The organism is Kitasatospora sp. NPDC056138 (assembly GCF_042264695.1).
GTDB lineage: Bacteria > Actinomycetota > Actinomycetes > Streptomycetales > Streptomycetaceae > Kitasatospora.
In genome coordinates this window covers 57,362-102,578 of record NZ_JBHJVK010000026.1, presented here as the reverse complement: position 1 = coordinate 102,578, position 45,217 = coordinate 57,362, and the positions used below count along the sequence as shown (strand labels likewise).

Annotated in this window: 35 protein-coding genes (1 of these 35 only partly in view); 23 read left to right on the top strand and 12 right to left on the bottom strand. The window is 72.9% G+C overall.

Going from position 1 to position 45,217, the window contains the following annotated elements:
- Positions 1 to 173: 173 nt before the first annotated feature.
- The 3 genes from ACFC1R_RS18390 to ACFC1R_RS18380 form a co-directional block, all read right to left on the bottom strand.
- Positions 174 to 1,319, bottom strand: coding sequence for an agmatine/peptidylarginine deiminase (locus tag ACFC1R_RS18390; RefSeq protein ID WP_375939728.1), 1,146 nt, complete (start codon positions 1,317 to 1,319; stop codon positions 174 to 176).
- A 167-nt stretch (positions 1,320 to 1,486) separates the two neighbouring features.
- Positions 1,487 to 2,647: an agmatine/peptidylarginine deiminase gene (locus tag ACFC1R_RS18385; protein ID WP_375939726.1), complete on the bottom strand. Its 1,161-nt coding sequence runs from the start codon at positions 2,645 to 2,647 to the stop codon at positions 1,487 to 1,489.
- An 867-nt stretch (positions 2,648 to 3,514) separates the two neighbouring features.
- A complete protein-coding gene (locus ACFC1R_RS18380; protein WP_375939724.1) occupies positions 3,515 to 4,066 on the bottom strand; it encodes a TetR/AcrR family transcriptional regulator in 552 nt (183 codons plus the stop codon).
- A gap of 565 nt (positions 4,067 to 4,631) precedes the next feature.
- Between ACFC1R_RS18380 and ACFC1R_RS18375 the strand changes: the two genes are divergently transcribed.
- The gene (locus ACFC1R_RS18375) at positions 4,632 to 6,317 is read left to right on the top strand and encodes a serine/threonine-protein kinase (protein ID WP_375939722.1); all 1,686 of its coding nucleotides are present in this window, start codon (positions 4,632 to 4,634) and stop codon (positions 6,315 to 6,317) included.
- A gap of 141 nt (positions 6,318 to 6,458) precedes the next feature.
- On the opposite strand, the gene ACFC1R_RS18370 is transcribed toward ACFC1R_RS18375, so the two are convergent.
- Together ACFC1R_RS18370 and ACFC1R_RS18365 are read right to left on the bottom strand one after the other, a co-directional pair.
- Positions 6,459 to 7,796 carry an erythromycin esterase family protein gene (locus ACFC1R_RS18370; RefSeq protein WP_375939720.1) on the bottom strand — a complete coding sequence of 446 codons (1,338 nt, stop codon included), beginning with the start codon at positions 7,794 to 7,796 and terminating at the stop codon, positions 6,459 to 6,461.
- 659 nt (positions 7,797 to 8,455) lie between these two features.
- Complete coding sequence (locus ACFC1R_RS18365; RefSeq protein ID WP_375939718.1) at positions 8,456 to 8,986, bottom strand: bacterioferritin; 531 nt, start codon at positions 8,984 to 8,986, stop codon at positions 8,456 to 8,458.
- Between the two features lie 492 nt (positions 8,987 to 9,478).
- Here ACFC1R_RS18365 and lanKC point away from each other — a divergent pair, with 492 nt between their 5' ends.
- Positions 9,479 to 12,211, top strand: coding sequence for a class III lanthionine synthetase LanKC (lanKC, locus tag ACFC1R_RS18360; RefSeq protein WP_375939716.1), 2,733 nt, complete (start codon positions 9,479 to 9,481; stop codon positions 12,209 to 12,211).
- The gene (locus ACFC1R_RS18355) at positions 12,208 to 13,443 is read left to right on the top strand and encodes an MFS transporter (protein ID WP_375939714.1); all 1,236 of its coding nucleotides are present in this window, start codon (positions 12,208 to 12,210) and stop codon (positions 13,441 to 13,443) included. Before lanKC ends, ACFC1R_RS18355 begins: the two co-directional genes overlap by 4 nt.
- 175 nt (positions 13,444 to 13,618) lie before the next feature.
- Here ACFC1R_RS18355 and ACFC1R_RS18350 read toward each other — a convergent pair whose 3' ends face one another.
- The gene (locus ACFC1R_RS18350; protein WP_375939712.1) at positions 13,619 to 14,422 is read right to left on the bottom strand and encodes a BTAD domain-containing putative transcriptional regulator; all 804 of its coding nucleotides are present in this window, start codon (positions 14,420 to 14,422) and stop codon (positions 13,619 to 13,621) included.
- 148 nt (positions 14,423 to 14,570) lie between these two features.
- Here ACFC1R_RS18350 and ACFC1R_RS18345 point away from each other — a divergent pair, with 148 nt between their 5' ends.
- From ACFC1R_RS18345 to ACFC1R_RS18335, 3 genes are all read left to right on the top strand, one after another.
- Positions 14,571 to 17,798, top strand: coding sequence for a type 2 lanthipeptide synthetase LanM family protein (locus ACFC1R_RS18345; protein ID WP_375939710.1), 3,228 nt, complete (start codon positions 14,571 to 14,573; stop codon positions 17,796 to 17,798).
- Between the two features lie 63 nt (positions 17,799 to 17,861).
- Entirely contained in the window at positions 17,862 to 18,092 is a 231-nt protein-coding gene (locus ACFC1R_RS18340) for a hypothetical protein (protein WP_375939708.1), read from the top strand.
- Positions 18,093 to 18,439: 347 nt separating this feature from the next.
- Complete coding sequence (locus ACFC1R_RS18335) at positions 18,440 to 21,568, top strand: helix-turn-helix transcriptional regulator (protein ID WP_375939706.1); 3,129 nt, start codon at positions 18,440 to 18,442, stop codon at positions 21,566 to 21,568.
- 78 nt (positions 21,569 to 21,646) lie between these two features.
- Here ACFC1R_RS18335 and ACFC1R_RS18330 read toward each other — a convergent pair whose 3' ends face one another.
- On the bottom strand, positions 21,647 to 21,964 hold the full coding sequence (locus tag ACFC1R_RS18330) for an ArsR/SmtB family transcription factor (RefSeq protein ID WP_375939704.1): 318 nt from the start codon (positions 21,962 to 21,964) through the stop codon (positions 21,647 to 21,649).
- A gap of 98 nt (positions 21,965 to 22,062) precedes the next feature.
- Here ACFC1R_RS18330 and ACFC1R_RS18325 point away from each other — a divergent pair, with 98 nt between their 5' ends.
- Both ACFC1R_RS18325 and ACFC1R_RS18320 read left to right on the top strand, forming a co-directional pair.
- Entirely contained in the window at positions 22,063 to 22,383 is a 321-nt protein-coding gene (locus ACFC1R_RS18325) for a putative quinol monooxygenase (protein WP_375939702.1), read from the top strand.
- 95 nt (positions 22,384 to 22,478) lie between these two features.
- Positions 22,479 to 22,688 carry a hypothetical protein gene (locus ACFC1R_RS18320; RefSeq protein ID WP_375939700.1) on the top strand — a complete coding sequence of 70 codons (210 nt, stop codon included), beginning with the start codon at positions 22,479 to 22,481 and terminating at the stop codon, positions 22,686 to 22,688.
- 221 nt (positions 22,689 to 22,909) lie between these two features.
- Here ACFC1R_RS18320 and ACFC1R_RS18315 read toward each other — a convergent pair whose 3' ends face one another.
- Entirely contained in the window at positions 22,910 to 23,794 is an 885-nt protein-coding gene (locus ACFC1R_RS18315) for an alpha/beta fold hydrolase (RefSeq protein ID WP_375939698.1), read from the bottom strand.
- Between the two features lie 55 nt (positions 23,795 to 23,849).
- On the opposite strand from ACFC1R_RS18315, the gene ACFC1R_RS18310 reads away from it, so the two are divergent.
- The 3 genes from ACFC1R_RS18310 (at position 23,850) to ACFC1R_RS18300 (ending at position 25,369) form a co-directional block, all read left to right on the top strand.
- A complete protein-coding gene (locus ACFC1R_RS18310; protein ID WP_375939696.1) occupies positions 23,850 to 24,563 on the top strand; it encodes a TetR/AcrR family transcriptional regulator in 714 nt (237 codons plus the stop codon).
- Positions 24,564 to 24,569: 6 nt separating this feature from the next.
- Positions 24,570 to 24,830 carry a hypothetical protein gene (locus ACFC1R_RS18305; RefSeq protein WP_375939694.1) on the top strand — a complete coding sequence of 87 codons (261 nt, stop codon included), beginning with the start codon at positions 24,570 to 24,572 and terminating at the stop codon, positions 24,828 to 24,830.
- A 149-nt stretch (positions 24,831 to 24,979) separates the two neighbouring features.
- Complete coding sequence (locus ACFC1R_RS18300; RefSeq protein ID WP_375939692.1) at positions 24,980 to 25,369, top strand: hypothetical protein; 390 nt, start codon at positions 24,980 to 24,982, stop codon at positions 25,367 to 25,369.
- Positions 25,370 to 26,210: 841 nt separating this feature from the next.
- On the opposite strand, the gene ACFC1R_RS18295 is transcribed toward ACFC1R_RS18300, so the two are convergent.
- Complete coding sequence (locus ACFC1R_RS18295; protein WP_375939690.1) at positions 26,211 to 27,122, bottom strand: MerR family transcriptional regulator; 912 nt, start codon at positions 27,120 to 27,122, stop codon at positions 26,211 to 26,213.
- Between the two features lie 277 nt (positions 27,123 to 27,399).
- Positions 27,400 to 27,816 (bottom strand): hypothetical protein, encoded by a 417-nt coding sequence (locus ACFC1R_RS18290; protein WP_375939688.1) that lies wholly within the window; start codon positions 27,814 to 27,816, stop codon positions 27,400 to 27,402.
- A gap of 287 nt (positions 27,817 to 28,103) precedes the next feature.
- Here ACFC1R_RS18290 and ACFC1R_RS18285 point away from each other — a divergent pair, with 287 nt between their 5' ends.
- From ACFC1R_RS18285 to ACFC1R_RS18275, 3 genes are all read left to right on the top strand, one after another.
- Positions 28,104 to 28,610 (top strand): TIGR00725 family protein, encoded by a 507-nt coding sequence (locus tag ACFC1R_RS18285; RefSeq protein ID WP_375939686.1) that lies wholly within the window; start codon positions 28,104 to 28,106, stop codon positions 28,608 to 28,610.
- 262 nt (positions 28,611 to 28,872) lie between these two features.
- Positions 28,873 to 30,045, top strand: a complete 1,173-nt coding sequence (locus tag ACFC1R_RS18280; RefSeq protein WP_375939684.1) for a histidine kinase — start codon at positions 28,873 to 28,875, stop codon at positions 30,043 to 30,045.
- Positions 30,042 to 30,704: a response regulator gene (locus ACFC1R_RS18275; protein ID WP_375939682.1), complete on the top strand. Its 663-nt coding sequence runs from the start codon at positions 30,042 to 30,044 to the stop codon at positions 30,702 to 30,704. The genes ACFC1R_RS18280 and ACFC1R_RS18275 overlap by 4 nt, the downstream gene beginning before the upstream one ends.
- 51 nt (positions 30,705 to 30,755) lie before the next feature.
- Here ACFC1R_RS18275 and ACFC1R_RS18270 read toward each other — a convergent pair whose 3' ends face one another.
- Positions 30,756 to 32,213 carry a DUF2079 domain-containing protein gene (locus ACFC1R_RS18270; RefSeq protein ID WP_375939680.1) on the bottom strand — a complete coding sequence of 486 codons (1,458 nt, stop codon included), beginning with the start codon at positions 32,211 to 32,213 and terminating at the stop codon, positions 30,756 to 30,758.
- A 160-nt stretch (positions 32,214 to 32,373) separates the two neighbouring features.
- On the opposite strand from ACFC1R_RS18270, the gene ACFC1R_RS18265 reads away from it, so the two are divergent.
- Genes ACFC1R_RS18265 through ACFC1R_RS18255 form a run of 3 tightly spaced genes read left to right on the top strand, consistent with a single transcriptional unit; the run spans position 32,374 to position 34,945 of the window.
- A complete protein-coding gene (locus tag ACFC1R_RS18265) occupies positions 32,374 to 32,907 on the top strand; it encodes a GntR family transcriptional regulator (protein WP_375939678.1) in 534 nt (177 codons plus the stop codon).
- Positions 32,904 to 33,857: an ABC transporter ATP-binding protein gene (locus tag ACFC1R_RS18260; protein WP_375939676.1), complete on the top strand. Its 954-nt coding sequence runs from the start codon at positions 32,904 to 32,906 to the stop codon at positions 33,855 to 33,857. Before ACFC1R_RS18265 ends, ACFC1R_RS18260 begins: the two co-directional genes overlap by 4 nt.
- A complete protein-coding gene (locus ACFC1R_RS18255; RefSeq protein WP_375939674.1) occupies positions 33,854 to 34,945 on the top strand; it encodes an ABC transporter permease subunit in 1,092 nt (363 codons plus the stop codon). The genes ACFC1R_RS18260 and ACFC1R_RS18255 overlap by 4 nt, the downstream gene beginning before the upstream one ends.
- A 230-nt stretch (positions 34,946 to 35,175) precedes the next feature.
- Here ACFC1R_RS18255 and ACFC1R_RS18250 read toward each other — a convergent pair whose 3' ends face one another.
- On the bottom strand, positions 35,176 to 36,798 hold the full coding sequence (locus ACFC1R_RS18250) for a purple acid phosphatase family protein (protein ID WP_375939672.1): 1,623 nt from the start codon (positions 36,796 to 36,798) through the stop codon (positions 35,176 to 35,178).
- Between the two features lie 711 nt (positions 36,799 to 37,509).
- Between ACFC1R_RS18250 and ACFC1R_RS18245 the strand changes: the two genes are divergently transcribed.
- From ACFC1R_RS18245 to ACFC1R_RS18220, 6 genes are all read left to right on the top strand, one after another.
- Positions 37,510 to 39,531 carry a PEP/pyruvate-binding domain-containing protein gene (locus tag ACFC1R_RS18245; protein ID WP_375939670.1) on the top strand — a complete coding sequence of 674 codons (2,022 nt, stop codon included), beginning with the start codon at positions 37,510 to 37,512 and terminating at the stop codon, positions 39,529 to 39,531.
- 136 nt (positions 39,532 to 39,667) lie between these two features.
- A complete protein-coding gene (locus ACFC1R_RS18240; RefSeq protein WP_375939668.1) occupies positions 39,668 to 41,023 on the top strand; it encodes an acetyl-CoA carboxylase biotin carboxylase subunit family protein in 1,356 nt (451 codons plus the stop codon).
- 46 nt (positions 41,024 to 41,069) lie between these two features.
- Complete coding sequence (locus tag ACFC1R_RS18235; RefSeq protein WP_375939666.1) at positions 41,070 to 42,200, top strand: glycosyltransferase; 1,131 nt, start codon at positions 41,070 to 41,072, stop codon at positions 42,198 to 42,200.
- A 173-nt stretch (positions 42,201 to 42,373) separates the two neighbouring features.
- Positions 42,374 to 43,327 carry an adenosine kinase gene (locus ACFC1R_RS18230; RefSeq protein ID WP_375939664.1) on the top strand — a complete coding sequence of 318 codons (954 nt, stop codon included), beginning with the start codon at positions 42,374 to 42,376 and terminating at the stop codon, positions 43,325 to 43,327.
- A gap of 195 nt (positions 43,328 to 43,522) precedes the next feature.
- On the top strand, positions 43,523 to 44,518 hold the full coding sequence (locus ACFC1R_RS18225) for a GlxA family transcriptional regulator (protein WP_375939662.1): 996 nt from the start codon (positions 43,523 to 43,525) through the stop codon (positions 44,516 to 44,518).
- Between the two features lie 175 nt (positions 44,519 to 44,693).
- On the top strand, positions 44,694 to 45,217 hold the 5' portion of the coding sequence (locus ACFC1R_RS18220; RefSeq protein ID WP_375939660.1) for an isochorismatase family protein. Its footprint extends 79 nt past the window's final position; the window shows 524 of its 603 coding nt (coding positions 1-524); the start codon lies at positions 44,694 to 44,696; the stop codon falls past the right edge of the window.

The window sequence follows — 45,217 nt, the reverse complement described above, 5'->3', positions numbered from 1 at the left end:
TTCGCGGTGTCCCGTGCCTGTGGCGCTGCCCCGGTGTGGCGGCTTCGCCGACGGGGACGGGTGGCCCCGGGGCGGCAAAGCGCTCCCGGGCCGACCGGGGTACGGGTGGAACCACCACACGGCGGGCCCGGCACGTGAACCGTCCCCGGCCGCCCGGTGTGGTGACCGGACTCTCAGGCTGCCGGCTTGCCGGGCTGGTCGTGCGTCGAGCAGTGGATCCCGCCGCCGCCGGAGGCGATGTTGTCGATCTTCAGCGGCACGATGTCACGGCCGGGGAAGTGGTCGCGCAGGATCTGCCGCGCCCGGTCGTCGGCCGCGGCGTCACCGAACCGGGGCATGAACAGCGACTTGTTGGCGACGTAGAAGTTGATGTACGACGACACGAAGGCGTCACCCCGGCCGGTGATCCGGTCCGGGTCGGGCTGGGGCAGCTCGATCACCTGCAGGCGCTTGCCGTTCGCGTCCGTCGCGTCCTTGAGCACCTCCTTGGCCTGCGCGGCGGAACGCGACCAGACGTCGTCGGGGGCTCCGGGGAACGGCTGGTCCAGGATCACGACACCCGGGGCCGCGAACCGCACCAGGCAGTCGACGTGCGCGTCGGTGATGTCCTTGTCACGCACGCCCGCGAACCAGATCACCTTCGTGACGCCCAGCGCCTGCTTCAGCTCGGCCTCGATCCGGTCCCGGCTCCTGCCCGGGTTGCGGCGCTCGTTGACCACCGAGCTCTCGGTCACCAGCAGGGTCCCCTGGCCGTCGGTCTCGAAGGAGCCGCCCTCGGCGACCACCGGCGTCGTGATCCGCGGAATGCCGTACTTGCCCAGCACCGCAGCGGCGAGCTTGCTGTCGTTGCCGTGCTCCTTCTGCTTGTTCCCCCAGCCGCTGAAGTTGAAGTCGACGCCCTTGAGCGTGCCCGCGTCCTCCACGAACACCGAGATCGAGTCACGCGCCCACAGGTCGTCCACGGCCAGCGGGACGACCTCCACCTCGGACCCGCACGCCCGCTGCGCGGCATCCGCCTGCCCCGGCCGCGCGAACATCACCACCGGCTCGTAGCCGGCGACGGCCCGCGCCAGACCTGCGATGTCCGAGCGGACGTCCGGCAGTTGGCTGTCCCAGATGCCGGTCGAAGCCGGCCAGGCCATGAACGTCCGCTCGTGGCTCTCCCACTCCGCGCCGAACCGACGCCCCTGCGTGTCACCCGGGGCGGACGGCTGGGCGCCACCCGGGGCGGGCGCTCCGTCCACGTCGTCGTCGCCCGACGGGCCGCAGGCGGCGGCTCCGAAGGCCAGCAGGCCGACACCGGCCACGGACCGCAGCATCGTCCTACGGGAAAGGGAAGAATCTGACACAGGACACTCCGACAGAGAAAGGGTGAGCTTCTTCTGGGGCGTGGACACCCCACTTCGTCCGGCTGCGGGGCAGGGCAGCCAGGCGGGTCTTCGCGGTCTGGGGAGTCCGCTGCTTCTGGTCCGGGCCCGGATCCAGGCTACGGCAGCGGCTCGTGCATCGTGGAGCAGTGGATCCCGCCGCCGCCGGCCATCAGCCGGTCGACATCGAGCTGGACGACCTCGCGCCCGGGGAAGGCTTCGGCCAGGGTCCGCCTCGCCGCCGCGTCCTTCACCTCGTCGCCGAACTGCGCGGTGATCACGGCGCCGTTGACCACGTGGAAGTTGAGGTAGGAGTCGACGAACTTGGCGTCGCGGGACCGCACGGTGTCGGGACCGTCGACCCGGAGCACCTGCAGCCTCCGGCCCCTGGCGTCGGTGGCCCCGGCGAGGATGCCGAACTGCTCGCGGGCGTCCCTGGCCCACACGTCGGTGCGGTCCGCCGGGGGCAGTTGGACCATCACGACGCCCGGCCGGACGAACCGCGAGGTGACGTCGATGTGGTCGTCCGTGATGTCCTTGCCCTTGATACCGGGCACCCAGATCATCTTGTCCGCACCGTAGGCGTGCAGGACCGCGTCCTCGATCTCGTCCCGGCTCATCCCGCGGTTGCGGTTCTTGTTCACGAGGCTGCTCTCGGTGGCCATCACGGTGCCGTCGCCGTCCGTCTCGATCGCCCCTCCCTCGCCGACGAAGTCCGCCCTGCTGAATCGCAGGCCGTCGTGGTCGGCGACGTTCCGCGCGACCAGGGCGTCGTCGTCGTGGACCTGCTTGTCGCCCCAGCCGTTGAAGTTGAGGCCGACGGCGTCGAGGCCGCCACGGCCGTCCCGCCGGAAGACCGGCGCGATGTCGCGCATCCAGAGGTCGTCCGTGGGGATCGAGCTGATCACGCTGACGCCCGGACCGCACCAGGACCGGGCGACGGCGGCACTCTCCTCGTCCGGGGCCGCCATGACCACCGGCTCGTAGCGTGCGATCGTCCGGGCGATCAGGGCGATGTCCTGCTGCACGCCGCCCAGTTGCCGGCCCCAGACGGACTTGCGGGACGGCCAGGACATCCAGGTACGTGCGTGCGGCACGTCGTCCCGGTCCACCCACCAGGTCGGGGCCGCTGCGCTCGCGGGCCGCGCGGCACCCACCACCGAGCCCAGGGCCACCCCGGCCGCGCCGAGGCCGGCGGCACCCAGGACCCCCCTGCGGGAGGCCGTCGTCCCGAAGAACCGGCTGCCGAGCGAGCGGCTGACACTGTACGGATCACTCATGAGGGTCTCCAGATCAAGTATTGCGTGCCGGGTCGGCGGGGCACCGCTCCGGTCGATGCCCCGATGCCGGCCCTACGGCAGCCGCTGCCCACCCGCCCGCGTTCACCGGCGGGGCGCACGGCCTCGCTGATCCACCGCCGGGCAGGGTCACCGGGCGCCACTCGTACCGGGCGCTGCCGTACCCACACTGTGGCACTGACTGAAAATTCAGTCAAGAATGGAGGAAGTGTGCGTGGCACCTCGCCCACACCGGTGAACGCCTGCGGAACCGCGGCGAGCGGAGCCGCTCCCCGGGGCCGGGACCATCGGCATCGACACCGCACGGATTCGGACGGCGGGCCCAGCCCCGGGAACGGGCGCGCGGACCACCCCGATCCAGCCGAACGGCGGCCCGCCCGGGCAAGCCCATGGGCGGGCGCACGCGCGCCGCGGACCGCCGGGAACTGTCGGGAGCTGCCGGCACGTGTGTCTCGCGGGCGCGTCGGAGAGCTGCTCCGGTGCGGGTGGGCCCCGTGGATCCACAGCAGCCGGGCGGCGCGGGCGTCAGCGGCCGATCGGCGGGCCGGCGCGGAGACAGCGCCCGGGCACCTGCGGCGGGCGGCCCGCACGTCTCCGTCGAGGCCGGAGAAGCGCCGTTCACCGCCTCGGACACGGGCCGCCGTCGCAGCCCCGAGGAACCGGCCCCGGCGGGAGCACCGCCGCGTCCGCAGGCCCGGGCAGCCGCGCAGCGCACCGTCCGCACCGTCCGCACCGTCCGCGCCGTCCGCGCCGCCTGCGTCGCGGCGCCGCGTCACGCCGCCCACGGGCCGCCGTCGGTGCCCGGCTTTCGGCGCCCGGCTTTCGACGCCCGGTGTCAGCGACCGGCTGTCAGCGCAGTCGCTCCAGCTCGGTGTCGATCGCACACGCCATCAGTTCGCGCGCGTGCGCCAGCGGCAGGCTGCCGCTGAGCCAGCGCACGCTCAGGCCCTCCAGGAGCGCGGTCAGGCGCTCGGCCGAGCCGGCCAGCGCCGCAGCCCCGCCCATCGGCCGGACCCGGCCCAGCAGTTCGGCGATCTCCTGCACCCACACGAGCGTGGCCCGCGCCAGGTCCTCCCGCAGTTCGGGGTCGAACACCGCGCTCGCCCGCAGCTCTCCCCAGGCCGTGCTGTTCTCCCGCACCTCGGCGGTGTCCTGGAGCTCCAGCAGCAGCGTCTGCTCCAACTCGCCCCGCGCATCGAGTGGTTGGGCGCCGGAATCCCGCTCCGTCGTGTACCGCTCGGCGCGGTCGCTGATGAACTCCAGGGTCGCCCGCAGAATCCCGGTGCGGTCCTTGAAGTGGTAGTAGATCAGCGCGGTGGACACGCCCGCCTCGGCCGCGAGTTCCTCCACCCGCAGGCCGCGGACTCCGCGCCGGGCGATGACCCGCGCGGCCGCTTCCATGATTGCTGTTCTACGGTCAGCCACAGACCAACACCCTACCTGGGGTTCCGCCCCGTCCCGACCCGTCCCGAACCTCAATCCTGACTGAAATTACAGTCGGGTAGGATCCGGTGTCACTCGGAGCGACGCACCCCGGCCGGACCTCGCGGGCGTGCCCCGCCGGACGAGCGGGCCGGTGCCGTCGGGCCGCCGGAACCGCACAGCGACTTACAGGACCTACAGGAGGTGCAGGAAAGCAGCGTGGGCCACTGCCGCAGCCCGGCGCCGGCCAGTCCCGGTTCCCCCTCGTGAGCTCGCCGACCCCGCCCCGGGGCGAGCGGACCGGTGGCCGAACGTAGCGGACGGCCACGGACCTCGGAGCTCCCCCGCCCCGGACGACGGGACACCCCCGGGCGTCCACCGGCGTCCGCAGCGCAGGCCGTTCGGGCACAGCGCCGGCAGCACGCGTCCTTCACACGGCCCGCCACCACGAGTCACGACCACGTCGCGCGACGATCCGTGAAATCCGCCCGCAGCAGCGGGCCGGCCCCCACCGCGCATCCGCCTACCCCTCCGGAGAACCACCATGACCACCGAACACCCCGGCACCCCGCTGCCCGCAGCCTTCCAGACGCTGTCCGCGGACGACCCGCGCGAGGTGGGCGGTTACCACGTGTTCGCACGGCTGGGTGCCGGCGGCATGGGCCGGGTCTACCTGTCGTACACCCCTGGCGGGCGCCCGGTGGCACTCAAGGTCGTCCGGCCGGAGCTGGCCGGGGACCCCGAGTTCCGGCACCGGTTCGCCCAGGAGGTCGCCAGTGCCCGGCGTATCCACGGGCTCTACACCGCTCAGGTCGTTGACGCCGGCCCGGACGCCGCGACACCGTGGCTGGCCACCGCCTACGTGCCGGGCCCCTCGCTCCACCAGGTGGTCCACCAGTACGGGCCACTGCCCCAGCGGACCGTACTCCTGCTGATGGCCGGGATCGCCGAGGCGCTCCAGGCGATCCACTCCGTCGGCGTGGTGCACCGCGACCTGAAGCCCGCCAACGTCCTGATCGCCGCCGACGGCCCGCGCGTCATCGACTTCGGCATCGCCCGAGCCGCCGACGCCAGCGCTCTCACCGGAACCGGCCTGCGCATCGGCTCACCGGCCTTCATGGCACCCGAGCAGGCCCTGGGCAGGCCGGCCGGACCGGCCACCGACGTCTTCGCGCTCGGCGCGCTGGCCGTCTACGTCGCAGGCGGGACACCGCCGTTCGGCGACGGACCGGAGCACACCTCCCTCTACCGGGCGGTGCACGAGGAGGCGGACCTCACCCGGGTGCCCGCCGGACTGCACGGGCTGCTCCGGCACTGCCTGGCCAAGGACCCCGCCCACCGGCCGACCACCGCCCAGGTGATCGAGGCCGCGCGCGACCACCCCGCGATCGGCGGACAGCTCCGGTTCGCCGAGGACTGGCTGCCGCAGCAGGTCAACACCGAGATCCTCCGTCGCAGCGATCTGCCCGCGGCGCCCACCGCGCCGTTCACCGCCCTGGACGCGGTGCACGCCGTCGCCGACCTCCAGACGGTCCGCGCCGCCTACCCGGCGCCGACGCCGGCCCCGCCCGCGGACCCGACGTCGCACCTGCACTCGCCCCCGGCCCCGCACCCGGCTGCGGCTCCGGCTGCGGCTGCGGCTCCGGCTGCGCAGACACGGACCCGGCCGCGGGTCCGGACGGGCGCCCGGCGCCGCAGCGCCCGAACGGCGTTGGTGGCCGCCGCAGCCCTGCTCGTAGGGGCCGGCGCAGCGTACGTCCTGCTCGACACCGGCGCCGACGACGAGCAGACCGCCGACCTGTCCCCCACCGCCACGGAGACTGCCACGGCCGGGGGAGACACAGCCGCCGTCCCCGGGTACGCCACTGTCTACACCGGCACCGAGCTCACATCGCCGGACCACACCTACGAGTTCGACATCAAGTCCGGCCGAGTGTCCCCGCAGGACACCGCCACCTGGTACCTGGGGCGCAGCGCCACGGACTTCTACGTCCCCGAGGACAGCGACGCCTATGTCGCCCAGGACGGCCGGCTCACCCTCACCGACTGCGTCAAGGGCATCGAGAGCCGACCCGTCACGGCCCTCCCCTTCAGCACCCTGCAGGCCGGCCGGGCCTTCTGCGTACGCGGCCGGGGCGGCCGGGACATCGCGATCGTGCGGGTGATGGCGACACCGGAGGACGACGGGCCGGTCAAGGTCTCGATGGACTACTACCGCCGCGCCGACTGAACCGCCGGGGGCAGGGCAGCGAGTCCGGAGTGGTGGCCGGCCGGCGGCCGACTGCCTGGCCTCGGACACGGGGCGAGCCGTGGTGACCTGGTGGTGGCCGATGGCGTCGGCGGCGACGGGGACGGGGACGGCATCCGGGTACTACAGCATGCTCGCCTCCCGGACGGTGTGGAGGTGGACCAGGACGTCGTAGGCCCGGCCGATGGCGATCTCGGGCGTCCTGTCGTTCGGGAACTGCGTGCCGACTTCGTACGTCGGGCGCGAGGTGTCCAGCCACTTGCCGGCCGCGGCAGGAGCGTTGCGCAGGTCGGCGTAGTAGTCGCCGTACCGGACCTGGTCCAGCGTGTACTCGTTCGTGCCCGGACCGGCCGGGTCGACGGTGAACTTCTTCCACTCGCCGCCGAGCGCCTGGTCCTTGGAGAGAAAGGATCCCCGGTCGAAGGTGGTGCCGATGGCGAGGTAGTCCGTGCCCAGGGTGTCGCGGAGGAACGAGCCCTGGGTCTTCGGATACGTCGTGGGATCGGAACTCGCGTAGCCGACGTGGTCGTCGTGGGCCGACAGCAGGATCCGGTCGCCGGTACGCCGCTGCCACCACGTCGTGGTCTCGGCCATCACCTGGTCGCGGTAGCGCTCCATGGCGGTCAACGAGTCCGGGGCGTCGACGTCGAGGGTGAGGAAGGTGTAGGTCTGGGCGATGTTGCGGGCGTTCTGCAGGGCGAACTCGAAGTCGTCGTTGCCCGGCTCTCCCAGGCGTTCCGTCAGCTGGAGCAGCTGCTGCGCCCTGGTTGCGTTCTGCTGCCGTTCCGCGAGCGGCCGCTCCAGGTAGCCGATGGCGTCGTCGAGCGGGCGCAGGCCGGTGAGGAGATCGTTCAGGCGCGGCAGGGACTCCGGACGGGTCCGCCGGACGTAGTCGGTGACCGCGTCGAAGACGAGCTCGTCGAGTCCGGGCGCGCCGATGTCGTCACCCATGAAGTGGACCGGGTGGTCGGGGTGTTGGCGGTTGTGGTCGCGCATCCACTGGACGAGGGTCACGAACTCCGAGCGGTCCCAGGGGGATCCGGCCATCGTCTCGTGCACGACCTGCCGTGCGTCGCCGTCGCCGTGCTGGAGGTAGTCGTCGATCCGCAGACCGGCCGACCAGCTGACCTCCAGGGCGAAGGTGGTGAATCCCTTCTGCTCGACGAGGTAGCGGAAGACCCGGTCCTTCAGTGCGAAGAACTCGTGCGAGCCGTGTGTGGCCTCGCCCAGGCCGACCACCTTCGCACCACCGACCATCGCCCCGAGGGCGCGCAGGTCGGCCGTGCCGGCACCCGGCTCGGTCGACCGCAGCGGATGGGCGATCCGGTCCAGCGCGCGGACGGGGGCCGGCGCGGTGGCGGATGCGGACGCCGCCGGTGACGCGTACGCGGCCGTCGCGGGGGCGAGTGTCGCGGCCAGGGCGAGAGCCACCGCCGTGCGCCGCTTCCCGTTGCCGGTCATGTCTGATCACTCCTCAACCTGCGTGGTGTCAAATGCTGCTGAGAAGATCGTCACGCCTGCGGCGGCCCGGGCGCGCTGGGGCCAGCCCGACACTTTCACGGGGGACAACCCCATGACCGGGGTTTCGAGTCCGGCGCTCTGGGCCTGTGCGAACGAGTTGGGGGTGTGCCCTCCCGGGCGGTCCTTCCGGTGGTCTCCCACGGGCACCGTGGTGGAGGTGACCGGCCGACCCCCGGAGCACGGCTGACGAACGGCTGCCGGAGCGGTGCCGCGGTGCAGACCACCGACCGGTGCGGCACCGCTCCGGCGGTGGCACCACGCCGGTCCGCGGCTTCACGGCACGGCGGTGGCAACGCGCCCGGTCCGCGCTTCACGGCCCCCGGGCGAGCGCCTGGTCGCCCCGGGTTCGGGCCGCCCTGGCGGGCTCGGGCCACCGGCGGCGGTCCGCACGACCGCCGGGAGGCGTCCGGACCCACCGGGAAGCACCCGGCACGCCGACGCCCGGCACGTCCACGCGCGGCGGCTGGAGCGGCGTCGAGTCCCGGAGGGCTTCCCGGTCCCGCTCGACGACGCCGTCCCGGGTCTGCGAGGTCGTGCCCTGGAGGGCCGGCCTGAAGTCCCTCCCCGGGTCGACGTCCGTTGTGGTCGCGGCCGTCTGCTCAGATATCGGACTCCAGGAAGGTGAGCATGTCGTCGGCGTGCTCCTCCTCGCGGGCCAGGATCTCCTCCAGGATCCGCCTCGTGGTCGGGTCGCCGTCCCCGAGCCAGTCGATCATCTCGGTGTAGGAGGCGATGGCGATCCGCTCCGCCACCAGGTTCTCCCGGATCATCTGTTTGAGGTCCGTGGCGGGGACGTACTCGGAGTGGGCTCGTCCGACCACCCGCTCCGGGTCCAGGTCGGGTGTGCCGCCGAGCTGGGCGATCCGGCCCGCGAGCAGGTCGGCGTGCCCCTGTTCCTCGTTGGAGTGCGCCAGGAACTCCTGGGCGACCGGCTCCGAGTCGAGCCCCTTCGCCATGAAGTGGTGCTGGCGGTAGCGGAGCGTGCAGACGATCTCGGTGGCCAGGGCCGTGTTGAGCAGTTCGACCACCCGGGGCAGGTCCGCGTGGTACGCGTCGGTGACCGGGCCGTTCATGATCTCGGCGCGGGCCTTGGCCCGCAGCTCATGGACATCGGTCAGGAAGTCAGCCATGGAGTCCTCCGGGGAAGGGCGCGCCGGGACGGCGCGCGGGGGACGGCGTCCGGCCCGCGCCTGCCCCAGCAGATCATCCGCACACCGATCCCGCTCGGCGGCGACGCACTCGGCGCGGCTGGGCCGTTCGGGTGGAGTCCGGGCGGCCGTCGGGCGGGCGCGGGCGTACCGGGGGCGGGGCGCACCCGGTCGACGGGGCTCCCACCGGGTTCCCACCGGCTTCTGAGTGGGCGGTGGTTCGCTTCTCGCATCGCACCGACCGCCCGGTCGGCCGCGGAGGAGAACAACACGAGAGGAGGGACCTCCATGTCGATGGTCCTCAAGCTCCAGAAGATGGACACCGTCGAGGGTCACGGCCCGATCGACCAGGACGCGATCAGCCTGAGCTCCTGCGACTCGCAGAGCTGCTGACCGAACCCCACGGGGCCCCGGCGGTGTCGCACCGCCGGGGCCCGCTCCGCAGCGGCCCATCTCGTCCGGACGGAACAGCCCATGCTCTCCTGGCAATCGCTCCAGTACTACCTGCAGTTCGACCGGCGCTGGTACGAGACCGCCGACCGCCACCGCCCCGGCCCCGCCCACCTGGCCGTCTTCCGCTCGCTCGTCCCGGACGGCTGGCGGACCCGCCGGCGCGGGCTGTGGTTCATCGCCGACCCGCCCACCGGAACCACACCGGCCCAGGGCTGGAAGCTGCACGTCACGGCGGTGCCCGGGGAGAGCGCCGAGGTGCTGCGGCTGGCGCTGCCGGTGCTGGTCGAGAGCGGGACCGCGTTCAAGTTCCTGATCGACCCGTTCTCGGTGGAGCTGACCAGCGGCAAGAACTTCTCGCGGACCGCGAGCGGCAAGTTCATCACGGTCTACCCCGCGGACGAGGAGAGGTTCCGCGCGGTCGGTGCGGCGCTGGCCGCCGCGCTGGAGGGCCGCACCGGCCCGTACATCCTCTCCGACCGCCGCTGGCCCGGGTCGACCGCCGTCTACTACCGCTACGGCGGCTTCTCGGCGGTCCGGCGGCTGCGGCCCGACGGCGTGAGCGATCTGATGATCAGTGCGCCGGACGGCACGGCCGTCCCGGACGTCCGCACACCGTACTTCGAGGCACCGCCGTGGGCCCTCGACCCGTTCCCCGCCGAGGAGGAGCAGGAGGGGACGCTGAACGGCCGCTACACCCCGCACACCGCGCTGGCCTTCGGCAACCGCGGCGGCGTGTACCTCGCGACCGACTCGCACACCGGCCGGGACGTGGTGCTCAAGGAGGCCAGGCCCGGCGTGCTGGTCGGCCGGCCCGGCCACCTGGTCACCGAGGTGCTGGAGAAGGAGTACCGGCTGCTCGGCGAGCTGGCCGACACCGGGTACTTCGTCCGCCCGATCGACTTCTTCCACGAGTGGGACCACGCCTTCCTGGTCGAGGAACTGCTCGACGGCCCGCACTACAGCCGGCACTGCATCGGCACCAACCCGGTGATCACCGGCCGGCTGGACCCGGACTCGCTGCGCGCCTACTACCGTGCCCAGCAGGGACTCTGGCGCCGGATCGCGCAGGCCGTGGCGGCGGCGCACGGCCGTGGCATCCTGCTCGGCGACCTGTCGTACACCAACGTGCACGTCACCTCGGACGGCACTTCGGCGACCGTGCTCGATCTGGAGACCGCCGTCCGCGAGGGCGAGGACCCGCACCTCGGCGTCCACACCGTGGGCCTGGCCAGCCCCCGGCTGCGGGCCACCAACCGGTACGACCGGGCGGCCGACTGGCACGCGCTCGGCTCGCTGATCCTCAGCTCGGTCATGGTGGTCAACAACACCACCGGGTTCCACCGCCCCGCGCTGTCCCGCTTCCTGGACTCGCTCGCCGCCGACCTCGCGCTGCCGGCCGAACTGGTCGAGCTGATCGGCCGGTTGACCGATCCGGAGGCGGTGGACGCGGACTTCGACCCGGCCGGGGTGCTCAAGCTGATCGACGCGCTGCCGTTCGAGGACCCGGCCCTCTGGGCCGCCGACGTCCCGCTCGCGCTGCCCGCGACCGACCGGTACCGCGACCCCGAGCAGGTGCCGGGGCTCGGCGACGCCGAACTGGCGGCGCTCACCGCGCAGCTCGCCGACCACGCCCTGGCCGCGGCCGACCCGCAGCGCCAGGACCGGCTCTTCCCGGCCAACCCGCTGGTGTTCCAGACCAACCCGCTGTCGCTGGCGTACGGGGCGATGGGCGTGCTCTACGGCCTCCACCGGCTGAGCGGCGAGGTGCCCGCGGAACTGCTCGGCTGGGCGCTGTCCAAGGACGTCGACCCGGCCGCGTACCCGCCCGGCCTCTACCTCGGACAGTCCGGCCTCGCCTGGGCCTTCGACGAGCTCGGCCACGCCGGGGTGGCGGCGGCGCTGATGGACCGCGCCCGCAGCCACCCGCTGCGGTTCGCCGTCTCCGGCGTGCTGTACGGCGCGGCCGGCTACGGCCTGGCCTGCCTCCACCTGTGGCGGCGGCAGGGCGACGACCGGCTGCTGGAGGACGCGGTGGAGGCCGGACTGGCGCTCGCCGCCACCGCCGTCCGCGACGAGCGCGGTGCCCACTGGCCGGAGACTCCGCCCGGTGAGGAGCAGCCGCGGATCCGGGTCGGCTACGGGTACGGTGCGAGCGGTGTCGCGCTGTTCCTGCTGTACCTGCACCTGGCCACCGGCGAGGAGCGCTGGTACCGGCTCGGCCGGGAGGCGCTCGGCTTCGACCTCCGCCAGGGCACCCGGCTCCCGGGCGGTACCTGGGGCTTCCCGAGCTTCGCCCGGGACGCCGGGGCCGAGGGCCCGCAGGTGCTGCGCAACTACTGGGACGAGGGCACCGCGGGTGTCACCACCACCGTGCTGCGCTATCTCGCGGCCCGGCCCGACGAGGAACTCGCCGCGCTGGTCACGGACCTGCTGACCGACTCGGCCCGGAAGTACGCGGTGTTCCCGCAACTGTTCCACGGCCTCGCCGGGCTCGGCAACGTGCTGCTCGACGCCGGCGAACTGCTGGGCGAGGAGCGCTGGTTCGCCGAGGCGCGACGGGTCGCCGAGGGCGTGCTGCTGAGCCGGATCGAGCACCCCGACGGGGTGGCCTTCCCCGGTGAGCAGGCGCTCCGCGAGAGCTGCGACCTGGCCACCGGGTCGATCGGCGTCGCGCTCTTCCTGGACCGGCTGCGCCGGGCCCGGCCGGGCGGACGGAGCAACTTCAACTTCACCGTCGACGGGCTGCTGCCGTGAGCCCGCTCTCCGGGCGGTTCCGCCTGGTCGGTGCCAACCCGCTGTTCCGGCGGCTGTGGATCGGCCAGTTCACCTCCGAGCTCGGCAGCTCGATGACCGTACTGGCGATCCCGCTGCTGGCGGTCGCGGTCACCGGGTCGCCGGGCCGGGCGAGCGTGCTGGCCACCCTGGGGTTCGTCACCACCTGGCTGACCGCCGTCCCGGCCGGCCAGCTGGCCGACCGGGTGGGGCCGCGCCGGCTGATGCTCGCCTGCGACACCGTCCGGCTGGCCTCGGTCACTGCGGTCGCTGCCGGGGTGCTGCTGGGCGGCCCGCCGCTGTGGCTGCTCGGCACCGCCGCGGTCGTCTCCGGTGCCGCCATGACGGCCTTCAACCCGGCGGCCGGGAAGATGCTGCGGACCGTCGTGCCGGCCGAGCAGCTGCCGGAGGCGGTGTCGGCCAACCAGATCCGCGGCTACACCGCCGCGATCGCCGGTCCGTCCGTCGGCGGCGCCCTCTTCGGGCTCGCCCGCGCGGTGCCGTTCGCCGCCGACGCGCTCTCGTACCTGGTGTCGCTGCTGTGCGTGCGCGGCCTGCCCGAGGGCCGGGCCGCCGACACCGGCGGCGGCCGGCGAACCTGGCCGAATCTGTGCGAGGGCCTGGGCGTGCTGTGGCACACGCCGTTCCTGCGCGGCACCCTGGCGTACTCGGTGCCGGCCAACCTGGCGGTCTCGATGCTGATGTACATCCTGCTGCTGCGGCCCGAGGCGGCGGGCGGCGGCATCGGGGCCTCGCTGAGCGGGGCCGCGGTCTGCGGGCTGGTCGGCTCCACCTTCGCCGCCGCCGCCCACCGGAGGTTCGGCCTGCGGCGGGTCATGATCGGAACGGGCACGGTACGGCTGCTCGCCGCGCTGACCGCCGCCCTGGTGGGCGGCCCGGTCGGGCTCGGGTTCGCCCTGGGTGCCGTCCTGCTGCTCGCTCCGGTGGTCGGCGCCGCCATCAGCACCACTACCCTGCTGGTGGTCGACTACGAGGTCTACGGCCGGGTGAGCGGCACGACCTCGTTCATCGCCGGCGCGCTGCAGCCGCTCGCCCCGCTCGCGGCCGGCTTCCTGCTCCAGACCGCGGGCCCCACCCCGGCCCTCGGCGTGGTGGCGGGCCTCTTCGCGCTCTGCGTCCTCGCCGTGCTGGCCGGCCGGCGCGGCCTGAACGTCACCGTTCCCGCACCGGCCCCCGCACCGGCCGGCACCTGACCCGTGGCGGGATCCGCCTGACCCGTGACGGGCCCGCGGCGGCACTCGGTTCGCCCCGACCCGACGACGGGGCCCCGGACCGAGCGGGTCGGCCCGGACCGAACGGGTGGGCCCTGACCGGTGGGTCGGCCCCGGCCCGGCGGGCGGGGAAGCCGACCTGCCGGGTGACGGGCCGTCAGCCGAAGGCGGCCGGCCAGCTGAGCGTCGGGTCGTGCGCCAGCACCCGCTCGGTGATCCGCGCGAGTTCGGGTCCCGGGGAGACCCCGAGTTCCTCCCGCAGCACCCGCCGGGCCGAGCCCAGCACCGCGACCGCCTCGGCCTGCCGCCCGCAGCGGTAGAGGACCTGGGCCCGCAGCGCCCAGCCGGACTCGCGCAGCGGCGCCTCCGCCGTCAGTTCCTCGCTGTCGGCCAGCGTGAGGTGGTGGGCGCCCTGCGCGAGCAGCGCCGCGATCCGGATCTCCCGTGCCGTGGACCGCAGTTCCGCCAGGCGTCCGCTCTCCGCCTGGACGAACCGCAGGCCGTTCAGGTCCGCGTAGGCCGGGCCGTGCCACAGCCGCAGCGCCCGGTCGGCGTGTGCCAGCGCCTCGTCCGGGCGCCCCTCGACGCGGGCGTGGGCGGCGGCCCGTACCAGGTTGACGAACCGGGCGCTGTCCACGGCGTCCTGACTCACCGCCAGCCGGTAGCCGCCCGCGTGCCGCAGCAGCACCGAAGGCGTCTGCCGGGCGCCACGGCGGGGTTCGAGAGCTCGCCGCAGGTCGGCGACGTAGGTGTGCAGGGCCTGCCGGGGCTTGCCGGGCAGCCGTTCCTCCCACACCGCATCGATGATCTGCTCCTCCGTCACCAGGTCGCCCCGGGCCAGTACCAGCGCGGCCAGGACGGCCTTCGGCCGAGGGCCGCCCAACTGGACCCGGTCACCGTCCACCGCCGCCGTGATCGGTCCGAGCACCTCGATCGCCGGCTCCGTCGTGTTCTGCTCCATGGGGCGAGCCTGACGCGGCGGCAGTCCGCTTCCCATGGGGGTCGGCCCCCGTATTCCGGCACCGCCCCCGGTGGCCCGGCGGCCCGGACCGGGAATACGGGGGCCGGCCCCCATGTCCCGGCTCCGCGCAACTGGCATGCTCTGCGGCATGACGCATCCAGGGGTGGGCAGTGAGGACGAGCGGCCGGACGGGCCATGGTGGGTCGGGGGGCTCAGCCTGGCCGACCGACTGGCCGCCCCCTGCCCGCCCCTGGGTGCCGATTCGCCGGACGCCGTGCCCGACCACGCGCCCGACATCGCGTCCGGCGCAGCACCTGGCCCCGCGTCCGACGCAGCGCCCGTCAGCGCGCCCGGCGCGGGGCCGGACCGTCGGCTGCAGGAGTGGCGGCAGGACTACTCCGGTCCGCACACCGGCCTGTTCGCGGCCCGCCTCGCCGACGCCGGACTGGACGAGGCCGGCCTGCGCGCCCTGCTGGCAGAGCCCGCCGCCGCTCTCGCGGAGCGGGCCGGGGAGCCGGCGTGGGCGGGCTACGTCCGCGAGGCCCTGGCGGCGGCGCCGGAGGAGGGCCGTCCGCCGGGCCCCGGGCCCACCTGGGCAGCCGGGTTCGCCGCGGTGCTCGCACCGTTCACCGAGACGGCGGCCCGGCGGCTGACCGCAGCGCCGGAGTGGGCCGCCGTGGAGGCACTGGCGGACCTGGACGCGCTCCGCGCCTGCTTCACCGCCCAACTGGCCGCCGGACTGGTCCGGCTGGCCCGGCGCACCCTGGTGCTGGAACTGAACGTCATGCGGGTCACCGGCCGTCTGGCCGGGGCGAGCGGCGAAGCCCGGTTCGCGGACTTCGTCCGGCAGGCGTCGGGCCGGACCCGGCTGACCGCGCTGGTGACCGAGTACCCGGTGCTGGCCCGGCTGCTGGCCCAGACCTGCCGACACACCGTCGACGCCTGGGCCGAACTCCTCGGCCGGTTCGCGGGGGACCGGGCCGCACTGGTGACCGCGGTGCTGGGCAGCACCGACCCGGGGCGCCTGGTGCACCTCGCCATCGGTGCGGGCGACCGGCACCAGCGCGGCCGGGCGGTCGCGCTGCTGCGCTTCGAGCAGGGCCGACGGCTGGTGTACAAGCCCAGGCCGCTCACCGTGCACCGGCACTTCAACGACCTGGTGCACCGGCTGAACGCGCTGCTGCCGGACACCGGCCTGCGCACCCTCGCCGTACTGCCCCGCCCCGGCTACGGCTGGGCGGAGTTCGCCGAGCCGGCCCCGTGCACCGACCACGACGGACTCGACCTCTTCTACCGGCGGCTCGGAGTACTGCTGGCGCTGCTCCACCTGCTCAGCGGCACCGACATCCACTACGAGAACCTGGTCGCCTGCGGTGACCAGCCGGTGCTGGTGGACCTGGAGACGCTGTTCCACCCGGCGCTCGGCAGGCCCGAACCGCCCGGCGGCGACCCGGCGCTGCGGCTGCTCACCTCGTCGGTGCACCGGATCGCCCTGCTGCCGTTCCCGCTGATCGGCGCGCACGGCGTACTCGACCTGTCCGGGCTGGGCGGGGACCGGGACTCCGTCCTGCCGATGGACGTGGCCGGCTGGGACTCCCCCGGCACCGACGAGATGCGGCTGGTCCGCGGCCCGGCCAGGTTCCCCGGTGCCGTCAACCGCCCCCGGCTGAACGGTGTGGACGCCGACCCGGGCGACCACGCCGAGGCGCTGCTGTCCGGCTTCCGCGCGGGCTACCACGCACTGGCCGACGCCGCCGGTGAACTCGCCGGTCCGGACGGCCTGTTGGCACTCTTCGCGACCGACACCACCCGGGTGGTGGTCCGACCGACCCGCAGCTACGCCGCGTTGCTGGACGAGTCGACCCATCCGGACGTGCTGCGCGACGCCCTGGACCGCGACCGGCTGCTGGACCTGCTGTGGCGGGAGTCCGCCGACGACCCCGTCCGCCGTCCGCTGGTGACCGCCGAGCTGGCCGAGCTGTGGGCGGGCGACGTCCCGCTGTTCGCCGCCACCCCGTCCGCCCGCCAAACCTCGGTCGACGGACGTCCGGTGGGCCTGCCGTGGGCCGAGACCGGCCTGGAGCAGGCGCTGCGCCGGCTCGGGGAGCTGGGCCGGACCGATCTGTACGACCAGGAGTGGATCATCCGGGCCGCGCTGGCCACCCGGCGCGGCGGGGTCCGCTGCGGCACCAGGGCCGTGCCACCGGGCCCGCAGCCGCCGACCGTGCCGGACCCCGACCGGCTGCTGGCGGCCGCCTGCGGGATCGCCGACCGGATCCTGGCCCGGGCGCACGGCGACCACCACCGGGTGAACTGGCTCACCCTGGAGCCGATCGCGGAGCAGCGATGGGCGCTGATGCCGCAGGGTGCCGGGCTGGCCGGCGGGTACTGCGGGACCGCGCTGTTCCTCGCCCAGCTCGCCGCGCTCACCGGCACCGAGCGGTACGCGGAGGTGGCCCGCCGCGCCCTTGGGCCGCTCCCCGGACTGCTGGCGGTGCTGTCCGAGCAGCCCCGGCACCTCGCCGCGGTCGGCGCCGGCGGCTTCACCGGGCTCGCCGGAATCGCCTACGCGCTCGCCCGGCTGGCGCCACTGCTGGGCGACCCGGAACTCCTCGACTGGACCGCGACCGCCGTGCACCTGACCGCCGCCGCACCCGGCGGTGCCGAGCCGGACGCCCAGCAGCTGTCCGGCGACGCCGGCTGCCTGGCCGCGATGCTCGCCGTGCACCGGGCGACCGGACAGGAGGAGGCGCTGGCCATCGCGCTCGGCTGCGCCGAGCGGCTGGCCGCCGGGCCCGCGGACTCCGACGGCACCGACTCCGCCGCCGCGAGCTCCGCCGAGGACTCGGCCCACCGCGGCTGGGCACTGCGCCGGTTCGCCGCCGTCACCGGCCGGACGGAGTTCAGCCGGCCCGCACTGCGCCACCTGGAGGCCGGCCTCGCCCGTCATCTCGACGGCGGGCCGGCCGCCCCGGACCTCGGCTGGTGCGGCGGCCTGGCGGGCGCGGCGCTGGCCGTCGCGGACAGCGGCGTCCCGGCCGAGCGCCCGGCCTTCGCCCGCTTCCTGGCCGGGACGGTGGAACTCCTCGGCACCCACGGCCCGTTGGCCGACCACAGCCTGCTGCACGGCGAGGCGGGGGTCCTCGAACTCCTGCTGGCCACCTCGCCGAACGGCACGGTGGCCGGCCTGGCAGCCACCCGGGCCGGGATGCTGCTGTCCGCCCTCGACCGGTTCGGGCCGCGCTGCGGCACTCCGGAGGGCGTCCCAACCCCGGGCCTGCTCACCGGACTCGCCGGCATCGGGTACACCCTGCTGCGGCTCGGCCTCCCCTCGCGGACCCCCTCGGTCCTGCTGCTCGAACCGCCGCTCACCTGACCCTCCGTCGGCTCACCCCCTGAGCCGACGGGACCACTCCCCCCATCAGAACCTGGAGAACACATGAACGCCCAGACCCTGGTCGGCCTCTGGAAGAACCCCGCCACCCGCGCAGGTGCGGACGTACGCCACCCCGCCGGGGAGATCGAGCTGCTCGGCGGCGCGGAACTGCCGCTCGCCCGCCGGGCGATGCTGCTGAGCGGTTTCACCGTGCCGACCCTGGGCGGCCAAACCCTGGAGACGATAGACACCACGCCCAGCGAGCAGACCGTCACCTCCCTGTCCTTCCACTGACGACCCGTCGGCCGGTGGTCGGGAGAGCCTTCTCCCCCGGTCACCGGCTCCCCCGGCCGCCGGCTCGGCTCGGCTCCGCTCGGCTGACGCACGGGCGTTGTGGCGCACGGGCGTTGTGACGTACGGCGGTGCGTTGATACGGCGGTACAGCGGTACAGCGGTACAGCGGTGCGACGATACGGCGGTTCACCGCCCCGAGCCCGTACGACGGAGTCGCCGACACAGCGTCGGCACAGCGCGTCGGCACAGTGCTGCGGCAGCGGGCCGGCACCCCGTCGCCGAAGCCCTGACAGACAGACAGGCCCCCACTTGTGGTGAAGACGTGCGCAAAACGTTAGCCTCCGTGAATGCTCATCACATCGCCGTTCGTCGTGGGCCGCTCGCCGGAACTCGGCGTGCTCGGCACCGGTCTCCTCGCTGCCCAGCGTGGTGAGGGCCGCGCGGTCTTCCTGAGCGGCGAGGCCGGGATCGGGAAGTCCCGGCTGGCCGCCGAGTGCGCCTACCGGGCGATCGCCGGCGGCACGGTCGTACTGCGCGGACGCGGCAGCTCCACCGGGGCGCCGGTGCCGTTCCGGCCGATCGCCGAGGCCCTGCTGTCGCTGTTCCGGGTGGGCGGCCCGCCACAGGACGCCGGGCTGGCGCCCTACCGTCCCGCACTGGCGGCGCTGGTACCCGAATGGCGCGACGGCGCCGGGCCGGTGACCCCGCCGTCGCCGACCGAGATCGCCGAGGCGTTCCTGCGGGTACTGGCCGCAGTCGGCCGCGACCGGACCGACCGCCGTTCGACCGGCTGCCTGCTGATCGTGGAGGACCTGCACGAGGCGGACGCCGAAACGCTGGCGGTGGTCGACTACCTCGTGGACAACATCGCCGGCCTGTCGATCCAGCTGGTGGCCACCCTGCGGTCGCAGGCCGGGCCGGCCGCCGTTCTGGCGCACGCCGCCGTCGCACGCCGCTCCGCCGCCCTGGTCGAGTTGCGGCCCCTCGGACCGGACGAGGTGCGGGCCCTGGCCGAGGCCTGCCTGTCCGCCCCGCCGGGCGGTCTGCCCGAGGCGGTCACCGACCGGCTGATCAGTGACGCGGACGGCAATCCGTTCGTGGTCGAGGAACTGCTCAGCGGGATGATCTCGGCCGGGGCGCTCCGCCGCGACGAACGCGAGGGCTGGCAGGTCGGCGGCGACCTCGGCATCGAGGTGCCGATGACGGTGGTGCACAGCGTCGCCCAGCGGGCCGCCAGGCTCGACCCCGCCGGGCGTGAACTGCTCTACGCGGCAGCCGTACTCGGCCGCCGTTTCGCCCTGCCGGTGCTCAAGCTCGCGACCGGGCTCGACGACCGCAGTCTGCTGATCCACCTGCGGGCCGGGATCGACGCCCAGCTCATCTCACCCAGCGGACCGGTCGCCGACCGGTACGAGTTCCGGCACGCGCTCGTGACCGACGCGCTGCTGGCCGGGCTGCTGCCGGCCGAACGGGCCGCGATAGCCCGCCGAGCGGCGACGGCGGTGGAGGAGGCCTACCCCGGTCTGCCCGGCGAGTGGCGTCAACTGGTGGCGGTGCTGCGGCAGACCGCCGGCGAGACGGCCGCCGCCGGGCTGCTGTTCGCCGAGGCCGGCCGGGCGGCGTTGACCGGCGGAGCCGTCGACTCGGCGGTGTCACTCCTCGAACGGGCCAACGCACTGCTCTCCCGGGAACCGGCTGCCGCCTTCGGGACCGGTGCCCTTTCGAACGGCGCACTCTCGACCGGCGGTCTCGGATCCGGCGGTCTCGGGTCCGGCGGTCTCGGGACGGGCGGTCTCGGGTCCGGCGGCTGGGAGGGCGGCGCCGGCGCTGCGGCGAGCGCCGAGGAGGCGACGGCGGTGCTGGAGAGCCTCGTCTACGCGCTGCTGGACAGTGGTCGGCTGGACCAGGCGCTGTCGCTCGCCGACACCTTCCCACTCGGCGGACCCGGCGCGCTCGGCGACGCCCGTGCTGCGGCCCTGCACACCCGGATCGCCTGGGCCGCCGTCTCCGCAGGCCGGCCGGCGGACGCGGCGGACCAGGTGATCCTGGTGCGCCGCCTGCTCGGCCGGTTCGACAGCACCGCGCACACCCCCGCACTGGACGTGGTGGAGGCCCACCTCGTCCTCGCCGACACCGAGCGGCAACCCCCGGCGGTGGGTGGCGGGGACCGCGCCGCCGACGCCGAACGGCTGGCCCGGCGGGCCGCCGAACAGGCCGAGCAGGCGGACCTGCCGGTGGTCGCCTGCCAGGCCTGGCAGCTGCTGGCGATGCTGGAGCGCCGACGGGGCTTCGACCGGGCCGACCAGTGCCTGGAGCGGATCCTGGCGATCTCCGGCCGCCACGAGTTGCCGACCTGGCAGGTCGACGCGCTGCTGCGGCTCGGTGTCAACGAGTTCATGCGCGGCGGCACTTCGGCGCAGCTGGAGCGGGCCCACCGGGCTGCGCTCGACCTGGGCGCCCTGGACCTGGTGCACACCGCCGAGGTCACCATGGCGATGCAGGCCGTGCTGCGCGGCGAGTACCGCAGGGCCAGGGAACTGACGGACCGGTGTCTGGAAGCGACCGCCCGGCTGCGCAACGTCGACCACCACCAGTTCGTTCTGCTCACCCGGGCCGCGGTCGCCGCCCACCAGGGCCGGCGCCCCGAGATGGAGCAGGACCTCGCCGAGTTCCACCGCTGGGACGGCGCCCGCTCCCTCCAGCTCCCGCTGGCCTTCGGCAACTGCCGGGCGGTCTGCGCCCTGCTGGAGGAGGACCGCGACCTGGCGGTCGAGGAACTGGAGCTCGCGCAGAAGTGGGAGCAGCAGAACCCGACCGTCTTCTACCTGAACGGCCGTTACGGGCTGCGGCCGCTGCTCCGGGCGCTGTCCGGTGCGGACGGCCCGGCCGAACACGCCCGGGTGGCCGCCGACCACGCGTCCGGCCTGCGCTGGAACCGCCAGTTCGAGCGGCTGGCACATGCCGTCCACGAAGGCCGCGCCGGGCGGCACATCGAAGCGGTGCGCGCCGTCGAGCAGGCCGAGCAGGCGGCCCGGCCGTTCCCGATGGGGCGTCACCTCGGCCTGCGGCTGGTCGCGGAGGCGGCGCTCGCCGACGGCTGGGGGGATCCGGTGCACTGGCTGCGCACGGCCGAGGAGTACTTCCACCGCGCGTCGGTACCGGCGGTCGCCAACGCCTGCCGCCGGCTGCTGCGCGGGGCGGGCGCGACCGTGCCGCAGCGGCGCACCGGCATCGAGCAGGTACCGGCCGACCTCCGCCGGCAGGGTGTGACGGTCCGGGAGTACGAGGTGTTGCTGCTGGTCGCGCAGCGACTGGGCAACCAGGGGATCGCCGGTCGGCTGCACATCTCACCGCGCACGGTCGAGAAGCACGTGGCCAGCCTGCTGGGCAAGACGGGCCGGCCGCACCGCGCGGCGCTGTGCGACTTCGCAGCCCAGGCCACCGCTGCCGGCTGCCGGCTGCCGGCTGACGGCTGACGGCTGACGGCTGACGGCTGACGGCTGACGGCTGACGGCTGACGGGCAGGGGTTGAGGGGCGGGAGCCGACGCTCTGTTCATGCCTCCGGTTCGGCGGCGATGATGTCCAGCAGTCCGGGGAACCGCTGGTCGAGGTCGGCTCGGCGCAGGCTGGCCATCCGGCTGTTGCCACAGTCGACCTGTCGGATCAGCCCGGCTTCACGCAGCGTGCGGAAGTGGTGCGTGAGGGTCGCCTTGGACACCGGCAGTCCGAACGAGCTGCAGGTCCGTGCCGTGCCGTCGGGCTCGGCCGTCAGCGCTCGTACCACCCGGCGGCGCAGTGGATCCGCCAGGGCCGAGAGCACCGGGCCGAGCTCGATCTCCCCGACCGCCGGGTGGCCTTCGTCATCGGGCATCCGTGCGCCTCCCTTCAGGTATGGCTTGCATCATACCTCTGGGCTCGTTAGCGTCCCGAAGGTACGAAAGTGATCGTACCTATGGCGGAGGGAATCCCGTGGAGCAGCCGTTCACACTCGTCGGCATCGCCCGACCCAGACCCGAACGCGCCGAGGAGCTCAAGCAGCTCCTCCTGTCGTTCGTCGAACCGACCCGACAGGAGAGCGGCTGCCTGGAGTACCACTTCCACGAGGACCGCGATCAACCCGGCGTCTTCGTCTTCTACGAGGCATGGCGCTCGCAGGCCGATCTCGACGCCCACCTCGCCCTCCCGCACATGCGGGCCTTCTGGGAGCGCCGCATGGACTACCTGGAGTCCGACCTCGACATCCGTTTCCTCACCATGCACAGCCCCTACCGGCCTCCCGCCCTGACCTGACCCGATCCCGCCAGACCCGACCACCGCCCGACCGGACCACCGCCGCCTTGACGGCGGCAGCCCGTAGAGTGACCGTCGGTCAGGGAGGGGTTGCGGTGACTCGGTTGCAGAAGCAGCTGGTTGGGCTGTGGGTGGTACTGATGCTCGTCGGCGGGGGCCTGGCCCTCGCGATCCGGGACGACTCGCGCGGCGGCCGGCAGTACGGCTGGTTCTCGACCACCCCGACCAAGAGCCCGGATCCGTGCCGGCCCCGCATCCCGTCACCCGCGCCCACCGGCACCACTCTGGTGATCTGCACGGGCTGAGCCTGGGCGAGGGCTCGCGAACGGGCCGTCCTGCTCGGGCCCTCCCGCCCGGCCGGACCCCCCGGGCACCCCGTCGAGCAGCTGCCGATCACCCCGCCGGCGACGAGCACGCGCCACCCTTGGTCACGCCTCCGTCCGGCACCCGATCGATGCCGGACGACGGTGTTCCCGCCAACCGGCATGCGCCACCACGCAGTTGCCGGCCCCCAGGCCCGGCACTGTCACGGGCAGGAGGTGATGAACTGCAGCAGGTGTTCGTTGACCAGGTCAGGGCGTTCCAGGTTGAGTCCGTGGCCGGCTCGTTGGACGATCTCGGCTCGGACTCCCGGGATCAGCGAGGTGACCCTCTCCAAGACGTGGTGCGGTCGGAGCAGGGCGCTGCGGCTGCCCAGCAGGACGAGGGTGGGCAGGCGGATGGAGCCCAGCTCCTCGTCGGTGAACGGTCTGGCAGCGGGGCGGGTGTTCGGCTTGTAGGTGCGCATGCCCAGCATCAGGGGAGCGATCATCTCGGGCGGCGAGCTGAGCGCGGGGTTGGCGAGCAGCCGTCCCAGTGCGGGGCGGAAGCGCCGTGCGGCGAGCATCCCGAACAGACCGCCGATCATGTGGGCGTAGAACCGTGCGGGGACCTTCTCGATCCCGCCGGGGTCCAGCGGCGCGATCGAGGCCAGGCGTTCGGGTGCGTGGATGGCCTGGTTGAGGGTCAGCCAGCCGCCGTAGGAGAGGCCCACCAGGTGGATCCGTTCCAGCCCGAGACCGGCGAAGACCTCGCCGAGCCAGGCCGCGTTCTCCTCGGAACCGGCCGCGACGGCGCGCTGAACGCTGCGGCCGGGGTCGTCCAGCGTGTCGATCGCGTAGACCGGGTGGTGTCGGCCCAGGGCGGCGATCTGCGGGTACCAGTTGGACGCGTGTCCGGCATGGCCGTGCAGCAGCACGATCGGCTCGCCGGTCCGGGACCCGTAGTGGTGGACGTGGACGGTGCCGTAGGCGGTTTCGACATCGAGTTCCCGGCGGGGGCTCGGCCACAGGTCCATCGCACGGTCGTACGCCTCGAGGAACTTCGCTCGGGCTTCCTCACTGACGAAGTGTCCGACGCCTGTCCTGGTCATGTGCCCTCCCTGCTCACGCGACAGCACCGCTTGATGGTATGTTTGTACCATATAAATGTTCGAAGGGAACCCGATGCCGAAGCTGGTGGATCACGAGGAACGGCGAGCCCACATCATCGACGCGCTGCTCCGCGCGGCGGCGGACAGCGGTCTGCACGCCGTCACCATGCGGTCCGTCGCGATCGAGGCGGGCGTCTCGGTACGGCTCGTGCAGTACTACTTCGACACCAAGGAGCAGCTGCTGCTCGCCGCACTCACCCGGCTGGCGGTACGCATGGGCGAGCGGGTCCGCGACCGCGCGAGGAGGGCCGGATCCTCGACGGCTCCGCGCGACATCATCGAAGCGGTCCTGCTCGAAGCCGTACCGACCGACGAGGAGAGCCGCACCTTCCACCTGGTCTACACCGAGTACGCGGTGCTCTCCATCACCGACCCCGCGCTCGCCGGCCAGCTGTTCCTCTCGGCACCCGACGAGATGGAGGACTTCCTGGTCGGCCGACTGGCCGCCGCCCAGCACGCCGGGGACACCGATCCGCGCATCGACGCCCGCCAGGAGGCCGTCGTCCTACTGGCCGTCTCCGCCGGCCTCGGCCTGAGCGTCCTCCTCGGCCAGCGCACAGCGGACGACGCGACTGCAGTCCTGCACTACCACCTCGGCCGACTGTTCCCCGGTTCGCGGGCCTTTGACGGCGACAGCGGAAGCAGCCACACGAATCAGCGCCGGCCCGAGGCCGGATCCACGGGAGAGGCCCCGGACCGGTCCGGATGAGTGTCGGTGGACGACGCCATGGTCCCCGCCATGGGACAGGATCTCCTCAAGCACGTTGCGCCCCCGCCCGATCGGACCGGCCACGTGGGCGGCATCGAGTCGCTCATCGACCACTGTCTTCAGGCCGTTCGGGAGCACGGTGCACAGGCGCGACCCGACGAGCGGACAGTCGCGCGCTTCCACCTGGCCGCGGCGACACGGCATCTGCCGGGCAACTGGAACACGCTGTTCGCGCCGCTCGCGGAAGGCGTCATGAGTCACCGGTGAGCGACGCCGCATCAGGGCGGGAGCCCTGCCGACTGCATCTGTCCCCTGCTGCCGTGAGCGTCTCGGCGAGGGCGGTGCCGGGCGGCCGGCCCGTCGCCGTCCCCGCCTCCGCCCAGGAGGCGTGACCGGTCACGGGTCGACCGGACTCGGTGATCGATGGAAGCATCACCAGGCACGGCGGCCCGGCCGACGGAGCAGCCGCCGTCCGCCACGAAATCGGGAGCTGGTTCTCGTTGAAGAAGCCCTACTGGCAGCCGTACTGGTGGCGGCTGCTGTTCCGTGCGGACGGGGAGCCGGGATGGACGGTGACGGGTCCCGGGGAGTTCAGCCGGGTTCCGAACGATGCACTGAAGGAGGCGTCCCTCGAAGTGTGGGCCCATGCCTTGCTGGAGGAGGTGCCCGACGAGCTCGACGACCTGCGTGGGGACCTGCTCCTCGAGTGCTACGCAGAGCCCGCTCCCGCAGATGGCACTCCGCCGGTGTATTCACGCCAGGTACGGCTGCCGGGGTACGCCCTGCCTCCGCACCCCGGCCGATGAGGTGCTCGGTGTCATCGGCAGCACCTCACCGCTGCCGATGACACAGCCTGTCCGCGCGAGCTCTCAGTCCCCGCCGTCCCGGGTCCGGCGGTCCAGGAACTCGATCAGTCCCGGTTCCGAACGTCGAAGCCGCTCCCGTTGCTCACCGGGAAGGGAGGCCAGGGCGTCGGGCAGAACCCGCTTCCGCGGGACGTGCACCATGTTCCCGGAGTAGATCCTGCAACCGGAGCACCAGGCGAGTCCGATGCAGCGCTCGAACATGGAGGACTCGGGTGGATGAAACCGGTACCGGTAGGAGCGGACCGGCGTTCTGCAGGTGGCGCAGATCCGCTGCCCGCCTCCGGGTACGGACCATCCGGTCCCGACCTTGCGCCAGTGCTGCTGCCCGGCCGGTGCTCTTCAAGTCGTCATGCAGCGCATTCTCCCGCACCGTGGGCCTCCCGGCACAGCCGTCCGGGCAGGACCCGGGCCGACCGGACGGGGCGTCGCCTCCCTGGAGCAGGGCGACGGGCCCGGTAGAGCTGAATACCGGAATGAGCCGTCACCGACCTTGCGGGAGACGGGACCGGGGTCCGTCCCAGAAGTGGATCACCATCGCCAGGGTCGTCCCGTGGTGAAGCCGGCGCTGCGGGCGAGGACCTGGAGCGGAGACTGTTCGAACACTCCGACCGCACCCTGTCTCGACGAATGGGCCTGCACATGCCCCTGCCGCACCGCGCTGGAACGCCGGGGCGCCTTCCCCGCCTGGCTCCATCCACACCCACGATCACCACCACGGACACACCGCACCCGCAGGCGAGCCACCCGCCGGCCGCATCCCCGGCCGCACGGGACAGAACACCTAGCGGGCGAGCTGGGCGTCCAGGGCGGCGCAGAGCCAGTCGTGGGCTGCGCCGGCGGTCGGGGCGGGCGGGCCGGACGGCGGGGCGGTGAGCTCGGCGGTGAGCTGCCAGTAGCGGTCGATGCGCGGATCGGCGGCCAGTTGGCTGCCGAGCCGACGGCGCAGGTCGGGGGTGTCCCGCAGGCCGCGTGAACCGGCGTAGGCGGAGACGAAGCAGTCGAGCGCCTCGCCGTCGTACGGTGACCGCTGCGCCCGCAGGTCCGCCGAGGCCAGTGCGTACGACTCGAGGAGACCGTCGTAGAGCACGTCCGGGCGGAAGTCCCGGTCGGGCCGGTGCGATGCCGGCTGTGTGTGTTCGGGTCCGAGGTGTGGGTCGCAGGCACCGGAGACGAGGGCGTGCAGCCGGGCGAAGGTGAGGACCTGGGCCGGGGTCGGGTCGGCCGGGGGCTGCGGAACCGCCTGTTCGAGGATCACCGAGACCAGCCGGGCCGGGAGCCGCGCGGGCAGCCACTGCCGCCAGAAGCGTGCCAGAGCGGTCGTGTCGGGCGGTGTCGGTACGGCGCCGATCAGACGCAGGCGGTCGGCACGCTCCTCGGCGGTGCAGTCCGTGAGCAGCCGGAGCGCGGCCTCCCGCCAGCGCAGGGCGTTCAACTGGGTTCCGAGTGAACGAAGTTGCCCCGCGATGACGCCCTCCAGCACGTCCTCCCGGTCGAGGACCCGGCCCACCTCCGGCACCGGCAGGTCGAGGGCGCGCAGCGACCGGATCAGGCGCAGCCGGTCGAGTGCCTCGGCGCCGTACCGGCGATGACCCCCGGCGCTGCGGCCGGTCTCGGGTAGCAGGCCGCGATCCGAGTAGAAGCGGACGGTCTTGACGGTGACGCCCGCCTGCTCGGCGAGCTCGCCGATGCTCAACGTTCCATCGGGCAACAAGGCTTGAACCTCCCTCAGCGGGCACTCCCACTGTACCTGCGAACGGGTCGGGCCCCACGGGACCGCCCGAGGAGACGGTGATCACGACGACGGCGTTCGTCCTGATGATCACGGGCCGGGAGGGGCAGGAGGTCACCGAGCGGGTTCACCGCGAGGCCCCGTCCGGCCGGCGAGCAGGGTCGGCCGGCCGCGACGTCCGGAACGCCGCGTGGACGTCGTGTCGGCACGCAGGCGGTCCCGGACCGGAACCCCGGACCGGTCAGGTCTGCGACGCGTCGACGATGTCACGCCGGGCGGCGTCGGCCTCTCCCCGCCTGAGGCGCTGTTCGGCGGTCCAGTCCCGCATCTCCTGGACCTTGGCCTCGTCGGTGGCCGCGTCCGCGTCCAGCACCGTGGCTGCGCCGTCACCGAGGTGGACGACCTGCTGGACCATCCTGCCGGTGGCCAGGATCGACATGACCACGAGGAACTCGTCCGTCACCTCCGGGGTGAGATGGACCCGGTCCTCGGCGCGGATGTCGATGCCGATCTCGTCGCTCCGGGAGGTGAGCAGCCCGACGGACCCCGTGACCAGGCGGCCCAGCACCCTGAACTGGTCGGGGTCCATCCGGGCCTGGACCGTGGCGAGGTACAGGCGGACCTGGTCGGCCCGGCTGAGCGGTGCTTCGTCGTTCATGGGGATCATCCTGCCCCGGATCCCGGACAACCGACAGGGCCTGTCCCGACTGCCGGGTGCCGGGTGCCGATTCGCACAGCAGTCCAGGCGGCAGCCCCTCCTTCCCGATGGAGGCGGGTCCCCCGGGTCCCCCGGGTCTCGCGGGCGGCGAAGCGTTCGAGCTGCTGGTCGCAGGGGCGGGCGGCAGCTCCCGGGCTTGAGGGCGCGCTGCGCTCTCCCCGTGGCCGGAACATCGGTGCTATAAGCCTCTGTGGGGGCTCGCCGTCCGACCGGAGGAGACGAACGCCATGTCCGCAGCTGCCCCGGTGCCCCCGTTCCGCCCGTACGTCGCCGTCGTGGGTCCGGCTGACGCAACGCGGGAGGAGAGCGCGACAGCCCGTCGCGTCGGCGCCCTCCTGGCCGCACACGGTGCCGTGGTGGTCTGCGGTGGCCTGGGAGGCGTGATGGAGGCCGCCTGCGAAGGCGCACGTCACGCGGGCGGTACCACGGTGGGCCTGCTGCCCGGTGCGGACCGCGACGCCGGGAACGCCTTCCTGTCGGTGGCCGTCGCCACCGCACTGGGCGAGCTCCGCAACGGCCTGATCGTCAGCACCAGCGACGCCGTGATCGCGGTGGGAGGCAGCTGGGGCACGCTGAGTGAAGTGGCGCTGGCCCTGCGCGCGGGCAAGCCGACGGTCGTGGTCCACGGCTGGGAGGTGCTCGGGCCCCGGGCCGGGGACGGACCGCTCCGGACGCCGTCCCCCGACCTGGCGGTGGACGTCGTCCTCGGGGCCGTACGGAGCAGGCCACAGTAGCGGCGGGCCGACCCACGGCGGGGCCCACCGGACACCCGCCTGCCGGGTCCGGTCGGGCCCCCTGGAGCACTCCCCGCCCGCGGCGGCCGGCAGCGCTGCCGGTTCGGCAATCGCGTGGCCGGGTCGGCCGGCGGGCGTACATCCCCGGGCCGATGCCGCAGGGGCGGCGGCTGGCTAGTCTCCCGGCATGGACACCGCACCGACTGCACCGCCGCCTGCGCGATTCGCATCGCGACCTCCCGCCCGGGAGGGTGCGGCACCGATGACGAGCACGAAGGTCATGGCCTGGGTGGGGGGTGTCCTGTACCTCTTCGCGGTGGTTCTGATCGTGGGAGGCATGCCGCGGGCTTCGGGCGTGCTCCACGCCGTCGGGTCGCTGCTGGCTGTGAGCCTGCTCGTCGGTGTGCTGCGACGGACGCCACTGTCGGCTCTGGCCATGACGCTCCTCGGAGCCACCACCGTGGTGGTGGGCACCCCGAGCTCCCACCTGACGAGCCTGTCGGTGGCGTACCAGGGCCAGTTCCTGTCGTACCTGGCGGTGGACCTCGTCCTGGGCTTCATCGTCGCCACCTGCACGCGGCGAGCCTCGATCATCGCCATGGCCGCCTCCTTCACCGTGCAACTCCTGGTGATCGGCGGGTTCGCGCACGGGGACAACCTGACCGTCAACGTGGTGATCGCCCTCTTGGCGATGGCCGCGTCCTGCACGGTCGGCCTGCTGAGCCGCGAGCGCCGCGAGCACGCGGTGGCGCTGCGCTCGCAGGAGGTGGCCGAGGCCGTGACCGCCGAACGGCTGCGGATCGCCAGGGAGTTGCACGACATGGTCGCGCACAGCATCGGCATCATCGCGATCCAGGCCGGGGTGGGGAGCCGGGTCATCGAGACGCAGCCGGCAGAGGCGCGCGAGGCGCTTCGGGCCATCGAGGCGACCAGCAGGCAGACCCTGTCGGGTCTCCGGCGCACGCTGGTGGCGCTCCGTCAGGCCGACCCGGACGCGGCCTCGGGTCAGGCACCGCTCGCGCCGTCGCCGGGCCTGGCGGACCTCGAACGGCTGGCGGCGGCGACCGCGGACGCGGGGGTCCGGGTCGAGGTGCGCCGCAGCGGGGAGCAGCGGGCTCTGCCCGCCGACATCGATCTGTCCGCCTACCGTATCGTGCAGGAGGCACTGACCAACGTGGTCCGCCACGCGGGCACCGGGCACTGCCGGGTGAGCATCGACTACGGGGACGAGGAGTTGACTGTGGAGGTGGTCGACGACGGGCGCGGCGTCACCGGCGACGGCTCGGCCCACGGTTTCGGCATCGTGGGCATGCGGGAGCGGGTCGGCCTGCTGCACGGCCGGCTCAGCGCCGGGCCGCGTCCCGAGGGCGGCTTCCGGGTGGCGGCCCGGCTCCCGCTGCCCGAAGCCGTCGGTGTTCCGGGGGAGGCCCGGTGACCGTCCGGGTGGTGCTCGCCGACGACCAGCCGCTGGTGCGGTCCGGTCTGCGTGTGATCATGGCTGACCATCCCGACCTGGAGGTCGTCGGTGAGGCCGCGACCGGTGCCCAGGCGGTCCAACTGGTCAGTGACGTCAGCCCCGACGTCGTGGTGATGGACATCCGGATGCCCGGCATGGACGGGATCGAGGCCACCCGTCTGATCACGGTCGGCCGGACGGCGACCCGCGTCCTCGTCCTGACCACCTTCGACGAGGACGACCACGTCTACGGTGCGCTCCGGGCCGGCGCGAGCGGCTTCGTGGTCAAGGACATGGCGCTCGACGACATCCTGGCGGCGGTCCGCGTGGTCGCCGCCGGCGACGCCCTGATCGCACCGGGCGTGACGCGCCGTCTGATCGCCGACTTCGTGGGGCGCCCCGGAGCCGCCCCGGAGCGCTCCCCGCAGCCGGTCGAGGGCATCACCGAACGGGAACGGGAGGTGCTGACCCTGGTCGGACGCGGCAGGTCGAACACCGAGATCGCGGAGGACCTCTTCATCACGGTCGCCACGGCCAAGACGCACGTGTCACGGCTGTTCGGCAAACTGGGCGCTCGGGACCGGGTCCAACTCGTCATCACCGCCTACGAGATGGGGCTGGTCACGCCGCCCCGCTGAGCCGGTCCCGCAGGTGCGCGCCGGGGAGGACCGCAGCCGGGGGCGGGGTCGCTACGGTCGGCGGAGCACGGTGATGCCGTCCTCCTCGGCGACCGTCAGGTATCCGGCGACCCGGTAGATGTCGAGCATCCGGGCCGTCTTCGCGGCGGCGCACGGTGTCTTGACGGTGGGGTCGGTGCGGTCCGCGACCACCCAGTCGGGCGGTGTGGGGGCGTAGGGGCCGGGCTCCTGGCAGACCAGGCCGACGGTGGTGCGGGACACCAGGAGCGGGGCGAGCCGGTTGCTCGACGCCACCGAGGCGCCGTCCGGTATTCGGTCCAGCAGCCGGTGTGCGGTGCGGACATGGGCCGAGGTCTGCCAGGTCGAGGGCAGGAACAGGTCGTGCAGCGGGTAGACGGCGGTGGTGAGCGCGGCGAAGGCGGCGCAGCCCAGCAGGATCCGCCTGAGCACGGCCGGGCGACGGAACTCGGCCCGGCGCCCGAGCACCTCGATCAGGCCGGCGAAGAGAATCGGCATCAGCACCGCGCTGTAGTGGTAACTCGGCTGCCAGTAGTGGACGTTGTCGGCCAGCAGGCGCCAGGCGAGGGTGGGTGCGCAGAGCAGGACGAGTGGTGAGCGGAGACCGACTGCGGCGATCGGCGCGGCGAGCATGGCGAACAGCAGCCACTTCACCGGGGGCCAGACCAGCCGGAGCGGCAGCAGCAGCACACTGCCACCGGAGGAGGGTGCCGAGCCGGCCGAGCCGGGCAGTTGGTGCCAGTAGTCGAAGGAACCGTGCGGGTTGGCCATCGGCAGCAGGACCGCCATCTCCAGCACGGTCGCGGCCACCCCGAACAGGACCACCGCCAGGCCCAGCCACCGGGACCGCCTCCCCCGCCCGTACCAGGCGGTGTACGCCCCGACGGCCGCGACGGTCAGCCCGAGGTCCTCCTTGACCAGTACCAGCGGCAGCACCCAGAGGACGGCGGCCCGCCACCGCCGCCCGGCCAGCGCCTCCACGCCGAAGGCCAGCAGCGGTACGGCGAAGGCGATCTCGTGGAAGTCGTACGAGACCGCCGAGACGATCCCCCAGGAGGCGCCCGCCGAGCAGCCGATCACCAGTCCGGCCACCGGCCCGGCCGTCCGGTGGGCCCACCGGGTCAGTGGCAGGCAGGCGAGGGCCATCAGCGCCGCCTGGATCACCAGCAGGGTCAGCGGTGTGGGGAACAGCCGGTACGCGGGGGCCAGCAGGGCGAGCACCGGGTGGAAGTGATCGCCGAGCAGGTTGTAGCCCGGGCCCTTCAGCGCCACGATCGGCGCCTCGCCGTGGGCGTAGGCGCGGACGGCCTGTTCGAAGATTCCCAGGTCGTACGCGGCGCTCAGCATCCGTTCGTGCCGCCGGACCGAGACCACCACGTACAGGACGAAGAACAGACCGGTGACGGCGAGGGCCATCCGCTGCGGTCCCGGCCAGGTCCGCCGGGGCGCCGTTCGCGGGGGAACACGTCGATGGGTCAGGTTGTCGATCATCTGCGCACCAGTTCACTAGTTAACTAGTGGAATGGTGTGCAGCCCACCCCCAGCTGTCAAGGCCGGGCCCGACGGAGGCCCTCCGAGCTGGGCTCCTGCCAGGGCCCGGCTTGACGGAGAGCCGCTGGGCTGGGCAGGATTTAGCTAGATAACTAGTGGAATGGCGGTCAGCATGGTCGAGTACCTCATCGACCGGCACAGCGGACTCTCCCCGTACCTGCAGATCGTGGAGCAGACCAAGCGCGCCCTGCGGCTGGGTGTACTCCGCCCCGGCGACCAACTCCCCACCGCACGCGAGGTCGTGCAGGCCACCGCGATCAACCCCAACACCGTGCTCAAGGCGTACCGCGAGCTGGAACGCGAAGGGCTGGTCGACAGTCGCCGGGGGGTGGGCACCTTCGTACGGCGTTCCCTCGCCAAACCGCAGACCGTCACGGACTCCCCGCTGCACGCGGAACTGGCCGCCTGGGTCCGGCGCGCCCGCGCGGCGGGACTGGACCGCGAGGACGCCGCCGCGCTGGTCACCAGCGCCCTGGACAGCGGCTTCGCCGGCCCCGCACCGGCCACCGGCGAGACGGCCGGACCGACGGGGACAACCGGAACGGCCGGGACGGCCGGGACCACCAGCACGGCCGGAACAACCCACAGCATCGGCACGACCGACACCGACAAGGCCGACGAGGAGCCCGGGTGAGCCACCCCATACCTGACCCCGCTGATCAGACGGCGGACGACCCCCCGGCCCTGGAGGCGATCGGCCTCGGCCTGAAGTACCGCAAGCAGTGGGCGCTGCGCGACTGCGACTTCCGACTGCCGGCCGGGCGGATCTGCGGGCTGGTCGGCCCGAACGGGGCGGGCAAGAGCACCCTGCTGTCGCTCGCCGCCCACCTGATCACTCCCGACGCCGGGACGATCAAGGTGTTCGGCGGACCTCCCGGCACGCCTGCGGCCCGCCGCCGGACCGCCTTCCTGGGCCAGGACAAGCCGCTCTACCCCCGCCTGACCGTCGCCGAGACGCTGCGCACCGGCCACGAGCTCAACCCCGGCTGGGACCAGGACGCCGCCGAGCGGATCGTCCGGCACGGCAACCTCTCGATGTCCGCCCGGGTCGGCCGCCTGTCGGGCGGTCAGCGCACCAGGGTCGCCCTCGCACTGGCGCTCGGCAAACGGCCCGACCTGCTGCTGCTCGACGAGCCGCTCTCGGATGTCGACCCGGTCTCCCGCCAGGAGCTCACCGGCCTCGTGATGGCCGAGGCCGTCGAGAACGGCACCACCGTCCTGATCTCCTCCCACGTGCTGGCCGAGCTGGACGGTGTCTGCGACTACGTCCTGGTACTGGGCGACGGCCGGGTCCGGCTGGCCGGCGACGTGGACGAACTCCTGGCCTCCCACCGGCGGATCGTCGGCGCCCACGAAGGGGACGGCCCGGCACCCGAACTCGACGGCCACCACGTGGTCGAGGTCCGGCGGACGGGCCGTCAGGTGACCGCCATGATCCGACCGACGGCGGACCTCGACACCGACTGGGACGTGGCGGAACCGACCCTGGAGGAACTCCTGCTCTCCTACCTGCGCGCGCCGGACGCCCCGGCGCTGCTCACACCCGATGCCCGTCCCGCCGCCGGGGTGGGGGCCGCCCGATGACCGCCAACACCCTCACTTCGGCCCGGCCCCGCCGGGTGCTGCACGGCGTCGGCTGGGTCGGCTACCGCCAGGAACGGACCGCCCTCGCCGTCGCCGTCGCCGTGCTGGTCGCCGTCTGCGGCTGGCTGCTCTTCCTGGGCGGCACCATCAGCGACTACGTCGAGGCGCACCACCTCCAGGGCTGCAACGTCGTCTACTTCCCGCCCGAGTGCGAGGGGTTGCGCTCCGGCCTCGCGGAGACATTCGACGAGAAGTGGCAGATGATGGTGCTGGCCACCGGCTGGCTGCTGTTCGCACTGCCACCCGCCCTCGGCCTGTTCCTCGGGGCGCCGCTGCTGGCGCGGGAGTTGGAGACCGGCACCTACCGGCTGGCCTGGACCCAGTCGGTCTCCCGGCGGCGCTGGCTGGCCGCCCGGCTGGGCATACCGCTGGCAGTGACGCTGGCCGGCTCGACCGTGCTCGCCACCGTCTCCACCTGGTGGGTCCACGTGGTCGAGGGCCGCTTCGCGGTGCCCGGCTACTACCACTGGTTCACCTGGATGTCCCGGACGACCAGCGGCCCGGCCGTGGTCGGGTTCTGCGTCGTCTCGGTCGCGATCGGTGCGGCCGCCGGGCTGCTGCTCCGCCGGGTGGTGCCCGCGATGGCCGTCACCGCCGTCGTCACCGCGGCCCTTCGGCTGCTGGTGGACCACCTCCGGTTCGTCCTCCTGCCCGCGAAGCAGGCCGTGGTCGCCGCCCATGTGACCGTCCTCCAACCGAGCGGCAGGACGCCCCTGGTGGGCGTCGGCCATCTCGACACGGGTGCCCCGCTGGAGTCGTACACCCTGGGCAACGGCTACCTCACCGCCGACGGTCTGCGGATTCCGCTGGAGGGCGACTGGGTCGACAGGCTGCCCGACGGGACCGCCGTCTGCCCGTCCGAACCCGCCCAGTGCATCGCACACCACAGCGAGATCGTGCAGGCCTACGCCGACTACCAGCCGCCGAGCGCCGAGTGGCCGATGCTGTGGACCGAGGCCGGGATCTGCCTGGCCGTCGCCGCCGCCCTGACCGCCTTCTGCTTCCTGTGGATCCGCCGCCTGCGCTGACCCCGGCCCCGGCCGAAGCACCTCTACTACACCGGCCGACGCACTGCTGCGGACCGGGCGGAGCCCAGGGGCTCCGCCCGGTCCGCGATCACGATGCGCACGGGACTCGCTCCTCTTCCTCGCTCCGGGGTCACGGCGGTGGCGACCGCCACGCCGCTCCGGCACCATCGCTCCCACCCGATCCCTCGGCGACGACCCGGACCACCGGAGGCGAGGCGGTGTCGTCGCCGTCAGCCGTCGGCGTCGGAGCGCTGCCGCTCCAGGGTGAAGGTGTCCACCGGTGTCAGGTCGCCGTGCGGCCCGTCGAAGGTGTAGTAGGTGACCCTCATCCGGGTCCGGCCGCTCCTGCGGTCGCCGGGGTCCACGTCGAACGCGGCGAAACCATGGGTGTGTTGGCGGTCCTGGACCGAGGCCCAGGGGGCGTCCTCGGTGACCCAGACCGGATCCCGGTGGTGCGGCAGGACGTTTCCCACCTGGTTGCTGAGGGAGACGATGACCCGGCCGTACGGCTTGTCGAAGAGGTCGCCCTGGGAGGTGGCGAAGTTCCCGCCGCCGCCGATCACCATGTGGACGGTGCCCCGGCCGGTGTCGATCACGTCCTTCCGCGTCGAGACCGGCACCGGGGTGCGGGTCTCGTTGGGGAGCGAGCCGCGCACGGGGTGCGAGCGCTCGTAGTGGTGCTCGTGGCCGCTGACCACGAGATCGACTCCGTACGCGTCGAAGAGCGGGCCCCAGGAGGTGCGTACGCCCAGGTCGCTGCCGCTGCCCGACTTGGTGCTGGAGATCATCGGCTGGTGCATGCAGACCACGATCCAGTCGACCGACCTGTCGGCTCTCGCGAGCCTCAACTCCCGTTCGAGCCAGATCCGCTGGGCTCCCCCCGAGTAGCCGTGCACATAGCTGTCCCCGGCGTCCTGGAACGCGACGTCGTCGTTGGCGAGGCTGATGAACCGGACCGCGCCGACCGTGAACGCGTACCACATCCCCCGGGTCTCCTGGTCCGAGGAGGCGGACGACCGGGGCAGTTCGAAGTACGTCTGGTACCCCGAGGCGCCGATGGGGCCGTTGCCCTTCTCGTTCTCGTGGTTTCCCGCGCACGGCATCCACGGGCGCAGCCGGGCGGAGCGGCTGTTGCTGATGAACCAGTCCGCCCAGGTCGCCACCCGGCTCTGCCCGAAGAGGCTACTGGCCGCCGCGTAGCAGAGGTCGCCGTTGACGAGGTTGAAGAGCGGGCCGACCCGCTCCACCGCGGCCACGATGTCCGCGGAGGCGGCCGAGCCGACCTGGCTGCTGGTGTAGAGGGGGAAGCCTCCGGTCTGCGACGGGACACCCGGCGGAAGGGTGATCGTCCTGCGGAGGTTGGAGGTCCCCTGGTCGCCGAAGCTGGTGAAGGTGAAGGCCGCGCGGCCGCGCGGTGCGGTGGTGAACGAGCCCGTCTCGGGGACGGCGCCGTCGTGCACGGCCGCGTACAGGTAGGTGGTCGCCGGGCGGAGACCGGTGAGCCGGCAGTGGTGGACGTACACCTCCTCGCCCGAGAGGCCGTCGCGGTACGTCCTGGTCTCGGCGTCGAAGGCCCGGCCGAAGCCGCCCTCCGGCGAACCGAGCCGGACCTGCGGGCGCCCCACCGACTGCGGGGTGATCCATGAGACGGTCATCTCGGCGGACGGGTCGGTTCCGAACTGGAGATGGAGTCCGCTCACGCTGGGCGCCCCGAGCCGGTGCGGGCGCGACTGGAGTAACGGCCCGGTCGGGGAGGCCGGTTCGGCGGCGGACGCCTCCCTGGAGCCTCCCGCCGCCAGGGCGGCTCCGGCCACCGACGACCCCTTGAGTATCGACCTGCGCGCGATCGCCATGGAACATCCTTTCCCCGACGGGATGTTGGTGGCGAGCACAGTACCGGGAGAAGTGCGGCCGCAGTAGGTCCACGACCGACCATTGCCACCCCGGGCCGCCGGGACGGTCGCCACCCGAGGAGCCGGACGGGCCGGATGCCGTGGCGCGCTCCGGCGCTCCGGCAGGACCGGGGCGCGGAGGCGGTCCACGGGACGCCCCCGGAGACCGTGCACGCCGACGGTTCACGACGGCGGCCCATGACGGCGGTTCATGACGGCGGTTCATGACGGCGATCAATCTTGATGCATACATGGCGATCATTCGGATCTCCGACTCTCCGGATCAACGGGGATCACGCGTCGGCCAACCCCGGAAGGCCGGAGACCGCCCGACCGGGAGCCGGGTCGAAATCGGCGTTCCGGGAATTCACGCAATGCACTCCGACCACCCCGGACACATCCATCACCCTGTGACCTTTACCACACCTTGACCTGGCCTACACAAGGTCCTACACCATCGAAACCGCAGGTCATTGGCCGTGATCCCGGATTGCCGGGTAAAGCTTCGGTGATTCATCGGCGAGATCGCCGTGGCCGAATCAATACCTCCTGGCTTGAAGTCGCCCAAAGCGCCCGTCAGTCATGCAGATTCGGTGGCAATATGTGCGTAGCCGTACCACCTTCCGACCTGGTGCACACCCACCCGTGTGCACGACGAAGAATGGCCGAACCGTGCGCATTTCCCGTCCCGGTCGCAATGACGCGACCACCCGGCCTTCCGGCGCGGGCGACGAACTCACCCTCCCGGTGTTCTCCCAGCTCGCCGGTACCGTGGGGGGCTACCCCTACGTGAAAATCGTGATCGACCGCACCGAGTCGACGATCCACTTCATCGACAGCACCGACGGCATTCTCCATGTCCACTACATCGCACGCGACATACTCGGCATATCGATCGACGAGTTGGCCCTGGGACTCGATTCTTTCAACGACGACGTCTACCGGAATCCCGATCGCCGTTTCTACCTCGGAACGCTGGCCCTGCACACCCGGCAGGCTGCGGAGAGCGAGCGGCCGGAGAGCTTCCTGTCGCTGGAGACCGTCGACGTCGACACCATGTCCGAGGACATGCTGCGGTTCTTCTACCACTCCGTGCGCGACCACGTCGACCGGTCGCTGCGGCTGTTCCTCAAACCGGCCAACCACGTGCAGGAGGGTTACGTCGCGGACATCCCGGAGTCCGAGATACCCCGCATCCTCTCCCACGAGCTCTACGGCGCCGCGTCCTTCGTGTCCCTGAACCCCGGTTCGGCCCACGGCCGACTGCGGGTGTTCAGGTCCGAGGAGGAATACCGGGCCGATCCGGAACCCCTGAAATGGCACGACATCCTCGTGATGCCCCGGGTGCCCGAGGACATCCCCCGGGTGTCGGGCCTCATCAGCGCCGAGCACACCACCCCGCTGTCCCATGTCAACGTCATGGCCGCCGGGTGGCAGATCCCCAACGCCGTCCGGCTGGGCATCCTCGACCGGATCGACCGCACCGGCCTCGACGGCCAGTGGGTCGGCTACCGGGTCGACGCCGACGCCCACGACGTCCTCCTGGAACCCGCGGAACAGCTCTCCGACGACGACCGGCCCCGGCAGCGGGTGACTGGGCACATCGTGCTGGACCGGCCCGAGCTCGCACCGACCCCGATCACCTCCCTGTCCGAGCTGCGCGTGGGCGACCACTGCCGGTTCGGTACCAAGGCCGCCAACCTCGGGGAGATCTGCGATCTGCTGCAGCACGGCTCGCCGCGCTGGTTCGGCTTCTACCGCGTCCCCCGGCCGCCCCGGAAGAACCTGCTGCGCTACCTCGCCCGGCAACTCGGCGTCCCGGGCGCCGACGACGACGCCTTGACCGCCGGCGCCGGACTCCTGATGAAGGAGTACGCCGAGGTGCCCCGGGGCATCGTGCTGCCGTTCTCCCTCCAGCAGCGCTTCCTGGAGTCCTCACCGGAGATCCGACAGTCGCTCACCCGGCTGAAGAAGGAGCTGGAGCCGGGCACTCCGGAGACCGACGAGCTCTGCCTCGAACTGCAGCAGCTGATCCGCACCACCCCGGTCCCGGACGGCATCCGTACCGAGATCGACCGCGCGATCGTCCGGCACCTGTCCGGCGTCCCCCGCTTCGTGGCCCGCAGCTCCTCCAACGCCGAGGACCTGCCCGGGTTCTCCGCCGCCGGGCTCTACCACTCGGTGCCGGACCTCACCGGCACGGACGCGGTCCTCGACGGCATCAGGGAGGTCTGGGCCTCCCTGCTGTCCCCGCGCGCCGTCGCCCTGCAGCACGAGGCGGGCATCCCCCTGGACCGCTGCTACATGGGCGTGATCGTCCAGGAACAGGTCGGCGCGACGACCGGCGGTGTCCTGGTCACCTGGAACCCGCTGCACCCGCAGGACTTCCGCAACGTCTACCTCAACATCTCCCAGCACTCGGTGACCGAGGTCGTGTCCGGCGAAGGAGCCCCGCTCCAGTACCTGTGCAACACGGTCGAGGGGGGCAGCCGCACGGTGTCCCTCGGGTCCGCCTCCTCCGATCTGGACGCCGCGACCAAGGACGTCCTGTGCCGGCTGGCCCTGATGAGCAGGCTGCTGCAGTCGCACTTCGCACCCGACGACACCTTCGCCGCTCCGGTCGACATCGAGTGGGCGATCGACGGTGACCGGATCAGCCTGCTGCAGCTGCGCCCCTTCCAGACCGCGGCCTGATCCGCGACGCCGGCTACCGGCCCACCGGCCCCGCCCGTCCCACGGGCCCGGCCGTCCCGTCGGGCTGCCCTCGTCTCGACCGCCGCCCCCGCCACCCGGTGCGGCGGCACGTGAACCGTTCTCAGGAGAAAGCCAGTTGAACAAGATCCTCTACGTCTACGTCAAGGGCGGCGCACCGCTGGAGTACGCGTTCCCGCGGATGGCCGCCTGCGGAGAGCTGCACGTACTCGCGCTCGCATCGCTGCCCACGACCGGAGAGGACGTGTGGCGGCCCTGCTGCACCGGCATCGACCTGGTGACCGATCCGCCGCGCGGTGAGGCCCTGGTCGAGCTGATCGTGGAGCACGCGAAGGCCGTCGGCGCCGACGCCGTCCTGACCCTGTCGGAGTTCGCGGTGCTGGCCGTCGCGCACGCCGCGAGCCGGCTCGGTCTGGCCGGTGCCGGGCCGGGGATCCTCCGGGCCAGGGACAAGCGGCTGATGCGGGAGACCTGGGCCGCGGCCCAGGTGCCGATCCCCCGGTTCCGCCGGGTCGACAGCGTTCAGGACCTGCACACCGCCCTGGACGAGTTGACGCCCCCGCTGCTGCTCAAGCCGGCGTGGGGCGCCGGATCGGTCGCCCAGCTCGTGCTGACCTCGCCCGCGGACGCCGTCCCGGCCTGGGCGGAGATCGAACCGGCGCTCCACGCCGGCAGCCGGGTGGGCATGAACGAGCTGTACGCGGCGGACACCGACCGGCACCGGCTGGTCGAGGAGATCGCGCAGGGCTCCACCGAGGGCTGGTACGAGGAACCGGGCTACGGCGACTACGTGAGCGTGGAGGGCATCGTCGCGGACGGCGTCTACCACCCCCTGTCCATCACCGCCAAGCTGCCGACCGTACCGTCGTTCGTCGAGGTGGCCAGCACCGCGCCGTGCGTGCTGCCGGTGCCCCTGCAACGCCGGATCGAGGACGTCTCGCGGCAGGCCGTCGACGCGCTCGGACTGGAGACCTGCGGCACGCACACCGAACTCAAGCTGATGGCGGACGGGCAGCTGGTGGTCATCGAGACCGCGGCCCGGTTCGGCGGCCTCCTGACGACCCGGCAGGTGCACGAGGTGTTCGGGGTCGATCCCATCGGGATGCTGGTCCGTCAGCTCCTCGGGGAGCGAGTGGAGTACCCCGCGGCGATGCTGACCGACGGGGTCAGGGCGGCCGCGTCGGTGGCCGTCGTCCCCACCGACGCGGCCGGTGTGCCCTGGCGGACCGGTCCGGTCTGGAACCCGCAGGCGGTGGACTGGCAGAGCCTCCTGTCGCCGGGCAGCACCATCGAGCCCGTGCCCGCGTTCGCCATGCCGACGGGCCGGCCGACACCGGTCTTCGATCCGTCCGCGGGGTCGCGCAACTGGCTGGGGGTCTACCTGCTGAGCGCCGCCGACGCCGCGACGCTGCTCCGCGACTGCAACGCGGTACTGGACGGCCTCGAGGCCGCCCTGCACCGAGCCGCCGGCTGATCTCCGCCGTTCGCACCACCACTGTCTGGGGTCCTCAATGCGTGTCATGTTCGCCGGTGCACCCGGTGTCGGCCATCTCTTCCCGCTGGTCCCGCTGGCCAGGGCGCTGCGGGAGCTCGGCCACGAGGTCGCGGTGGCCTCGATGGACGGCGGGGAGGTGGTCGCCGGCTCGGGGCTGCCGTTCCTGCCCCTCGCCCCCGGTCTGGACTGGCGCCGGGAGATCCGCGAGGCCGGCCGCACCCGGCGGCCCGATCTGATGAAGCGTGTGGTCGAGACCAACGCGGCCGACCGGGAGGCGTTCGTCCCGCTGGCCGCGCACGTCAACGACGCGGTGGCCGACGCCACCGTCGAGCTCGCCGCACGGTGGCGGCCGGACCTGGTGGTGTACGAGTACCTCTTCCCGGCGGCCCTGCTCGCCGCCACGAGCCTGGGGGTGCCCGCGGTGCAGCACGACCTGGGGTTCGTACGCACCCCGGGACTGCGCGCGCTGATGCTCGCGGAGATGGCACCGGCCTTCGCCCGGCACGGGGTCCACCGGCTGCCGGAGCACGTCGAGACCATCGACCTGGCGCCCCCGAGCATGGCGGCGGGCGAGCGGTACGGCTGGTCGATGCGGCCGGTCTCCTACAACGGGGAGGGCTCGCTGCCCGAGCGCCTGGCCGGGCCCGCCCACCGCCCGCGGGTGGCGGTGACGCTCGGCACCGTTCCGCCCAAGACCGACGGGCTGACCAGGATCGAGCGGGTGATCGCGGCGGCGGCACACGTCGACGCGGACTTCGTACTCGCCACGGGCGACCTCGACCTCGGCGCGCTCGGCACGCTGCCGGACAACGTGCGGTCGTACGGCTGGGTGCCGTGGCGGGCGCTGCTCGGCACCTGCGGGGCCGCGGTCCATCACGGTGGCAGCGGTACCGCTCTCGCCGCGCTGGACGCCGGCATACCGCAGCTGGTGCTGCCCGACGGCTCCGACCGCTTCGTCACCGCGGACGCGGTGCACGAGCGGGGAGCCGGACTGAGCGCGACCGCCGAGGAGATCGACCCGGCCCTGCTGCAACGGCTGATCACCGACGACGCACTGGCCGGGGCGGCGCGCGAGGTCCGCGCCGAGATCGCGGCGATGCCGAGCCCGACGGCCCTGGCACCACGCCTCACCGCGCTCGTCACCGGCACGGATTGACAGGGCTTCAGCTGTTGCGGGTGGCCCCGGAGCCTGCCGCCGCCAGGGCCACCCGCAACAATTTTCCGAAATTCTCTGAAACTTCTTGCCGATGATCGGACGGCCTGTTTGACTCACCTCTCGGCAGTCACGGTTGACGACCGGTCGGGTCGGACGACGGCACGGGAGCAGCGATGAGCACGGAGACCGACGTCCTCGTCCTGGGCGGCGCCGGGGTCGACACGATCGTGTACGTCCCCCGGCTGCCGCTGCCCTTCTCCGACAGCTACCTGGTGCCCGGGATCGAGACGCGGGCGGGACAGACCGGGGACTTCGTCGCGCTGGGCGTGAGCGCACTGGGCCTGCGCACGCACCACATCGACATGATCGGCGACGATCACGCAGGTGACCTGGTCCGGGCGCTGCACCGCGACCGGGGCATCGCGCTCACCGAAGTCCCGCTCCCCGGCGGCACCAAGCGCGCGGTGAACCTCGTCGGCCCCGACGGGCGGCGACTGTCGCTGTACGACAACAGCCGCTCGCGGGAGGAGGACCGGCTGCCTCCCGCGACGGTCGCGGCCCTCGCCTCGGTGAGCCGCCACGCCCACGTCTCCATCACCCATCCGTGCGCCTTCGCCCTTCCCGTACTGCGGGAGGCCGGGGTGACCATCTCGACCGACCTGCACGACTGGGACGGCACCGAGCCCTACCACGAGCCGTTCGCCCACGAGGCCGACATCGTCTTCCTGTCCGCCACCGCCCTGGCCGACCCGGAGCGGACCATGCGGCGGATCGCCGAGCGGGGCCGCGCCCGGGCGGTCGTCGCCACTGCCGGCGCCGAGGGCGCGCAGCTGCTGCTCGGCGACGAGCTGACCCACCTTCCGGCCGTCCCGCCCCCCGGGCCGGTGGTGGACTCCAACGGCGCCGGCGACGCCTTCGCAGCGGGCTTCCTCTTCGGCTGGCTGAGTGGCGAGGCGCCGCTGCGCTGCGGTCTCTACGGTGCCGTCGCCGGAGCCCACGCCTGCACCGTGCCGTCGACGAGGACCGACTCCATCGGCCGGGACGATCTGCTCGCCCGGGCAGCGGAGTTGGAGTCCTGGCCGGCGGTCGCCGGACGGACGTCGGCACCGGGCTCAGGGGACGCCTGAGTCCACGTACCTGCCGTAGCCGTCGTGTCCGCCGTGTCCGCCGTGTCCGCCGTGTCCGCCGTGTCCGCCGTCGACCCTGATCGTCGCGGCCCCGGTGGTCGCGGCGGCCTACGGAGAACTCGCGTCCCGGGGCATGTCCGGATGTGACAGAAAGCCGACATTGCGGCCATCGGCGATCAGGACGACGATTGCTGCATGCCCACCACCCGCCGTGTCGTCATCGCGGTCTTCCCCGATGTCGACCTCCTCGACGTCACCGGCCCGGCCGAGGTCTTCGCGCTGGCCAACCGGGAGACCGGCGGCCGCGCGGGCTACCAGGTCCAGCTGGCGGGCCGTTCCCGTGGCGAGGTCACCACCTCGGCCGGCGTGCGGCTGGTCACCGACCTCTGCTTCGCCGAGGTCACCGAAGTCACCGGGGTACTGGACACGTTGCTCGTTCCGGGCGCGGTGGACCTGCACCCCGGTGGTCCGGTCGCCCGGATCGACCGGGACGTCGTGGCGTGGGTGAGGACGGCCGCGCCGCAAGCCCGCCGGGTGGCCTCGGTCTGCGCTGGTGCGCACCTGCTCGCGGCGGCCGGACTGCTGGACGGCCGGACGGCCACCACCCACTGGTCGACCGCCGCCCAACTGGCCGCCGACCACCCGGCGGTGACGGTGGACCCCGACCCGATCTTCATCCGGTCCGGACAGGTGTGGACCGGGGCCGGGATCAGCGCCTGCATGGACCTCACGCTGGCGCTGGTGGCCGACGACCTGGGCGAGGAGATCGCGCTGGCGGTCGCCCGGCAACTGGTGATGTACCTCAAACGGCAGGGCGGCCAGAGCCAGTTCTCGGTCCCGCTGAGCCGGCCCCCCGCCTCTCGCCGGGACATCGACGAGCTGCGGATGTTCATCGCCGACCACCTCGACGGCGACCTGTCCGCAGCCGCGCTGGCCGCTCGGATGTGCCTGAGCGAGCGCCACTTCGCCCGGGTCTTCCGCCAGGAGACCGGCACCAGCCCGGCCGCCTACGTCGAGGCCACCCGGGTGGAGGCGGCCCGTCGGCTCCTGGAGAGCACCGACCATCCCCTGGACCAGGTCGCCGCCGGCTGCGGACTCGGTTCCGTCGAGACCCTGCACCGCGCGCTGCGCAAGCAGATCGGCACCACCCCGGCGGCCTACCGCCGCCGCTTCCGCACCACCACCACCTGAACCGACAGCCGACCCACGGTTTTTCCCAGGTACGCGGCTACGCGGGTACGCGGCTACGCGGGTACACCGTGCGGCTTCGCCATGCCCTTGATCCCTCGTGCGGTGCCCCGCTCCGTTCGATCCCCCGTCTCGTTCGCCCTCCTCGTCGAGGGCCCTGCCGAAAGGAACACCTCCCATGACCGCCTCCACCGCCCTACGTGACGTGATCGGCCTCGACAACCGGCTGCCCCGTCTCGCCGACACCACCCTGATCATGATCGACTTCCAGAACACCTACCGCACCGGGGTCATGGCCCTCGAAGGCGCCGAGCAGGCCCTCGCGGCCGGCGGCCGCCTGCTGGCCGCCGCCCGCGCCGCCGGCACCCCGGTGATCCATATCGTCAACGACGGCGGCGAGAACACCCCTTACGACATCCGCGCCGAGATCGGCGCCATCAGTGACGAGGTCGCCCCCGTCGACGGAGAGCCCGTCGTGGTCAAGCAGTTCCCCAACGCCTTCCACGACACCGACCTGGAGAGGACCCTGCGCGGACTCGGGGGCGGTCCGGACCTGGTGATGGCCGGCTTCATGACCCACATGTGCGTCACCTTCACCGCCCAGGGCGCCTTCAACCTCGGCTACCGTCCCACTGTCGTCGCCGAAGCGACCGCCACCCGTCCACTGGCCGCCCCCGACGGCAGCACCCTCGCCGCGGCCAC

What these genes read in the sequence shown, in the direction of transcription:
- ACFC1R_RS18390 (WP_375939728.1), bottom strand. Translation starts at nt 1,319, where the DNA reads ATGCTGCGGTCCGTGGCCGGTGTCGGCCTGCTGGCCTTCGGAGCCGCC.
- ACFC1R_RS18385 (WP_375939726.1), bottom strand. Translation starts at nt 2,647, where the DNA reads ATGAGTGATCCGTACAGTGTCAGCCGCTCGCTCGGCAGCCGGTTCTTC.
- ACFC1R_RS18380 (WP_375939724.1), bottom strand. Translation starts at nt 4,066, where the DNA reads ATGGAAGCGGCCGCGCGGGTCATCGCCCGGCGCGGAGTCCGCGGCCTG.
- ACFC1R_RS18375 (WP_375939722.1), top strand. Translation starts at nt 4,632, where the DNA reads ATGACCACCGAACACCCCGGCACCCCGCTGCCCGCAGCCTTCCAGACG.
- ACFC1R_RS18370 (WP_375939720.1), bottom strand. Translation starts at nt 7,796, where the DNA reads ATGACCGGCAACGGGAAGCGGCGCACGGCGGTGGCTCTCGCCCTGGCC.
- ACFC1R_RS18365 (WP_375939718.1), bottom strand. Translation starts at nt 8,986, where the DNA reads ATGGCTGACTTCCTGACCGATGTCCATGAGCTGCGGGCCAAGGCCCGC.
- lanKC (WP_375939716.1), top strand. Translation starts at nt 9,479, where the DNA reads ATGCTCTCCTGGCAATCGCTCCAGTACTACCTGCAGTTCGACCGGCGC.
- ACFC1R_RS18350 (WP_375939712.1), bottom strand. Translation starts at nt 14,422, where the DNA reads ATGGAGCAGAACACGACGGAGCCGGCGATCGAGGTGCTCGGACCGATC.
- ACFC1R_RS18345 (WP_375939710.1), top strand. Translation starts at nt 14,571, where the DNA reads ATGACGCATCCAGGGGTGGGCAGTGAGGACGAGCGGCCGGACGGGCCA.
- ACFC1R_RS18340 (WP_375939708.1), top strand. Translation starts at nt 17,862, where the DNA reads ATGAACGCCCAGACCCTGGTCGGCCTCTGGAAGAACCCCGCCACCCGC.
- ACFC1R_RS18335 (WP_375939706.1), top strand. Translation starts at nt 18,440, where the DNA reads ATGCTCATCACATCGCCGTTCGTCGTGGGCCGCTCGCCGGAACTCGGC.
- ACFC1R_RS18330 (WP_375939704.1), bottom strand. Translation starts at nt 21,964, where the DNA reads ATGCCCGATGACGAAGGCCACCCGGCGGTCGGGGAGATCGAGCTCGGC.
- ACFC1R_RS18315 (WP_375939698.1), bottom strand. Translation starts at nt 23,794, where the DNA reads ATGACCAGGACAGGCGTCGGACACTTCGTCAGTGAGGAAGCCCGAGCG.
- ACFC1R_RS18310 (WP_375939696.1), top strand. Translation starts at nt 23,850, where the DNA reads ATGTTCGAAGGGAACCCGATGCCGAAGCTGGTGGATCACGAGGAACGG.
- ACFC1R_RS18290 (WP_375939688.1), bottom strand. Translation starts at nt 27,816, where the DNA reads ATGAACGACGAAGCACCGCTCAGCCGGGCCGACCAGGTCCGCCTGTAC.
- ACFC1R_RS18285 (WP_375939686.1), top strand. Translation starts at nt 28,104, where the DNA reads ATGTCCGCAGCTGCCCCGGTGCCCCCGTTCCGCCCGTACGTCGCCGTC.
- ACFC1R_RS18280 (WP_375939684.1), top strand. Translation starts at nt 28,873, where the DNA reads ATGACGAGCACGAAGGTCATGGCCTGGGTGGGGGGTGTCCTGTACCTC.
- ACFC1R_RS18270 (WP_375939680.1), bottom strand. Translation starts at nt 32,213, where the DNA reads ATGATCGACAACCTGACCCATCGACGTGTTCCCCCGCGAACGGCGCCC.
- ACFC1R_RS18265 (WP_375939678.1), top strand. Translation starts at nt 32,374, where the DNA reads ATGGCGGTCAGCATGGTCGAGTACCTCATCGACCGGCACAGCGGACTC.
- ACFC1R_RS18255 (WP_375939674.1), top strand. Translation starts at nt 33,854, where the DNA reads ATGACCGCCAACACCCTCACTTCGGCCCGGCCCCGCCGGGTGCTGCAC.
- ACFC1R_RS18250 (WP_375939672.1), bottom strand. Translation starts at nt 36,798, where the DNA reads ATGGCGATCGCGCGCAGGTCGATACTCAAGGGGTCGTCGGTGGCCGGA.
- ACFC1R_RS18235 (WP_375939666.1), top strand. Translation starts at nt 41,070, where the DNA reads ATGTTCGCCGGTGCACCCGGTGTCGGCCATCTCTTCCCGCTGGTCCCG.
- ACFC1R_RS18230 (WP_375939664.1), top strand. Translation starts at nt 42,374, where the DNA reads ATGAGCACGGAGACCGACGTCCTCGTCCTGGGCGGCGCCGGGGTCGAC.
- ACFC1R_RS18225 (WP_375939662.1), top strand. Translation starts at nt 43,523, where the DNA reads ATGCCCACCACCCGCCGTGTCGTCATCGCGGTCTTCCCCGATGTCGAC.